This is a genomic window from Streptomyces jeddahensis, assembly GCF_001642995.1.
In the GTDB taxonomy this organism is placed as follows: Bacteria; Actinomycetota; Actinomycetes; order Streptomycetales; family Streptomycetaceae; genus Streptomyces; species Streptomyces jeddahensis.
On record NZ_LOHS01000049.1, the window covers coordinates 1 to 51,448 of the forward strand.

General features: G+C 71.1%; 39 protein-coding genes. 25 read left to right on the plus strand and 14 right to left on the minus strand.

Annotated elements, in window-relative coordinates; genetic code table 11:
• Positions 1 to 78: 78 nt before the first annotated feature.
• Complete coding sequence (locus tag STSP_RS06610) at positions 79 to 564, minus strand: ribose-5-phosphate isomerase (protein WP_067273398.1); 486 nt, start codon at positions 562 to 564, stop codon at positions 79 to 81.
• 184 nt (positions 565 to 748) lie between these two features.
• Between STSP_RS06610 and STSP_RS06615 the strand changes: the two genes are divergently transcribed.
• A complete protein-coding gene (locus tag STSP_RS06615) occupies positions 749 to 2,188 on the plus strand; it encodes an amino acid permease (protein ID WP_067273400.1) in 1,440 nt (479 codons plus the stop codon).
• Positions 2,189 to 2,283: 95 nt separating this feature from the next.
• On the opposite strand, the gene STSP_RS06620 is transcribed toward STSP_RS06615, so the two are convergent.
• Positions 2,284 to 2,868, minus strand: coding sequence for a biotin transporter BioY (locus STSP_RS06620; protein WP_067273405.1), 585 nt, complete (start codon positions 2,866 to 2,868; stop codon positions 2,284 to 2,286).
• 333 nt (positions 2,869 to 3,201) lie between these two features.
• Here STSP_RS06620 and STSP_RS06625 point away from each other — a divergent pair, with 333 nt between their 5' ends.
• Positions 3,202 to 4,638, plus strand: coding sequence for an amino acid permease (locus STSP_RS06625; RefSeq protein ID WP_067273408.1), 1,437 nt, complete (start codon positions 3,202 to 3,204; stop codon positions 4,636 to 4,638).
• 197 nt (positions 4,639 to 4,835) lie between these two features.
• Complete coding sequence (locus STSP_RS06630) at positions 4,836 to 6,260, plus strand: amino acid permease (protein ID WP_067273409.1); 1,425 nt, start codon at positions 4,836 to 4,838, stop codon at positions 6,258 to 6,260.
• Between the two features lie 116 nt (positions 6,261 to 6,376).
• On the opposite strand, the gene STSP_RS06635 is transcribed toward STSP_RS06630, so the two are convergent.
• On the minus strand, positions 6,377 to 7,015 hold the full coding sequence (locus STSP_RS06635; protein WP_067273414.1) for a mycothiol-dependent nitroreductase Rv2466c family protein: 639 nt from the start codon (positions 7,013 to 7,015) through the stop codon (positions 6,377 to 6,379).
• A gap of 148 nt (positions 7,016 to 7,163) precedes the next feature.
• On the opposite strand from STSP_RS06635, the gene pepN (STSP_RS06640) reads away from it, so the two are divergent.
• Both pepN (STSP_RS06640) and STSP_RS06645 read left to right on the plus strand, forming a co-directional pair.
• Positions 7,164 to 9,749, plus strand: a complete 2,586-nt coding sequence (pepN, locus tag STSP_RS06640) for an aminopeptidase N (protein WP_067273417.1) — start codon at positions 7,164 to 7,166, stop codon at positions 9,747 to 9,749.
• A gap of 303 nt (positions 9,750 to 10,052) precedes the next feature.
• Positions 10,053 to 11,135, plus strand: a complete 1,083-nt coding sequence (locus STSP_RS06645) for a hypothetical protein (RefSeq protein WP_067273481.1) — start codon at positions 10,053 to 10,055, stop codon at positions 11,133 to 11,135.
• Between the two features lie 76 nt (positions 11,136 to 11,211).
• On the opposite strand, the gene STSP_RS06650 is transcribed toward STSP_RS06645, so the two are convergent.
• Both STSP_RS06650 and STSP_RS06655 read right to left on the minus strand, forming a co-directional pair.
• The gene (locus tag STSP_RS06650; RefSeq protein ID WP_067273418.1) at positions 11,212 to 12,966 is read right to left on the minus strand and encodes a TIGR03767 family metallophosphoesterase; all 1,755 of its coding nucleotides are present in this window, start codon (positions 12,964 to 12,966) and stop codon (positions 11,212 to 11,214) included.
• A 252-nt stretch (positions 12,967 to 13,218) separates the two neighbouring features.
• Positions 13,219 to 13,680, minus strand: coding sequence for an NUDIX hydrolase (locus STSP_RS06655; protein ID WP_067273421.1), 462 nt, complete (start codon positions 13,678 to 13,680; stop codon positions 13,219 to 13,221).
• A gap of 300 nt (positions 13,681 to 13,980) precedes the next feature.
• Here STSP_RS06655 and STSP_RS06660 point away from each other — a divergent pair, with 300 nt between their 5' ends.
• On the plus strand, positions 13,981 to 17,301 hold the full coding sequence (locus tag STSP_RS06660) for a S8 family serine peptidase (protein ID WP_067273430.1): 3,321 nt from the start codon (positions 13,981 to 13,983) through the stop codon (positions 17,299 to 17,301).
• A 114-nt stretch (positions 17,302 to 17,415) separates the two neighbouring features.
• Here the strand turns inward: STSP_RS06660 and STSP_RS06665 are convergent, their stop codons facing one another.
• Both STSP_RS06665 and STSP_RS06670 read right to left on the minus strand, forming a co-directional pair.
• Positions 17,416 to 18,225 carry a hypothetical protein gene (locus STSP_RS06665; protein WP_067273431.1) on the minus strand — a complete coding sequence of 270 codons (810 nt, stop codon included), beginning with the start codon at positions 18,223 to 18,225 and terminating at the stop codon, positions 17,416 to 17,418.
• Positions 18,222 to 18,737, minus strand: a complete 516-nt coding sequence (locus STSP_RS06670; protein WP_078066938.1) for a sigma-70 family RNA polymerase sigma factor — start codon at positions 18,735 to 18,737, stop codon at positions 18,222 to 18,224. The genes STSP_RS06665 and STSP_RS06670 overlap by 4 nt, the downstream gene beginning before the upstream one ends.
• Positions 18,738 to 18,918: 181 nt before the next feature.
• Between STSP_RS06670 and STSP_RS06675 the strand changes: the two genes are divergently transcribed.
• Positions 18,919 to 19,947 (plus strand): aspartate-semialdehyde dehydrogenase, encoded by a 1,029-nt coding sequence (locus tag STSP_RS06675; protein ID WP_067273435.1) that lies wholly within the window; start codon positions 18,919 to 18,921, stop codon positions 19,945 to 19,947.
• A gap of 254 nt (positions 19,948 to 20,201) precedes the next feature.
• Here STSP_RS06675 and STSP_RS06680 read toward each other — a convergent pair whose 3' ends face one another.
• Positions 20,202 to 20,792 (minus strand): Uma2 family endonuclease, encoded by a 591-nt coding sequence (locus tag STSP_RS06680; protein ID WP_067273437.1) that lies wholly within the window; start codon positions 20,790 to 20,792, stop codon positions 20,202 to 20,204.
• Between the two features lie 158 nt (positions 20,793 to 20,950).
• Here STSP_RS06680 and pepN (STSP_RS06685) point away from each other — a divergent pair, with 158 nt between their 5' ends.
• Positions 20,951 to 23,515: an aminopeptidase N gene (gene pepN, locus STSP_RS06685; RefSeq protein ID WP_067273438.1), complete on the plus strand. Its 2,565-nt coding sequence runs from the start codon at positions 20,951 to 20,953 to the stop codon at positions 23,513 to 23,515.
• Positions 23,516 to 23,555: 40 nt separating this feature from the next.
• Here pepN (STSP_RS06685) and STSP_RS06690 read toward each other — a convergent pair whose 3' ends face one another.
• The gene (locus STSP_RS06690; protein WP_078066935.1) at positions 23,556 to 24,503 is read right to left on the minus strand and encodes an EamA family transporter; all 948 of its coding nucleotides are present in this window, start codon (positions 24,501 to 24,503) and stop codon (positions 23,556 to 23,558) included.
• A gap of 138 nt (positions 24,504 to 24,641) precedes the next feature.
• Between STSP_RS06690 and STSP_RS06695 the strand changes: the two genes are divergently transcribed.
• The gene (locus STSP_RS06695) at positions 24,642 to 25,151 is read left to right on the plus strand and encodes a MarR family winged helix-turn-helix transcriptional regulator (protein WP_067273440.1); all 510 of its coding nucleotides are present in this window, start codon (positions 24,642 to 24,644) and stop codon (positions 25,149 to 25,151) included.
• Positions 25,152 to 25,162: 11 nt separating this feature from the next.
• On the opposite strand, the gene STSP_RS06700 is transcribed toward STSP_RS06695, so the two are convergent.
• On the minus strand, positions 25,163 to 26,704 hold the full coding sequence (locus STSP_RS06700) for an FAD-dependent monooxygenase (protein ID WP_078066936.1): 1,542 nt from the start codon (positions 26,702 to 26,704) through the stop codon (positions 25,163 to 25,165).
• Between the two features lie 101 nt (positions 26,705 to 26,805).
• Between STSP_RS06700 and STSP_RS06705 the strand changes: the two genes are divergently transcribed.
• Positions 26,806 to 27,411 (plus strand): TetR/AcrR family transcriptional regulator, encoded by a 606-nt coding sequence (locus STSP_RS06705; protein WP_067273442.1) that lies wholly within the window; start codon positions 26,806 to 26,808, stop codon positions 27,409 to 27,411.
• Positions 27,412 to 27,557: 146 nt separating this feature from the next.
• On the opposite strand, the gene STSP_RS06710 is transcribed toward STSP_RS06705, so the two are convergent.
• The 3 genes from STSP_RS06710 to STSP_RS06720 are packed head-to-tail and all read right to left on the minus strand — an operon-like array spanning position 27,558 to position 30,226.
• Positions 27,558 to 27,800 (minus strand): hypothetical protein, encoded by a 243-nt coding sequence (locus STSP_RS06710; RefSeq protein ID WP_067273483.1) that lies wholly within the window; start codon positions 27,798 to 27,800, stop codon positions 27,558 to 27,560.
• Between the two features lie 59 nt (positions 27,801 to 27,859).
• On the minus strand, positions 27,860 to 29,914 hold the full coding sequence (malQ, locus tag STSP_RS06715; protein ID WP_067273445.1) for a 4-alpha-glucanotransferase: 2,055 nt from the start codon (positions 29,912 to 29,914) through the stop codon (positions 27,860 to 27,862).
• Positions 29,915 to 30,226 (minus strand): hypothetical protein, encoded by a 312-nt coding sequence (locus STSP_RS06720; RefSeq protein WP_067273447.1) that lies wholly within the window; start codon positions 30,224 to 30,226, stop codon positions 29,915 to 29,917.
• A gap of 335 nt (positions 30,227 to 30,561) precedes the next feature.
• On the opposite strand from STSP_RS06720, the gene STSP_RS06725 reads away from it, so the two are divergent.
• The 4 genes from STSP_RS06725 (at position 30,562) to STSP_RS06740 (ending at position 36,522) form a co-directional block, all read left to right on the plus strand.
• The gene (locus STSP_RS06725; protein WP_078066937.1) at positions 30,562 to 33,831 is read left to right on the plus strand and encodes a beta-N-acetylglucosaminidase domain-containing protein; all 3,270 of its coding nucleotides are present in this window, start codon (positions 30,562 to 30,564) and stop codon (positions 33,829 to 33,831) included.
• 80 nt (positions 33,832 to 33,911) lie between these two features.
• Positions 33,912 to 34,445: a PadR family transcriptional regulator gene (locus tag STSP_RS06730; protein WP_067273450.1), complete on the plus strand. Its 534-nt coding sequence runs from the start codon at positions 33,912 to 33,914 to the stop codon at positions 34,443 to 34,445.
• The gene (locus STSP_RS06735; RefSeq protein ID WP_067273451.1) at positions 34,442 to 35,149 is read left to right on the plus strand and encodes an ABC transporter ATP-binding protein; all 708 of its coding nucleotides are present in this window, start codon (positions 34,442 to 34,444) and stop codon (positions 35,147 to 35,149) included. Before STSP_RS06730 ends, STSP_RS06735 begins: the two co-directional genes overlap by 4 nt.
• Positions 35,146 to 36,522, plus strand: a complete 1,377-nt coding sequence (locus tag STSP_RS06740) for an FtsX-like permease family protein (RefSeq protein ID WP_067273454.1) — start codon at positions 35,146 to 35,148, stop codon at positions 36,520 to 36,522. The genes STSP_RS06735 and STSP_RS06740 overlap by 4 nt, the downstream gene beginning before the upstream one ends.
• Positions 36,523 to 36,651: 129 nt before the next feature.
• On the opposite strand, the gene STSP_RS06745 is transcribed toward STSP_RS06740, so the two are convergent.
• A complete protein-coding gene (locus STSP_RS06745; RefSeq protein ID WP_067273458.1) occupies positions 36,652 to 37,188 on the minus strand; it encodes an HNH endonuclease in 537 nt (178 codons plus the stop codon).
• Between the two features lie 458 nt (positions 37,189 to 37,646).
• Between STSP_RS06745 and STSP_RS06750 the strand changes: the two genes are divergently transcribed.
• The 11 genes from STSP_RS06750 to STSP_RS06800 all read left to right on the plus strand — a co-directional run.
• Complete coding sequence (locus STSP_RS06750) at positions 37,647 to 38,723, plus strand: mechanosensitive ion channel family protein (protein ID WP_408646235.1); 1,077 nt, start codon at positions 37,647 to 37,649, stop codon at positions 38,721 to 38,723.
• A gap of 329 nt (positions 38,724 to 39,052) precedes the next feature.
• Positions 39,053 to 40,279 carry an ROK family transcriptional regulator gene (locus STSP_RS06755; RefSeq protein WP_067273462.1) on the plus strand — a complete coding sequence of 409 codons (1,227 nt, stop codon included), beginning with the start codon at positions 39,053 to 39,055 and terminating at the stop codon, positions 40,277 to 40,279.
• A gap of 164 nt (positions 40,280 to 40,443) precedes the next feature.
• Positions 40,444 to 41,775: an ABC transporter substrate-binding protein gene (locus tag STSP_RS06760; RefSeq protein WP_067273463.1), complete on the plus strand. Its 1,332-nt coding sequence runs from the start codon at positions 40,444 to 40,446 to the stop codon at positions 41,773 to 41,775.
• 7 nt (positions 41,776 to 41,782) lie between these two features.
• The gene (locus tag STSP_RS06765) at positions 41,783 to 42,748 is read left to right on the plus strand and encodes a carbohydrate ABC transporter permease (protein WP_067273465.1); all 966 of its coding nucleotides are present in this window, start codon (positions 41,783 to 41,785) and stop codon (positions 42,746 to 42,748) included.
• 14 nt (positions 42,749 to 42,762) lie between these two features.
• Complete coding sequence (locus STSP_RS06770) at positions 42,763 to 43,656, plus strand: carbohydrate ABC transporter permease (RefSeq protein WP_067273485.1); 894 nt, start codon at positions 42,763 to 42,765, stop codon at positions 43,654 to 43,656.
• 7 nt (positions 43,657 to 43,663) lie between these two features.
• Positions 43,664 to 44,929, plus strand: a complete 1,266-nt coding sequence (locus STSP_RS06775) for a 6-phospho-beta-glucosidase (protein ID WP_067273467.1) — start codon at positions 43,664 to 43,666, stop codon at positions 44,927 to 44,929.
• Positions 44,926 to 45,924, plus strand: coding sequence for an N-acetylglucosamine kinase (locus STSP_RS06780; RefSeq protein ID WP_067273487.1), 999 nt, complete (start codon positions 44,926 to 44,928; stop codon positions 45,922 to 45,924). The genes STSP_RS06775 and STSP_RS06780 overlap by 4 nt, the downstream gene beginning before the upstream one ends.
• A 343-nt stretch (positions 45,925 to 46,267) precedes the next feature.
• Complete coding sequence (locus STSP_RS06785; protein WP_232789541.1) at positions 46,268 to 47,680, plus strand: hypothetical protein; 1,413 nt, start codon at positions 46,268 to 46,270, stop codon at positions 47,678 to 47,680.
• A gap of 20 nt (positions 47,681 to 47,700) precedes the next feature.
• Positions 47,701 to 48,684, plus strand: a complete 984-nt coding sequence (locus STSP_RS06790; protein ID WP_067273471.1) for a glutamate ABC transporter substrate-binding protein — start codon at positions 47,701 to 47,703, stop codon at positions 48,682 to 48,684.
• A 100-nt stretch (positions 48,685 to 48,784) separates the two neighbouring features.
• Positions 48,785 to 50,137, plus strand: coding sequence for a coiled-coil domain-containing protein (locus tag STSP_RS06795; protein WP_067273479.1), 1,353 nt, complete (start codon positions 48,785 to 48,787; stop codon positions 50,135 to 50,137).
• A 50-nt stretch (positions 50,138 to 50,187) separates the two neighbouring features.
• The coding region (locus tag STSP_RS06800; protein WP_408646236.1) for a serine/threonine protein kinase at positions 50,188 to 51,448 on the plus strand (1,261 nt) is incomplete at its 3' end.

Sequence of the window (51,448 nt, forward strand, 5' to 3'; positions counted from 1 at the left end):
GCCGGGGGGCGCGGGGCGGGGGCGGCGGGGTGCTGCGCCGCTCCGCGGCGAGCGGCGTTCCGGGGCCCGACCCCCTGGCTACTGCTGCGGGTGGTGCGCCGGGATCGGCGGCAGGTCGCCCTTCGTCTCGTACGCCGACAGCATGTCGATGCGGCGGACGTGACGTTCGTCACCGGAGAACGGCGTGTTGAGGAAGGTCTCGACGAACTGCACGGCCTCGTCGGTGGAGTGCATGCGGGCGCCGATGGCGACGACGTTGGCGTTGTTGTGCTCGCGGCCCAGCGCGGCGGTCTGCTCGCTCCAGGCGAGTGCGGCGCGGACGCCCTTGACCTTGTTCGCGGCGATCTGCTCGCCGTTGCCGGAGCCGCCGATCACGATGCCGAGGGACTCGGGGTCCGCGGCCGTCTTCTCGGCCGCACGCAGGCAGAACGGCGGGTAGTCGTCCTGGGCGTCGAAGATGTGGGGCCCGCAGTCGACGGGCTCGTGGCCGTGGGCCTTGAGCCACTCGACGAGGTGGTTCTTGAGTTCGTAGCCGGCATGATCCGAGCCGAGGTACACGCGCATGGGTCTGAGTGTGGCATGCCCTGGTGCCGGTGGCCGCGCGCGGGTCGGCGACACCGCCACAGACCGTCACCATCCGAAACTTGTCGCGCTATGCGATACACAACATTCCGGAATAGCGACTTCCGTCCGTAACACCCCTGGGTTTGAATGCGAGGGCTCGTCCCCGAAAATTAAGGATTCGTCTATGACCTCGCAGCCCCACCTTGCGAAGGCAGACACCGAGACGCCCTCCTCCGGGCAATCGCAGCCCGGAAACGGTGACGGACTGAAGGCGGGCCTCAAGAACCGCCATCTCTCGATGATCGCCATCGGCGGTGTCATCGGCGCCGGACTCTTCGTCGGCTCCAGCTCCGGCATCGCCACGGCCGGCCCCGGCATTCTCCTGTCGTACGCGCTGGTCGGCGCCATGGTCGTCCTCGTGATGCGCATGCTCGGCGAGATGTCCGCCGCCAACCCCACCTCCGGCTCCTTCTCCTCCCACGCGGACCGCGCACTGGGCCGCTGGGCCGGGTTCTCGATCGGCTGGCTGTACTGGTTCTTCTGGGTCGTCGTGCTCGCGGTCGAGGCCACCGCGGGTGCGGTGATCCTGGAGAGCTGGATACCGGCCGTACCCCAGTGGGCCTGGGCGCTCATCGTGATGGTCGTCCTCACCGCGACCAACCTGGGCTCCGTTGCCTCCTACGGCGAGTTCGAGTTCTGGTTCGCGGGCATCAAGGTCGTGGCGATCTCCGCGTTCATCGTCATCGGCGGCCTGGCCGTCTTCGGCGTCCTTCCGGGCGTGGACAGCGACAGCGCCGGCCTCGGCAACCTGACCGGGCACGGCGGTTTCCTGCCGAACGGGCCGGGCGCGATCCTCACCGGCATGCTGCTGGTCGTCTTCTCCTTCATGGGAAGCGAGATCGCCACCCTGGCGGCCGCCGAGTCCGCGGACCCGCAGCGCGCGGTCACCAAGGCGGTCAACAGCGTCATCTGGCGTATCGCGGTCTTCTACCTCGGCTCGATCTTCGTCGTCGTGTCTCTGCTGCCGTGGAACGACCCGAGCATCACCAAGGACGGCTCCTACGTCGCCGCGCTCGACTCCCTGGCCATTCCGAACGCCGGCCAGATCATGAACTTCATCGTGCTGACGTCCGTGCTGTCCTGCCTGAACTCCGGCCTGTACACCGCCTCTCGCATGGCGTTCTCGCTCGGCGAGCGCGGTGACGCACCCAAGGCCTTCGCCCGGACCACCTCACGCGGCGTGCCGAGGGCGGCCATCCTCGCCTCCGTGGTCTTCGGGTTCGTCGCAGTGTTCTTCAACTACGCCTTCCCAGACACCGTCTTCCTCTTCCTCGTCAACTCCTCGGGCGCCGTCGCCCTGTTCGTCTGGCTCGTAATCTGCTTCTCGCAGCTGCGCATGCGAAAGATCATCCAGCGGGAGTCGCCCGAGAAGCTGGTCGTCCGCATGTGGCTGTACCCCTACCTCACCTGGGCGACGATCGCTCTCATCGTGTTCGTACTCGGCTACATGCTCACCGACACCGCGCACAACGGACGCGAGACCGTGCTGCTGTCGCTGCTGGTCGCGGCCATCGTCCTGGCCATCGCGGTGGTGCGGCAGAAGGTCCAGCGCGCCAAGGTCTGAGGCCGCCAAGGCCTGAGGCCCGCCGAGTCCTGCTGCAACGTATGAAGCCCCCGCGGTTCTCACCGCGGGGGCTTCGTCGTCGTCGGCTGCGGGTGTCAGCCGCGGCGCCCGGCCAGCTTCCAGGCGGTGGGCAGCGCGCCCATCGCGAGGACCGCCTTCAGGGCGTCGCCGATGAGGAACGGGGTGAGCCCGGCGGCGATGGCCTGGGTCAGGGTCATTCCGGTGGCGAGGGCCAGGTACGGGACGCCGACGGCGTAGATGACGGCCTCGCCGAGCAGCATGGTCCCGGCGGTGCGGAGCACGGAGCGGTCGCCGCCGCGGCGGGCCAGAGCACCGACCAGGGTGGCGGCCAGGAGCAGGCCGATGATGTAGCCGAAGGAGGGGGCGGCCGCGCCGGAGGTGCCCTCGGCGAACCACGGGACGCCGGCCATGCCGGCGAGGGCGTACACGGCGAGCGACAGGAAGCCGCGGCGGGCGCCCAGGGCCGTGCCGACGAGCAGCGCGGCGAAGGTCTGGCCGGTCACCGGCACGGGCGAGCCCGGCACGGGCACCGCGATCTGGGCTGCGATCCCGGTGAGCGCGGCACCGCCGAGCACGAGCGCGACGTCCCGGACACGGGAGGCGGGGAGCAGGTCGGCGAGGACCTCGCCGGGACGGGTGGAGACGGCAGCAGTGCTCATCGGGACTCCGCTGGGTGACGGCAGTGGGACAGGGTGACGCTATCCCAGCGGTCCGGCGCTGATCACCGTCAGCGGCTGACAAAGGCGGGATCGAGCAGTTCGTGGGCTCTGCACAAAAGGCGTCGGGTATGCGTCTGAGGGCGTGATGCTTGTCACTGGTGGCCATCCGCGTATGGCCCGTTTTGCGTCGGCGGGTGGCGCGCGGAGAGACTGTAGGGTCTCGCCAATCGGCCGGGACATCGCCACGGAGGCGGGAACTCCGGGACGGCGCAGCCCTGCTGGGCCTCCATGGACCTCCTGGACCTCCCAGAGCCGCGAGGGCACGAGCCGCACATGCACAACGAACCGCCCGATCAGGCAGCCGGGACCGCGGTCGCGGGGCCGCACTCCGCCACCGCCGCGCCCCTGGGCCAGGAGCCGGAGCCCCTTGCGGGCGGGCTGAAGCAGCGGCATCTGACGATGCTCGGTCTCGGCGGTGTGATCGGTGCGGGGCTGTTCGTCGGCTCCGGGGCGGGGATCGCCGTGGCCGGTCCGGGGATCGTCGTGTCGTATCTGCTGGCGGGTGCGCTGGCGATGTGCGTGATGCGGATGCTCGGCGAGATGTCGGCGGCGATGCCGGCGTCGGGGGCGTTCTCGGTGCATGCGGAGCGGGCGCTCGGCCGGTGGGCCGGGTTCACGGTCGGCTGGCTGTACTGGTTCCTGCTCGTCGTCGTGCTCGCCGTGGAGGCGACGGGCGCCGCGACGATCGCGCACGGCTGGGTGCCGTCGGTGCCGCAGTGGACGTGGGTGCTGATCTTCATGGTGGTCTTCACGGGGGTCAATCTCGCCGCCGTGCGGAACTTCGGCGAGTTCGAGTTCTGGTTCGCCGCGCTGAAGGTCGCCGCGATCGTGCTCTTCCTGGTGCTGGGCCTGCTCGCGATCTTCGGGATGCTGCCGGACACCGATCCCGTGGGGCTGACGAACCTGACGGGCCACGGCGGGTTCCTGCCGCACGGCTGGGAGGGGGTCGTCTCGGGTGTGCTCGCGGTCGTCTTCGCCTTCGGCGGCCTGGAGGTGGTGACGATCGCCGCGGCCGAGTCGGACGACCCGGCCCGCTCGGTCGCGCGGGCGGTGCGCAGCGCGGTGTACCGGATCCTCTTCTTCTACGTCGGGTCGATGCTGGTGATCGTGACGGTGCTGCCGTGGACGGCGCAGCGGGCGGGGCTCAGTCCGTATGTGAAGGTGCTGGACTCGGTCGGGGTACCGTCGGCGGGCACGATCATGAACATCGTGGTGTTCGTCGCGCTGCTGTCGGCGCTGAACGCCAATCTGTACGGCTCGTCCCGCATGGTCTTCTCGCTGGCCGAGCGCGGTGAGGCACCCAAGGCGCTGCTGAAGGTTGACCGCGGCGGGGTTCCGCGGCGCGCGGTGCTCGCGTCCGTGGCCTTCGGTTTCGTCTCGGTGCTGCTCAATCTGGAGTGGCCCGACACGGTGTTCCTCTACATGCTGAACGCGGTCGGCGCCGTGCTGCTGTTCGTCTGGGCGCTGATCGCGGTGTCCCAGCTGCGGCTGCGGCGGCGCATCGAACGGGAGGCGCCCGAGCGGCTGGTGCTGAAGATGTGGGCGTTCCCGTGGCTGACGTGGGCGGCGCTGGCCGGGATGGCGGCCGTGCTCGGGCTGATGCTGACGGACGACGGGGCACGGCCGCAGGTGCTGTGGTCGGCGGGGGCGGCGGCGTTCGTGCTGGTGTGTGCGGGTGTTCGGGAGCTGGTGGAGCGTCGGGCCGGCTGACCACCATCGGCTCTGTGCGATCGCCTGGACGCGTTCAGGTGATCGCCCAGAGCCGCCCAGGTGATCGCACACAGCGCGCCCCCGATTACGCTCCGCACAGCCACTGTCCGCATATCGGTCATGATCTTCATCTGAGCGGGTGCGGTGCCCACACTGTGCCGTTGGAAATGCCGTCTCACGTTACGGACAACCCGCGCATGTCTCGGACCACGCCGTCCGTCGAGCCCTCACCGGCCGACACCTCGACCCGCCCCGAGAGCGCCGCCCCTGCCGGCGACTCGCTCTCGCACGGCCTCAAGCAGCGGCACCTGTCGATGATCGCCCTCGGCGGCGTGATCGGCGCCGGGCTCTTCGTCGGATCGGGAGCGGGCATCGCGGCCGCGGGTCCTTCCATCGTCATCGCCTACGCGGTGTCGGGCCTCCTTGTCATGCTCGTGATGCGGATGCTCGGCGAGATGTCCGCCGCGTATCCGTCGTCGGGCTCCTTCTCCGCGCATGCGGAGCGGGCGATCGGGCCGTGGGCGGGATTCACCGCGGGCTGGTCGTTCTGGGTGCTGCTCTGCACGGCCGTGGGCCTGGAGGGCATCGGCGCGGCGAAGATCGTCAGCGGCTGGCTGCCGGGTACGCCCGAGTGGGTGTGGGTGGCCCTGTTCATGGTCGTCTTCTGCGGGGCGAACCTGGCTGCCGTCCGCAACTTCGGCGAGTTCGAGTTCTGGTTCGCCGCGCTGAAGGTCGGCGCGATCACGCTCTTCCTGGTGCTCGGCGTCCTGGCGATCCTGGGCGTGCTGCCCGGCACCGACGCGCCCGGTACGAGCAACCTCACCGGCGACGGCGGTTTCCTGCCGAACGGCGGCGAGGGGCTGGTCATCGGCCTGCTGGCCTCCGTCTTCGCGTACGGCGGCATTGAGACGGTCACCATCGCTGCGGCCGAGTCCGAGAAGCCCGTCGAAGGCGTCTCGAAGGCCGTGCGCACCGCGATGTGGCGCATCGCGCTCTTCTACATCGGCTCGATGGCGGTCATCGTCACGCTGGTGCCGTGGGACGACAAGGCGGTCGTCGAGAAGGGCCCGTACGTGGCGACGCTCGACCACCTCGGGATCCCGGGCGCCGGACAGCTGATGAACGTGATCGTGCTGGTCGCGCTGCTCTCCGCGATGAACGCCAACATCTACGGCTCGTCCCGCATCGCGTACTCGCTGGTCGCGCGCGGCCAGGGCCCGAAGGCACTGGGCCGGGTCTCGAGCGGTGTGCCGCGCGTGGCCGTACTGGCGTCCTGCGTCTTCGGCTTCGTCTGCGTGGTGCTCAGCTACTGGCGGCCGGACGACGTGTTCCCCTGGCTGCTCAACATGATCGGCGCGGTCATCCTGGTGGTCTGGTTCTTCATCGCCGTCTCCCAGTTGCGGATGCGCCGGGCGCTCGAGCGCGAGGCGCCCGAGAAGCTGGTCGTGCGGATGTGGGCGTTCCCGGTGCTGACGTGGGTCGCGCTGGCCGGGATGGCCGCGATCTTCGTCCTGATGGCGCGCGAGCCTGGCACCCGTGTGCAGTTGTACTCGACGGGCGGGATGACGTTGTTCCTGGCGGTTGTCGGGTACGCGTGGCAGAGGGCACGGGCCAAGGGCTGACCCGCGCACCGCGCATCGCCAGCACAGCACAGCACACCGGCAGCACAGCACACCGGTAGCACAAGGCCCTCGCACGGAGTTCGGTCCCTGCGAGGGCCTTGTGCTGCTGCCGGGTCCTACAGGTTGCTGAAGTCCGGCCCCTTGGTGCGCGTGCGCTTGATCTCGTAGAACCCCGGGACCGAGGCGACGAGGAGGGTGCCGTCCCACAGCTTGGCCGCCTCCTCGCCCTTCGGGGTCGGGGTGACGACCGGGCCGAAGAACGCGATCTGCTCGCCGTCCTCGCCGGGTACGGCGATGACCGGGGTGCCGACGTCCTGGCCGACCTTGTCGATGCCCTCCTTGTGCGAGGCGCGCAGCTCGGCCTCGTACGGGGTGGAGTCCCAGTGGTCCATGAGGGAGGCGGGCAGGCCGACGTCCTTCAGCGCGGCGGCGATGACCTCCTTCTCCATGCCCTCGCCCTGGTTGTGGACCCGCGTGCCGATCGCGGTGTAGAGGTCGCCGAGCACCTCGGGCCCGTGCTCCTGCTGAGCGGCGATGACCACCCGGACAGGCCCCCAGGCCTTCGTCTCGAGCAGTTCGCGGTATTCCTCGGGCAGTTCGTCGATTTTCGGCTCGTTGAGGACGGCCAGGCTCATCACGTGCCAGCGGACCTCGATGTCGCGGACCTTCTCCACTTCCAGGACCCACCTGGAGGTCATCCAGGCCCAGGGGCACAGCGGGTCGAACCAGAAGTCGACGGGCGTCTTCTCGGGCATGGCTCTCCTCATGAGGACAGGAATGGCACGTGGGGACTGAAACACCGTCGGCCCTCCGCCCATTCCCGGATGAGAGGATCGATCAGGGGCTGTCCGACGCTGGTCAGCCGGACAGGCCCTGGTTCCGACGACCTTCGAAGGAGTGCCCGTGCCCGGTGAGAATCTGTCCCGCGACGAGGCCCGCGAGCGGGCCGCACTGCTGTCCGTCGACGGGTACGAGGTCGAGCTCGACCTGCGCTCCGCGGTCGGCGGGAGCGAGCGGGAGCCGCGCACGTTCCGCTCCGTGACCACGATCCGGTTTCGCTGCGCCGAGCCGGGCGCGACGACGTTCGCCGATCTGATCGCGCCGAGCGTCACGGCCGTGTCCCTCAACGGCAGGGATCTCGACCCCGGGGAGGTGTTCGACGGCGCCCGGATCACGCTGGAGGATCTCGCCGCCGAGAACGAGCTGGTCGTGGACGCGCAGTGCGCCTACTCCCGCACCGGCGAGGGCATGCACCGCTTCGTCGACCCGGAGGACGGCGAGGTCTACCTCTACACGCAGTACGAGCCCGCCGACTCGCGCCGCGTCTTCGCGAACTTCGAGCAGCCGGACCTCAAGGCGCCCTTCCGTTTCGAGGTGCGGGCCCCGGCCGGATGGACGGTGTGGTCCAACGGCGTGGGAGAGCACAAGGACGGCATCTGGCACTTCGCCGAGACCAAGCCGATCTCGACCTACATCACGGCGATCGTGGCCGGGCCCTACCACTATCTGACGGACACCTACACGCGCACGTTCGAGGACGGTACGACGCTGGAGATCCCCCTCGGCGCCCTGTGCCGCAAGGGCCTGGCGAGGTACTTCGACGCGGACGACGTCTTCCTGGTCACCAAGCAGGGCCTGGACTTCTTCCACGACCACTTCGACTACCCGTACCCCTTCGGGAAGTACGACCAGGCGTTCGTGCCCGAGTACAACCTCGGCGCGATGGAGAACCCGGGCTGTGTGACCTTCCGCGAGGAGTTCATCTTCCGCGGCAAGGTGACACAGGCGGCGTACGAGGGCCGGGCCAACGTCATCCTGCACGAGATGGCGCACATGTGGTTCGGCGACCTCGTCACCATGCAGTGGTGGGACGACCTGTGGCTGAAGGAGTCCTTCGCCGACTTCATGGGCGCGTTCTCGCTGGTCGGCGCGACCCGCTTCAAGGACGGCTGGATCACCTTCGCCAACCGCCGCAAGGCGTGGGCGTACCGGGCCGACCAGCTGCCCTCCACGCACCCGATCACGGCCGACATCCGCGATCTGCAGGACGCCAAGCTGAACTTCGACGGCATCACGTACGCCAAGGGCGCGTCCGTCCTGAAGCAGCTGGTGGCCTACGCCGGGCAGGACGCCTTCCTGGAGGGCTCGCGGCGCTACTTCAAGCGGCACGCGTACGGGAACACGCAGCTCGGCGATCTGCTGTCGGTCCTGGAGGAGACCTCCGGGCGGGACATGGCGGCCTGGTCGCGGGCGTGGCTGCAGACCGCCGGGGTCAACTCCCTGACTCCGCAGGTGCTGCTGGGCGCCGACGGCCGCGTCAGCGAGCTGGCCGTGGTCCAGGAGGCGCCCGAGTCGCACCCTGACCTGCGGCCGCACCGCGTGGCGGTGGGCCTCTACCGGCGGACCGGTGACGGCGCTCTGGAGCGGTACGCGCGCGTGGAGACCGATGTCGAGGGGGCGCGGACGGTCGTCGGCGAGCTCGGGGGTACTGACGCCCCGGACCTCGTGCTGGTCAACGACGACGACCTCACGTACTGCAAGATCCGCTTCGACGAGAACTCCCTGGCCACCCTGCGGGAGCACCTCGGCGACATCACCGACCCGCTGGCGCGGGCGCTGTGCTGGTCCGCCCTGTGGAACCTCACGCGCGACGCGCTCATGCCCGCGCGTGAGTTCATCGCACTCGTGCTGCGGTTCGGGGGCCGTGAGTCCGACATCGGCGTCCTGCAGATGCTGCACGCCTGGGCGAAGTCGGCGCATGAGCACTACGCGGCGTCCGCGTGGCGCGCGGAGGGCGGACAGCTGCTGGCCGACGGAGCGCTGCGGGAGCTGCGGCTCGCCGATCCGGGCAGCCAGCACCAGCTGGCCTGGGCACGGTTCTTCGCCTCCGTCGCGTCGAGCGAGCCCGATCTGCAGTTCCTCCGGGATCTGCTGGAGGGAACCGAGAAGCTGGAAGGGCTCGAGGTCGACCAGGAGCTGCGCTGGTCGTTCCTCGAGCCGCTCGCCGCGTACGGGGTGGCCGACGAGGCCGTGCTGGCGGCGGAGCTCGCCCGCGACGACACGGCGTCGGGCAAGCGGCACCAGGTCCGGTGCCTGGCCGCGCGGCCTTCGGCGGCGGTCAAGGCGCAGGCCTGGGCGGCCGTCGTCGAGTCCGACACGCTGTCGAACGCGCTCGTCGAGGCGACGATCGCGGGGTTCACGCAGCCGTCGCAGCGGGGGCTTCTCGCGCCGTATGCCGCGAAGTACTTCGATGCGATCGAGCGGGTGTGGAGCGAGCGGTCCATTCAGATCGGGATGGATGTGGTACGGGGGTTGTTCCCGTCCTTGCAGGACTCGGCGGAGACGCTGACGGCGGCGGATGCGTGGTTGGAGGGCCGCCGTTCCGCGCCTCCGGCGCTGCGGCGGCTTGTCATCGAGGCGCGCGATGATCTTGCGCGGGCGCTGCGGGGGCAGGCGTGCGACGCCGGGGCCGCCGGGGGGACGCTGTAGTTCTTTGCTTGGGTACGACCCCTGGGCGCCGTTGCTCGGGGGTTGTGCCCACCCTCCCCCAGCTACCGCTGGGAGGTGCCCCCAGCCCTGCGGAACGCCTGCCCACAACGGTGATGGGCGCGCCCCCTCTCCCTCCGTTTGCCACCACGGTTACCGAACGCGGGCAGCGCGGGCCGTAACCCCGAATGGACCAGCGGGTTTCGGGTGTCGAACGTTCGTACTTTAGGGCGAGGTTGTCCGGGTTTTTCGACGGCTGCGTAACAGCGGTTCACGGGCCGGGAGGCGATGGGAAAGTCCGGGGGCATGAACCACAACGCCCCGCTCTCCCCCCGACCCCTGCTCCGCCCCGCGCTCTCCGACGTCCGGCTGCGCGTGATGAGCACCGCGCAGCTCCGGGCGCACGGTGTGTCCGGCGCGGAGACGAACGCGCGCTGCCGGCCCGGCGGGCCCTGGCAGCAGCTCCTGCCCGGCGTCCATCTCCTCCATTCCGGGCCTCCCACCAGCGAGGAACGGCTGCACGCCGTGCTGCTGTACGCGGGGAATCCCTCGCCCCGCCGCGCGGCGCACACCGTCCCCGCGCAGCCCGAGCCGGGCGAGCCGCACGGCCCGGGACAGCAGCGGATCGTCTACGGCGACGCAATGATCACGGGCCTGGCGGCGCTCACGCTGCACCGTCTCCCGTCTGCTCCTCCGCTGCTCGCGCTCAACCGCATCGACGTCCTCGTGCCGCGCACCCGCCGGCTGCGCTCGACCGGCTTCGCGCGTCTGGTCCGCGCGCCCGAGCTGCCCGTCCCCGAGCAGGTCACCGGCCTGCCGGTGGCGCCCGTCCCGCGGGCCCTCGCCGACGCGGTCGCACAGCTGTCGGACACCGAGGCGGTACGCCGCCTGCTCACCGAGGCCGTACGCGGCGGCCACTGCGACCCGGCGGCCGTCGTACGCGAGTTGGCCGAGGCACAGCTGCTGAACCGCCCGCACGTGATCGACGCCGTCGAATCGCTGCTCGCCGAGGGCCGGGCCGTCGCCGAGGACGGGCTGTACCGGATGGTGCGCGAGCACCGGCTGCCCGACCCGCTGTGGAACGTGGACCTTCGTCTGCCGGGCGGCCCGCACCTCGGCGGCGTGGACGCGTACTGGCCCGACCAGGCCGTCGCGGTCGAGCTGGACACCCGGGCACCGGGACAAGACCTGCCGCACGGCGACGACGCCGTCTGGTCCGAGTACGCCCGCAAGCGCGAGTACTTGGAGCGGCTCGGCATCACCGTCGTCCACATCACGCCGAAGAAACTGCGTGACTCGCTCGAACAGCAGGCGACAGTCGTACGGACGGCGCTCATGGCCTCCGTCGACCGCGAGCCCGCGGCGTACGTGGTGGTGCTGCCCCGCTGATGTCAGCGGAGGCCCCGAAGGGCATTGGGTGAAGGGGCGGAGCCCGCGGGACGGGCCCGCCCCTTCACCTTGCGCGTCACGCCTTCTTGAGGACCAGCTCCGTGTTGCGGTCCCCCGGTGTGCCCGACAGCGTCGACCGGGCGCCCGGTGCGTTGAAGGACAGCTCCCGGTAGAGGGCGGCGAGGCCCGTCTGGGAGAGGTCCGCGAAGTCGGTGGCGTGCGGGGCCGCGGACTCGATCAGTGTGGTGAACAGCGAGATCGTGCCGTCGTGGTTGTCCACCAGCTCGATCACGCGGGCCAGCTGCGGGAAGTCGATGTGGGAGGCCGTGGAGATCTCCCAGAAGGTGCCGTGCGGGGTGATCTTGTTCTTGTGGCTGTGGCCGTTGACCCAGGCGAGGACGTTTCGGTGGCGGCCCAGGAGCGTGAGGACCTCGTCGCCGCCGTGCCGGGCCTCGCCCGCGCGCCCCGGGTCGGGGTTGAGGTTGCGCATCGTCTTGCTGGTGTGGTGGCTGAAGACGATGACGTACTCGTCCTTGTGCGCCTTCAGGGTGCGCTCCAGCCACTTCAGCTGGGCCGTGCCGAGCGAACCCTCGTAGTGGCCGCCCGGGTCGGTGGTGTCGAGGCTGATGCCGAGCACGTCGTCGGCGATGCGGAAGGAGTAGTACTGGGTGCCGGCGGCGAGGTTGGCGGCGGTGTAGCCGTGGCCGAACGGGCCGGGGCCGGTGTGCGCGGGGTCCAGGTGCGCCTTGAGGTACTCGGCCGGGGTGAAGGGAGCGCGGGACTCGTCCGGGGTGACCGAACGCATGCGCCGTGCCTCGCTCTTCAGTACCTCCTTGAAGACCTGGCCCTTGGGGTCGCCGCCCTTCTTGACGTTCTTCCACAGCGCCGCGCCCTGCGCCTCGGGCAGCGACATCAGCTTGCGCCCGCCGACGGCGAAGTCGGCGAAGAAGGAGTCGCCGGGTGCGTAGCAGCCGCCGGGCAGCGCGTCGTGGTTACCGACCGTCGAGTACCAGGGGAGGTTGAGGCCCGGGCTGCGCACCTCGCGGATCGCCGCCTCCAGGAAGCCGTCGATGTGCGGGAACCCGAGCTGCTTGTCGGCGTCGCGCAGGGCATCGTCGGGCTGCCAGTACAGCTTCAGGCCCGAGTTCTGCACGCCCTCGTAGCGGCGGGGGGCGCCGGTGTTGGGCGTGATGCGGCCGCCGCTCATCGCCTTCAGGAACCACTCGAGCTCGGAGCGCGCGTTGTTGTCGGTGTTGTCGCCGGTCGTCATGACGAAGTGCAGCGGCGCACCGGTGGCGGGGGCGCCGCGCAGCGCGTTGACGCGCTCCACGAGGGAGATCGCACCGGCCACGGAGAGCGCCTCCTGCGGTCGCCAGGCGCTGGCGGTCTGGGAGCGCAGGTACTCGTAGCGCAGCGGGTGCTGGACGTCGACGATGTGCAGGTCGGTGAACTGCACGAAGGCGGCGAGCGCCGTGCGCCGTTCGGTGCGGCCGGACCTGGGGGCCGCCAGATCGGACCGTACGAGGCGCTTCCAGGCCGGGCCGTCGCCGAGACGCCGGTAGCCGGGCGCTCCGGAGCGGGGCGCGGACACCGTGCTCAGGGTGGTGCCCCTCTCGTACGGGGCGAGCGGCGCGGGGGGCGCTTGCCGGGAGGACGCAGAGACCGCCGTCGGGACGTCTGTGGGGGCCGCCGCGGCTTGCGCGCTGCCGGGGCGGAGCGCGTATCCGATGCCCGCGGACAGGGACACCGCTCCGGTGGCGGCTAGCAGCGTACGGCGGTTGACGGTGGTGGCGGCAGCAGCGGCGGTGGCCACAGAGCGTAGGCGCGACATGGCGCGGTCTCCCCGAGTGCGAAACGCGTCGGCAGTGGGCACGGGGAGTCCGGTGTGTGAACTCCCCGCCTTCCCTTGGATCGTTGGCAGACGGGATGACCTGCGCGTTAACTCGGCGGCAACGGGCAGCGCCGATCGCCGAACGTGGATCTTGGACTACCCGGCGTGACACGGACCCCTCTCCGGTCGGAGGGGAAGCGGTCACTCCCCGTTCACTTTCCGGGGTACTGGAGCGATTCCAGACTGTTGGGGCTAGTTACGGCGCTCGGGGACCGTATGGCCGTCGGCCGGCCTCTCCCGCCACATCTGCAGGCCGATGTCGACGAGCTCGACGCGCTGCAGCCGCGGCACGTCCTCCAGCGCCTGCCAGGCGGCCATGTCCGTGGAGCCGTTCTCCTCGTACCGCAGGGCGCCGCCGGTGATCTGCGCCTCGTAGACGATGCGCAGCCCGTGGAAGTCGGCGACCGTGCCGAGCCTGCGCGGATAGCGGCGCAGCACGGAGTGGACGCCGAGCAGCGCCGCCGGCTGAACCGTGTAGCCGGTCTCCTCGCCGACCTCGCGGATCACGGTGTCGTAAGGGTCCTCGCCGTGGTCCATGCCCCCGCCCGGCAGCGTCCAGTGCTTGGTGCCGTCGCCCGCAACCCAGCGGGCCAGCAGCATCTGACCATCCCTCACGCACACGGCGTAGGCCGCCACCCTCAGTTCCTTCTGCATGGACAGACGTTAGGCCCCAACGGGGCCTCTTCTCGCACGCCCTTTGGGCGTACGGCCGTCGAGCTCACCTACGCGCGTCACACGGTCCAAATCCCTCTATCTCCTGCCATCGCCCCCATGGCGTATGGCGGAAGTACGCCACGAACCCAACCCGCCACAGGCAAAAACTCCACAAACAGTGGTCTCATACGTAAAGCTGAGCGGCCATCAGGCACCGAATTCCGGACTCCCGTGCGAGAGCTCTCCTGTGCGAGAGCCGTCCCGTGCGAGAGACCCGGACCTTCACCCACAAGGATGCTGATGACCTCCGACTCCCAGCGCGCACCCGCGTCCGGTGCGAGACGCGTGGCCCGCGTCGTCGTGGCCGCCGGCCTGGTGGCCGCGCTCTCCGCGGCCGGGCCGCTACCCATGGCCTTCTCCGCGGACGCGGACCCGACGCCGGCTCCGGCCGACGCGACCGTCAAGTCGGCCGACGACAAGCTCGGTTCGGCCGACGCCGAACTCCTCGCCGAGGCCAAGGCCGAGGGCGACAAGAACGTCACCTTCATGGTGGCGACGACGCCCGGCAAGACCGAGCAGGTCGCCGAGCAGCTCGACGCCGTCGACGGCGGCCTGGTCGGCAAGACGATCGACAAGCTCGGCTACGTCCGCGCCACGGTGCCCACCGCCAAGGCGGACAAGGCCATCGCGGCCGCGCAGAAACTTTCCTCCGTCCAGGCGATCGACCTCAAGCAGGAGATCCCGCTGGACGACCCGACCCCGTCCGCGGACAGGGCCAAGGGCGCCGGCACCGCCGCGGAGGGCGCGTATGCGGCCCCCGGCAAGAAGACCCCGGCCAAGAACCCGTACAACCCTTCCTTCGAGACGGGCTCGGTCGACTTCGTCCAGGACCACCCGTCGTACGACGGCCGCGGCATCACCATCGGCATCCTCGACTCCGGTGTCGACCTGGGCCACCCGGCGCTGCAGAAGACCACCACCGGCGAGCGCAAGATCGTCGACTGGGTGACGGCCACCGACCCGGTCTCGGACGGCGACGGCACCTGGCGGCGCATGACCACCTCGGTCGCCGGCCCGAGCTTCACGATCACCACCTCGAGCCAGGGCACCGAGAAGTTCGCCGCCCCCGCGGGCTCCTACAAGTTCAACTACTTCGCCGAGGCCGCCACCACCGGCGGCGACATGGCCGGCGACCTGAACCGCGACGGCGACACCACCGACGTCTGGGGCGTGCTCTACGACCCGGCCGCGGGCACCATGACCGTCGACCTCGACGACGACCTGGACTTCACCGACGAGACGCCGATGAAGCCGTACAAGGACGGCTTCCAGATCGGCTACTTCGGGACGGACAACCCGTCCACCGAGGTCGTCGAGCGCATCCCGTTCGTCGCCGAGATCCGCAAGGACGTCGTCTACAACGCGGCGGGCGACAAGGCCGACTACGTCAGCATCGGCGTCATCGAGGGCTCCCACGGCACGCACGTGGCCGGCATCACCGCCGCCAACGGTCTGTTCGGCGGCAAGATGAGCGGCCAGGCGCCCGGCGCGAAGCTGGTCTCGTCCCGTGCCTGCACCTGGTCCGGCGGCTGCACCAACATCGCGCTGACCGAGGGCATGGCCGATCTGGTCATCAACCGCGGCGTGGACATCGTCAACATGTCCATCGGCGGCCTGCCGGCGCTCAACGACGGCAACAACGCGCGCGCCCGGCTCTACACGCGCCTCATCGACGACTACGGCGTGCAGCTGGTGATCTCCGCGGGCAACTCAGGACCGGGCGCGAACACCATCGGCGACCCGTCGCTCGCCGACAAGGTGATCTCCGTCGGCGCCACCGTCTCCAAGGAGACCTGGGCCGCCAACTACGGCTCGGTCGTGGAGAAGAAGTACGCCATGTTCCCCTTCTCCTCGCGCGGTCCGCGTGAGGACGGCGGCTTCACCCCGACCATCTCGGCGCCGGGTGCCGCGATCAACACGATCCAGACCTGGGTGGCCGGCCAGCCGGTGGCCGAGGCGGGCTACAGCCTCCCGGCCGGCTACGGCATGCTGCAGGGCACCTCGATGGCGTCCCCGCAGGCCGCCGGTGCCTCCGCGCTGCTGCTGTCCGCCGCCAAGGCGAAGGGCATCGACCTCACCCCGGCGAAGCTGCGCACCGCGCTGACCAGCACCGCCCGCCACATCACCGCGGTGCAGGCGTACGAGGAGGGCGCGGGCCTGGTCAACGTGCCCGACGCGTGGGAGGCGATCAAGGACGGCGCGACCGCCCACGAGTACACGGTCAAGGCACCGGTCGACACGAGCATCGACCAGTTCCTCGCGGAGCCCGGCGTCGGCACCGGCATCTACGACCGCGAGGGCGGTCTGCAGAAGGGCCAGAAGAAGGTCTACGAGGTCACGGTCACCCGTACCTCGGGTCCCGACCGGGCGGTCCGCCACGAGCTGGACCTGGCCAACAACTCGGGTGACACCTTCTCGATCGCCGGCCCGGACGAGATCAGCCTCGGCCTGAACAAGCCGGTCACCGTCAAGATCGCCGCGAAGCCCCGCTACACGGGCGTCCGCAGCGCGATCCTCGAGGTGGACGACCCGAGCACCGAGGGCGTCGACAAGCAGATCCTCAACACGGTCGTCGTGGCGGGCGACCTGACGAGCGGCTCGTACACCTTCGCCGCGTCCGGCTCGGTGCAGCGCAACAGCACCAAGTCGTACTTCGTGACGGTGCCCGAGGGCGCCACGTCCCTGGAGGTCGCGATCGGCGGGCTCCTTGGCAAGAGCCAGACCCGGTTCATCGCGATCCACCCGTACGGCGTTCCGGTCGACGTGACCTCCACGCCGAACTGCTACAGCAACTACCTCGACGGCAACGGCTGCCGCCCCGACCTGCGCTCCTACGCGAACCCGCAGCCGGGCGTCTGGGAGATCGAGGTCGAGTCGCGCCGTACGTCGCCGCTGCTCGACAACCCCTACAAGCTCGACGTCACCGTGCTGGGCGCGGCCTTCGACCCGGCCGTGCAGACGGTCCCGGAGGCCAAGGCCGGCACCCCGGCCGCCGTCTCCTGGAAGGTGACGAACGGCTTCGCGGCGATCGACGGCACCGTGCAGGGCGGCCCGCTCGGCTCCTCGAAGACCGCACGGCCGACCATCGCCGAGCGTGAGACGCAGACCACCACGGTCGTCGTGCCCGAGGGCGCGGAGCGGCTCGACGTCGCCATCGGCAACGTGTCCGACGCGGCGGCCGACCTCGACCTGGTCGTCTACGACGAGTCCGGCGAGGAGGTCGGTTCGTCCGCAGACGGGGACTCGGAGGAGTCCGTGAGCCTCTCGAAGCCCGCCGCGGGCACGTACACCATCGAGGTCTACGGCTACGGCATCCCGTCCGGCTCGACGGCGTACGACTACCTCGACGTCTTCTTCTCCTCCTCGCTCGGTGAGGTGAAGGTCGACGAGTCGAAGGCGGTGGAGCTCGGCCACGGCGCGTCGACGGAGATCACGGCCGAGGTCGTCGCCAACGCGGCGGCTCCCGAGGGACGCGAGTTCTTCGGCGAGGTGCAGCTGGTGAACGCGCGCGGCACGGTCGCGGGCGTCGGCAGCGTGAAGATCGAGAAGGTCACGCCGTAACGGGGTGACCCTCGCAGGGAGGGGCGGGCGCTCTTACGGGCGCCCGCCCCTTCCGCTTCCCCTCCCCCCCGTGGGTTCCCCCGATGGGTTTCTCCCTTTCCGACCCCCGTCGGCTCAGCTGTCGGCCGGGGCGTCGTCGCCGCCCGTCCGGTCGCCCCCCGCGGGGCACTCCATCCCCTTGGCGCCGGGCAGCGCCCTCTCGATGTCCTTGCGTGCGTCGCCGACCCCCCAGCCAACTTCCCAGTCCTGCCGGTCGTCGGCCAGAAGCGGAACTCGTACCAGCGTGTACACGCCCGGCTTCAGGTCCTCGCGCGCGGTCCCAAGGAGCGTCACGGTGATCGTGGGGTGCTCCTTCACCGAGCGCTCGGGCCGGTAGTAGCGCTTGACCTTCAGTACGACGTCCACGTCGCCGTCGGCACGCGGGGTGATGCTGACGACCGTGCCCTCGACGAGGACGCGGGAGCAGGCGATGCGCGCTTCCGGTGAGTACAGCGACGCACCGCCCTCCGCACTGTCCGCTGCCTCCTTGGCGGACGACGCCGCGTCGCCCGTGCCCCTGCTCAGCCCGGACCACAGCACACCGCCGAACACAGCGGCGACGCAGGTGGCCGCGAGCGCGCCGAGCGCGATGGCGAACCGGTGCCTGGTCCGGCCCGGCACGGGCACCGAGGCCGCCCGAGTGGTGCTCTTCGGAGTGGTGCGGTTCTGGCCCGTGGTGTGGCGCGCGGGCGCTGCCAGCGCGTCCCCCAGTCCGCGCAGCTGAGCCTGCAGCGCCGTGAGATCCGCCACAGCCTTCTCGTACTCGGCCATGAAGGCGGCGTCCGCGCGGGCGTCCCCGGACAAGGGCTCGTCCATGATCGCAGCCAGCAGAGCGTCGCCCCCGCTGCCGTACTCGGCTCCGTCGTCGTGTCCGGCCACCGTCACACCACCTCCTCCTCGTGCAGCCGCGCCCGCAGCGCCCGTACGGCCGTGTGCAGCCTGCTCTTGACCGTCCCCTCAGGGATGCCCAGCTGCTGCGCGATCCCCCGCACCGGCAGGTCCGCATAGAAGCGCAGCACCACGACCTGACGCTGGTCGTCCGGCAGCGTGTCCAGGCCCTTGGCCACGGCGAGCGAGAGCACCCGGGTCTCCTCGACCACCGGGTGTTCCTGCCGCAGCGAGGCGAGCCGCTCGCCGAGCCGCTCCTGGCGGCGGCGTGCACGGTGCCAGTCCATGGCCAGATTGGAGGCGACGACCGCGGCCCACGCCGACACGTCGCGCGGCGCGTCATGCCCCTTCGCGGCCCGTTCCAGCAGCCTGAGCCTGACCTGCTGCACCCCGTCCGGCAGATCCGCGTAGGGCACGCCCCCCAGTGCCAGCACGGCCCGCACCCGGTCCTCCTGGGCCTCGTCCAGCGGATCCGCGTCACGGACTCTTCCGGCTTTTCGCCGCAGCAATGCCACCCTCCCCTCCCTGCATTTCCCCTACGACGCCGGAGCACCCGGAAACGTTCGCGCGACTCTCCCCGTCCGCGAACCGTCCCGCCCCTCGGACAATGGATTGGAAAAGCGGCCGGGGGCATACGCATCATGGAGCCGCACCCGCAGCTCAGCCACACCCATGCAAGAAGGAGTCCTCGTGAGGGTCGGAATCGTCGGAGCCACCGGTCAGGTCGGCACAGTCATGCGCAGGATCCTCGACGAGCGGGACTTCCCGGTGGACGAGCTGCGCCTGTTCGCCTCGGCCCGGTCGGCCGGTTCGACGATCGACTGGAAGGGCACCCCGGTCACCGTGGAGGACGCCTCCACCGCCGACTACACGGGCCTGGACATCGTTCTGTTCTCGGCGGGCGGCGCGACCTCGAAGGCGCTGGCCGAGAAGGTCGCATCCCAGGGCGCGGTCGTGATCGACAACTCCTCGGCCTGGCGCAAGGACCCCGAGGTCCCGCTGGTCGTCTCCGAGGTCAACCCGCACGCGATCGCGAACCGCCCCAAGGGCATCATCGCCAACCCGAACTGCACGACGATGGCCGCGATGCCGGTGCTGCGTCCGCTGCACGAGGAGGCGGGCCTCGAGGCCCTGGTCGTCACCACCTACCAGGCCGTCTCCGGCTCGGGCCTCGCGGGCGTCGCCGAGCTGCACGGCCAGGCGCAGAAGGTGATCGCCGACGCGGACAAGCTCACGCACGACGGCGAGGCCGTGGACTTCCCGGAGCCGGGCGTCTACAAGCGCCCCATCGCCTTCAACGTCCTCCCCCTCGCGGGCTCGATCGTCGACGACGGCCTGAACGAGACCGACGAGGAGCAGAAGCTCCGCAACGAGTCCCGCAAGATCCTGGAGATCCCGGAGCTCAAGGTCTCCGGCACCTGCGTGCGCGTGCCGGTCTTCTCGGGCCACTCCCTGCAGGTCAACGCCCGTTTCGCCCGCCCGATCAGCGTGGAGCGCGCCACGGAGCTGCTGTCCGACGCCCCCGGCGTCGAGCTCTCGGAGATCCCGACCCCGCTCCAGGCGGCCGGCAAGGACCCGTCGTACGTGGGCCGCATCCGCGTCGACGAGACCGTCGAGAACGGCCTCGCGCTGTTCGTCTCCAACGACAACCTCCGCAAGGGCGCCGCGCTGAACGCGGTGCAGATCGCGGAGCTGGTGGCGGCGGAGCTGGGCCGCTAGCCGTACGCGGTGAAGGGGGCGGCCACCGACCGGTGGCCGCCCCCTTCACTCATCGTCCCCACAGCTCCGGGCGGTGTTCTCGGCATGCGTCCGCGCCCGCGCCTGCTCGGCCTCGGGCGAGTTCAGCCACGGCCAGCGCTCCATGGCCTCTGCACGCACCTCGCGCCATGTACGGCCCGTCCCTCGTCGTCCAGCCACCCGTGCGCCACGGTCATCATTTCGCGCGTGCCGACTCTCGGCCTTGTCTTCGCCCATCACGGGAACTTCGGCGGGTAGAGCTTGAACTGCGAGGTGTCGACCGCGAACGAGAACGGTTCCGGCAGCTCGACGGCCTCGCCGAACTGGTACGGGTCGACCCTCCGGTAACTCATCCTCTCCGGCTGCCGGTGCAGCTCGATGAGGCCGTCGTTGGGGTCGATGAGCAGATAGAGCGGGATCCCGCTCATCGCGTACCACATGCGCTTCTTGATGTAGTCGCTGTCCTTATCCGAGGACACGACCTCGATGACCAGCTCGACCCGGTGAGCGGGGAACGGGTTGAGGTTGTCCTGGATCGCCTCGGAGGTCGTGACGGTGAGATCCGCCTTCGGCTCGAAGCTGGAGATCTCGGAGATCAGGGCCTGCTCGGGCAGGGCCTCCCAGCCCGCCGCGTCGAACTGTGTGGCCAGCTTGGTCACGATGCGGTTGTGGAACGGTGCCGCCGATGCCTGCATCACGATCTTTCCGTCGATGAGCTCGATCTTGAGCTGGTCGAGCTCGGGGAGCGTCTCCAGAAAGCGCAGCAGTTCGTGCCCGTCCTTGCTCCGCATGACGTCCTCGACAGTTTCGTGGTGCATCAGGGTCATCGCGGCGCCTCCTTCCACGCTCAGCGTAGGAACGGCGGCGGCCGACGAATCCAAGGTAGCCGTCTTTCGCCACGATCGGGTGAACCTCGCCCGGCGTGGAAGGATGGACGGAAAACGGTGGTTGCGAAGACGCACCGAGGAACCGAGGAGATGACCGCGTGCCTGGCACGAATCTGACCCGTGAAGAGGCGCAGCAGCGGGCGAAGCTGCTCACCGTGGACTCGTACGAGATCGATCTCGACCTCTCCGGCGCGCAGGAGGGCGGCACCTACCGGTCCGTGACCACGGTGCGGTTCGACGCGGCCGAGGGCGGGGCCGAGACCTTCATCGACCTGGTGGCGCCGACGGTCCACGAGGTCGTGCTCAACGGTGACGCGCTGGACCCGGCGGAGGTCTTCGCCGACTCGCGCATCACGCTTCCGGGCCTGCTGCAGGGCCCGAACGAGCTGCGGGTCGTCGCGGACTGCGCGTACACGAACACCGGCGAGGGCCTGCACCGCTTCGTCGACCCGGTCGACAACCAGGCGTATCTCTACACGCAGTTCGAGGTCCCGGATGCCCGCCGCGTCTTCGCGAGCTTCGAGCAGCCGGACCTGAAGGCCACCTTCCAGTTCACCGTGAAGGCGCCGAGCGGCTGGACGGTGATCTCCAACTCGCCGACGCCGGAGCCGAAGGACGACGTCTGGGTCTTCGAGCCGACGCCGCGCATCTCGACGTACATCACGGCGCTGATCGTCGGCCCGTACCACTCGGTCCACAGCGTGTACGAGAAGGACGGGCAGTCCGTGCCGCTCGGCATCTACTGCCGTCCCTCGCTCGCCGAGTACCTCGACTCGGACGCGATCTTCGAGGTCACGCGGCAGGGCTTCGAGTGGTTCCAGGAGAAGTTCGACTACGCGTACCCGTTCAAGAAGTACGACCAGCTCTTCGTGCCGGAGTTCAACGCGGGCGCGATGGAGAACGCGGGTGCGGTGACGATCCGCGACCAGTACGTGTTCCGCTCGAAGGTGACGGACGCGGCGTACGAGCGGCGCGCCGAGACCATCCTGCACGAGCTGGCCCACATGTGGTTCGGCGACCTCGTGACCATGGAGTGGTGGAACGACCTGTGGCTGAACGAGTCGTTCGCCACCTACACCTCGGTCGCCTGCCAGGCCCACGCGCCCGGATCCCGCTGGCCGCATTCCTGGACGACCTTCGCCAACGCGGAGAAGACCTGGGCGTACCGCCAGGACCAGCTGCCGTCCACGCACCCGATCATGGCGGAGATCCGCGATCTCGACGACGTCATGGTCAACTTCGACGGCATCACGTACGCGAAGGGCGCCTCCGTCCTGAAGCAGCTCGTGGCGTACGTCGGCATGGACGAGTTCTTCAGCGGCGTGCAGGCGTACTTCAAGCAGCACGCGTACGGGAACACGCGGCTGAGCGATCTGCTGGGCGCGCTGGAGAAGACCTCCGGGCGCGACCTGAAGACGTGGTCGAAGAAGTGGCTGGAGACGGCCGGCATCAACGTCCTGCGCCCGGAGATCGAGACCGACGCGGACGGTGTGATCACGTCGTTCGCGATCCGCCAGGAGGCCCCGGCGCTTCCGGCGGGAGCCAAGGGCGAGGCGATCCTGCGTCCGCACCGCATCGCGATCGGCCTGTACGACCACCAGGACGGCAGCCTCGTGCGGACGGACCGTATCGAGCTGGACGTCGACGGTGAGCTGACGCCCGTGCCGCAGCTCGTCGGCACGGCGCGCCCGGCGATCGTGCTGCTCAACGACGACGACCTGTCGTACGCGAAGGTCCGCCTCGACGAGGAGTCGCTGAAGGCGGTCACCGAGCACCTCGGCGACTTCGAGGCCTCGCTGCCGCGCGCCCTGAGCTGGGCCTCGGCCTGGGACATGACGCGCGACGCCGAGCTGCCGACCCGCGACTACCTGTCGCTGGTCCTGTCCGGCGTCGGCAAGGAGTCGGACATCGGCGTGGTCCAGTCGCTGCACCGCCAGGTGAAGCTGGCGATCGACCTGTACGCGGACCCGGCGTGGCGCGAGACGGGCCTGGCGCAGTGGACCGAGGCGGCGCTGGAGCACCTGCGGGCGGCCGCGCCGGGCAGCGACCACCAGCTGGCGTGGGCGCGCGCCTTCGCCGCGACCGCGCGCACGGACGCGCAGCTCGACCTGCTGGCCGCCCTGCTCGACGGCACGGAGACGATCGAGGGCCTGGTCGTCGACACCGAGCTGCGCTGGGCGTTCGTGGAGCGGCTCGCCGCCACGGGCCGGTTCGGCGAGGCGGAGATCGCGGCCGAGTACGAGCGCGACAAGACCGCGGCGGGCGAGCGCCACGCGGCGACCGCACGGGCCGCCCGCCCGACCCCCGAGGCCAAGGCGGAGGCGTGGGCGTCGGTCGTCGAGTCCGACAAGCTGCCGAACGCCGTGCAGGAGGCGGTCATCGCGGGCTTCGTGCAGACCGACCAGCGCGAACTCCTCGCCCCCTACACGGAGAAGTACTTCTCCGCGGTCAAGGACGTGTGGGAGTCCCGCTCGCACGAGATGGCCCAGCAGATCGTGATCGGCCTGTACCCGGCGCTCCAGGTGGACCAGGCCACCCTGGACGCGACGGACGCCTGGCTTGCCTCCGCCGAGCCGAACGCGGCCCTGCGGCGTCTGGTCTCGGAGTCCCGGGCGGGCATCGAGCGGGCCCTGAAGGCGCAGGCTGCGGACGCGGCGGCGTAGTTCTTCGTACGTCCGTGGGCGTATGCGTGTGGGGTGTCCCTCAGGCCGAGGGCCACCCCACACGTCGTCGGGAGCGAATCCGCTGGATTCCCCGCTCCACGGAAGAGATCCGGGGGACACCTGGCGCCGCGGCCGAGGTCCGCGGCCGCACCTGTCCCGCGAGCGTCGCGCCAAAGGCGATCGCCATGCCCACGAGCTGCACGGGCGTGAGCGCCTGACCCAGCGCCGCCCACCCGATGACGGCGGCGGTGAGCGGGGAGAGCGGGCCGAGGAAGGTGACCTGCGTGGCGGTGAGGCGGCCGATGCCGCGGAACCAGAGCCAGTACGCGACCGCCGTGTTGGCGAGCGCCATATAGACGTAGCCCGCGATGTTGCGGCCGTCGAGCGCGGGTGGTGCGCCTTCGACGAGCAACGCCACCGGCGCGATGAGCAGCCCGCCCGCGGTGAGCTGCCACCCGGTCAGCGCGAGCGGGCCGACGCCCTCGGGGCGCCCCCAGCGCTTGGTCATCACGGTTCCGGTCGCCATCGACGCGGTCGAGGCCAGGGCCGCGAGTACGCCGACGAGGTCCAGCGCCGAAGCGGCCCTGAGGACGACGAGGCTGACCCCGAAGGCCGCCGCGATGCCGGTCAGCAGGGTGCGCGGGGTCGGCCGCTCGCCCAGCAGCAGTGCGGCCAGACCGGCGACGAAGAGCGGGCCGACGGAACCGACGACCGCCGCCATACCGCCGGGCAGCCGGTACGCGGAGAGGAAGAGCAGCGGGAAGAAGGCGCCGATGTTGAGCGCGCCGAGCGTCGCCGCCTTCCACCACCAGGCACCACGCGGCAGCACGCGGGTGAGCGCGAGCAGGGCGACTCCGGCGGGCAGGGCGCGCATCAGTCCCGTGAACAGCGGACGGTCGGCGGGCATGAACTCCGTCGTGACGGCGTAGGTCGACCCCCAGGAGACGGGGGCGAGGGCGGTGAACAGGACGGTGCTGGCGCGCTTCATCGACGGTCCCCTCCGGCGCGTGGCTCACCTGGACCAAAATAGCTTAGCTCTAAGCTACTTTTTAGCAAGTGGATGACTAGAGAGATACTTGGCCTGGAGTTACTTGCCGTCGATCGATCTTTCCTCGATACTTTTTCCATGAACGCGACCCCGCAGGAGAAGGACCCCGTCGACGCGATCATCGAGCAGTGGGCTGCCGTCCGGCCCGAGCTCGACACGACCGCGATGGAGATCTTCGGCCGCGTCTACCGCCTGGCGCGCACGATGGGGGACCGCGTCGAGAAGGTGTACGCCCGCTTCGGCCTCTCGCGCGGCGAGTTCGACGTGCTGGCGACGCTGCGCCGCGCCGACAAGCCGTACACGCTCTCTCCGCGCCAGCTCTCGGCGACGCTGATGATGACCACCGGCGGTATGACGGGCCGCCTCGACAAGCTGGAGCGGGCCGGGTTGCTGCGTCGCTCGCCCGATCCGCACGATCGGCGTGCACTGCAGGTGACGCTGACGGAGAAGGGGCTTGCGGTGGTCGAGGAGGCGCTCGTCGCGGGGCTTGAGGTGCAGACGGAGGCGCTGGGTGCGCTGGACGCGGAGCAGGCCGGCCAATTGGCCGGCCTGCTGAGGCTGTTGCTTGGGGGCGCCAGCGGTAGCTGACCGTACGTCGTTCAGTTGCCGCCGTCGTGGGCTGTGCCCACCCGTTCCGCCCCTGCGGAACGCCTGCCCACAGCACTCGCAGGCCCGGTAGCGGTGGTCAGCGCGTCCTCGATCGTTGCCTCGTCCGGCGCATCCGAAGCCCACGCCGCGTATCCGTCCGGCCTCACCAGCAGTGCCGTGCGGCGGTCTGTCGTCCAGTGGGCCGTCGTGAGGCGGTCCTTGCGGTCGCCCGGCTCGATCTCGGTGTCGGCCGCGGTGATCAGGACGAACTTGCCGCCGCGCAGCGCCTCGTAGAGGCGGCGGCCGTCGTGCAGTGCCACATCCGGGACGCGCTTGCCGGTGAGCGGGTGGGCGCCGCGTGGCGCCGGGTACGCGTATCCGATGCCGGTGACCTGGCCGACCACCTTCGCACGGACCGGGCACGCGACGCCCAGCAACGCGGTGAGCGCGGCCCGGGCCGCCAGCGTCCACGGGCGCTTCGCCATCGCGAGGCGCACGATCCCGCCGCTGGAGCGCAGCACGGCCTTGCCGACGGGGTGCCGCTCCGTCTGGTACGTGTTCAGCAGGCCTTCCGGCGCGTGACCGTCGAGTACCGCGGCGAGCTTCCAGCTGAGGCTCGCGGCGTCCTGCAGCCCGGTGTTCATGCCCTGGCCGCCGGCCGGTGTGTGCACGTGCGCGGCGTCCCCGGCGAGGAAGACGCGTCCCACCCGGTACTGGGGCGCCTGGCGTTCGTCGCTGTGGAACCGGGACATCCAACGGGCGTCGTGCATCCCGAAGTCGCGGCCCAGGGCCAGGCGGGTGATCTCCTTGATCTCTTCGAGGTCGACGGGCTCGCTGTCGGGGACGTCGCGGCCGCGGTGCCAGCCGATGACGCGGTAGTACCCGTCGCCGAAGGGGGCGATGAAGGCGAAGGCGTCCCCCACGGCGTTGACGGTCAGCAGCGTCTCCGGCTGCTCGGCGAGCAGCACGTCCGCCAGGACGACCGAGCGGATGACCGACCTGCCCGGGAACGGCTGGCCGATCGCCTCGCGGACGGCGCTGCGCAGGCCGTCGGTGCCGACCACGTACGCGGCCCGCCGCGTGGCCGCCGAGCCGTCCGGGCCCCGCACCTCGACGGTCACCTCCTCGCCGTCCTGCGTCAGGCCCGTCACCTCCGTCTCGTAGGCGAAATGCACGCCCGCCTCGACCGCGCGGCGCTCCAGCGCCGTCTCGATCTCGTACTGCGGCAGCACGAGGAGGTGCTTGAAGCGGGACGGGAGGGTGCTCAGGTCGAGCGCGAGGCGGTCGAACAGGCGGAGCCGGTCCAGGCGCTGCCCCTTGGCCTCCAGTTCGTCCGCCAGGCCGCGCGCGTCGAGCTGTTCGAGGGTGCGGGCGTGCACGACGAAGGCGCGGGAGAGGTTGCTGATGCCGTGCCGCCGCTTCTCCAGCAGCGTGACGGGGATGCCCGCCTCGGCGAGGTCGCCTGCCAGCAGCAGACCCGTGGGGCCGGCGCCGACGACGATGACGCCGCGGTCGTGGTCGTTGCGCTGAGTCGATCCGGTCGTGCCGTTCATGGCGGCCTCCTGATGCCAACAACTGTTGGTCAACGCTTGTTGGCACCAACGTACGACGCCGCCTGTGGACTGTCAACGGCTGTTGGCCTACGGTTGTTGGCATGTCCGAAAGCGCATCCGCGACCAGCCTCTCCGACCCGGGCGCCGCGAGCCGCCCGCGCCGCTCCGACGCCACCCGCACGGCCATCCTGACGGCGGCCCGCGAGCGCTTCGCCGCGGACGGATACGAACGCGCCACCATCCGCGCCATCGCCGGGGACGCCCGGATCGACCCGTCGATGGTGATGCGCTACTACGGCAGCAAGGAGGGCTTGTTCGCGGCCGCCTGCGCCTTTGACCTGCGCCTTCCGGACTTGGGTTCGACTCCCCCGGAGGCCGTCGGCCGGACGCTGGTGAGCCACTTCCTCGACGTGTGGGAGGAGAACGAGGTGCTCACCGCGCTGCTGCGGGTGGGCGTCACCAACGCGGCGGGCGCCGAGCGCATGCAGGGCATCGTCAAGGAGCAGCTGCTGCCCGTCGTACGGCAGGCCTGCCCGGATCAGAGGGAGGCTCCGGCCCGCGCCGCACTCGTCGCGTCACAGATCCTGGGCATGGCCCTGACCCGCTACGTGCTGCGCTTTCCGTACGCCGCCGCGCTGAGCCGCGAGGCGATCGTGGACTGGCTTGCACCGACGGTGCAGCGCTATCTCACGGCGGACAAGCCGTAAGCGGCGGGGCGGCAGCGGAAGGATGAAGCGGAGGGATGAAGCACAGGGCGTGCGAACACGTCGAGGGCGCCCCTCGCGCGGTGTACGCGAATGGGGCGCCCTCGGCGGAAGCTGTCGGGCGGGCCTGAGGCCCTGCCCGGATCAGATCAGCCCTGCTGCTTCTGCTGCTTGCGGGACTTGTCGCCCAGCATCACCAGGCCGGCGATCGCCAGGAAGATGGCGATCGGCAGCACGACGAAGAGGCCCAGCGTCTCGATCACGCTCAGGCCGGTTCCCGGGTCGTCGCCGTCGTCGCGGATCAGCGCGGAGGCGGGGGACGACATCAGCAGCATCATGAGCGTCGTACCGGCTGCCAGGGCGCCGGCGCGCAGGGCGTTCTTCTTGTCCACGGTGCCAACGTAGCGAACGGCCGAACGGGCCGCGCGCCCGGGGTGCCGCATTAGCCCTCTCAGGGCGCTTTCGGCGCGCCCTCGGGCCTGAGCACATCGATCAGCGCATGCAGCCGCGGCGACGCCGCGAGCTGCTCGAGGGTGATAGGGCGGCCCTCGGCGTCCGCGATCGGCAGCCGCCAGTTCGGGTACTGGTCCCAGGTGCCCGGCAGGTTCTGCGGGCGCCGGTCGCCGACCGTGTCCGGCAGCCACAGGCCGATCATGCGGGCCGGGGTGCGCAGCAGGAAGCGGTGGACGGCACGGATCTCCTCCTCCTCGTCGCCGGGGCCGCCGGGCAGCAGCCCGAGCCGCTCCAGCAGTGCGCGCCACTCGCCGACGTCGGCGGCGGCCTCGGCGCGCTCCTCGTCGACCGGGCGGGTCAGCAGGCCCAGCTCGGCGCGGAGTTCGACGTGGTCGCCGGTGAACCGGGACGCGGTCGACGGCAGGTCGTGCGTGGTGGCGGTGGCCAGGCAGTCGGCGCGCCACTCCTCGGGCGGCAGCGGCAGTCCCGAGCCGTCCCAGTCCCGCTCGAACCAGAGCACGGAGGTGCCGAGCATGCCGCGCTCGTGCAGCGTCTCGCGCACGCCGGGCTCGACGGTTCCGAGGTCCTCGCCGATGACGAGGGCGCCTGCGCGCTCCGCTTCCAGCGCCAGCACGGCGAGCATCGCCTCGGCGTCGTAGCGGACGTACGTCCCCTCCGTGGGCGGCCTCCCCTGCGGGATCCACCAGAGGCGGAACAGGCCCATGACGTGGTCGATGCGCAGGGCGCCCGCGTGCCGGAAGAGGGCGTGCAGCAGGTCGCGGTACGGGGCATAGCCGGAGGCGGCCAGGCGGTCCGGGCGCCAGGGGGGCAGGCCCCAGTCCTGGCCGCGGGCGTTGAACGCGTCCGGCGGTGCGCCCACCGTCATGCCCGCCGCGAGGTGGTCCTGCAGCGCCCAGGCGTCGGCGCCGCCGGGGTGCACGCCCACGGCGAGGTCGTGGACGAGGCCGATCGGCATGCCCGCGTCCTGCGCGGTGCGCTGGGCGGTGGCGAGCTGGGCGTCGGTGAGCCAGGCCAGGAGGCTGTGGAAGCCGACGCGGTCCCGCAGCGCCTCGCGGGCGCGCGCGGTCTCCGCCGAGCGCGGGTCCTTCAGGCCGTCCGGCCAGGTGTGCCAGTCGGAGCCGTGCACCTCGGCCAGCGCGCACCAGGTCGCATGGTCCTGGAGCGCCTGCCCTTCGGCGGCGAGGAAGTCGCGGTAGGCGGCGCGCCGGCCGGGGCCGAGGGGGACGTCGCGCACCAGCTCCAGCGCCTCGCGCTTGAGCGCCCACACCGCGTCGCGGTCGATCAGGGCGCCCTTGTCCAGGACCGATGCGCGCAGGGCGGCGGCCCGCTCGAGTAGGCCGTGCGCCTTCTCACGGTCGGGGGCCGGGAGGTACGGGTACTCGGGGATGTCCTCGATGCGCAGATGGACCGGGTCCGGGAAGCGGCGGGACGAGGGCCGGTACGGCGAGGGGTCGGTCGGGGGGCCGGGCACGGCGGCGTGCAGCGGGTTGACCTGGATGAACCCCGCCCCGAGCGAGCGGCCCGCCCAGGCGGCGAGCTCGGTGAGGTCGCCGAGGTCGCCCATGCCCCACGAACGCTCCGAGAGCAGGGAGTACAGCTGGACGAGGATGCCGTACGTCCGGCCCGCCGGGCCCGGCACCCGGTCGGGAGCGACGATCAGGTGGGCGCGGGCGGTGCGGCCGTCGGGAGCTGTGGCGTGCACCGTGTGGAAGCCGGGTGGCAGCCCTGTGGCGGATGACCGGTTCTCGCCCTGCTCGGTCTCGATCCGCAGGCGGGTGCCGGGCGGCAGGTCCGCCAGGGCGGCGGGCTCAGGTCCCTGCCGGCCCACGACCGTGGGCGGGAGCAGCCGCTCCCGCAGCTCGGCCTCGCGGGCCTCGAGCGCGTGCCGGACCGCCTCGGGCGTGCTCGCGTCGACGCCCAGCGCCGCCAGCGCCGCGACGACCGCCGAGTCCGGCGCCTGGACCGTACGGCCGGGCGACGGGGAGTACGAGGTGGCGACGCCGTGCAGCGCGGCGAGCCGGGCAAGGGGCATCTACGCTCCCATGGGGTCCGGGGCCGCGGCCGCGCCGATGGGGGTGGGCTCGCTGGTCAGCGGGGCGGCATCGGCGAGCGGGGGCTCGCTGGTCAGCGGGGCGGCGTCCGCGAGGGGCGGTTCGCTGGTGAGGGGCGCCTCGGAGCAGGCGCCTTCCGCGGTGAAGATGGTGCAGTCGTCGAGTGCGTGGGCGGGGGCGGGGACGGCCCCCGACAGGTCCGTGCGTCCGAGGTCCGTGGGTTCCAGGTCCATGGGTTCGAGGTCCGTGGGTTTGGAGAGGGCCGAGAGCAGAAGGTTCGCCGATGCGGCCACAAGGGCCTCCTTGTCGTGGGCCGGTCACCGTCCGGCAGCGCCGGGACGGTGCATGGTCAGGCAGCCCATACCCCGTGGGCGCGGCCGCAGACGTAATCGATCGATCAACGTGTTCCTGGTCACATTCTGTTCCGCGGGCCCGAGTTGATCCAGTGGGCGCGGCGCCATGACCGCAACTCCTCAGGGCACACGTGCCACAACGGCCACGCTCGTTGACACTCTCCGTGCATCAATGGTGGGCTCTGTGTCACCGCTCCTGCCCTGTTGAGAGGCCCGATGAGCGGCCAGTGGAACGTAGTTGACCAACTCGCAGTCGACCGACGAGGAGAGAGTCCGTGCAGCTCCGCCGCAGGGGGCGCAGCAGGAGAGCGGCCGCCATCGCGTGCGCCGTCGTCGCGGGTGCACTGGGCGCCGGTACGCCGGGGGCCACTGCGGTTCCGCCGCCGCGGAGCGCTGCGGCGGTTCCTCCACCGCGTGGGGCGGCGGCCGTTCCTCCGGCTCCGGACGCTTCGACGGTTCCCTCACCCCGGGAAGCGCCGCAGCCTGCGAAGACGCGGCAGCATACGGAGACGCAGCAGCTCACGGAGACGCTGCCGCCTGCGGAAACGCCGTCCGCCGTCCCGCCCGGCGACCGCCCGGCGGAGTCGTCCCTCCCAGATGTCCGGCCCCGGCCCCAGTCGATGCAGCTCCGCGGCACGATGGTCACGATCACCGACGACGTCGTCCTCGCCGCACCCCGCGGCACGGACCCATACGCGATGCGGGCTCTGCGCGCCCTGCTGCACAAGGCTGGCGTCCGGCGCATCACGGAGGTACGGGACGGCGCGGCGCTGCCTGCCGGGCGGGGGCTGGTGATCCGCGTGGGCGAGGAGGTGGCCCGTACCAGCGCCGGGCACCGGCGTGGCGGTTCCGCGGATGTCGAGAAGGCCCTCCGAGCGCTCGGGGCGCCGGCCGAGGGTGCCCGGCTGCCGGCCGGCGGGTACCGGCTGGCCGTGGGGCGTGTCGGCGGTCGTGACACCGTGGCGGTCTCCGGGTTCGGCGATGACGGGCTGTTCCACGGCGTGCAGACGCTGCGTCAGCTGGTGCCCGTGTCCAAGCACGGCCGAGAGCCTGGGGCAGGGCGGCGGATCGCCGGTGTGGTCGTACGCGACTGGCCCGGCACCGCCGTGCGCGGCATGACCGAGGGCTTCTACGGCACGCCCTGGACCACGCGGCAGCGGCTCGCCCAGCTGGACTTCATGGGCCGGACGAAGCAGAACCGGTACCTGTACGCCCCGGGCGACGATCCGTACCGCCAGACACGCTGGCGCGAGGCGTACCCGCCAGCGCAGCGCACCGGCTTCCGTGCGCTCGCCGAGCGGGCCCGCCGCAACCATGTGACGCTCGCCTGGGCGGTGGCGCCGGGCCAGGCGATGTGCCTGTCGTCGGACCGCGACCTGAAGGCCCTGATCCGCAAGCTGGACGCCATGTGGGCGCTGGGGATGCGCGCGTTTCAGCTCCAGTTCCAGGACGTCAGCTACAGCGAGTGGCACTGCGAACAGGACGCCGCCGTCTTCGGCTCAGGGCCCGGTGCGGCCGCGAAGGCGCACGCGCGCGTGGCGAACGCCGTGGCCCGGCACCTCGCGAAGCGCCACCCGAGCTCCGCCCCGCTGTCGCTGATGCCGACCGAGTACTACCAGGACGGGCCGACCGCCTACCGCACGGCGTTGTCGGGCGCCCTCGACGAAGGCGTCGAGGTGGCGTGGACGGGCGTCGGCGTCGTCCCCAGGACCATCACGGGACACGAACTAGCCTCCGCCCGGATGGCGTTCGGCTCCCGGCATCCGCTCGTCACGATGGACAACTACCCGGTCAACGACTACGCGCAGGACCGCATCTTCCTCGGCCCCTACACCGGCCGCGAACCCGCCGTGGCCGCCGGCTCCGCCGCACTGCTCGCCAACGCGATGGCACAGCCCGCGGCCTCCCGCCTGCCGCTGTTCACGGTCGCGGACTACGCCTGGAACCCTCGCGGCTACCGGCCGCACGAGTCCTGGCTCGCCGCGGTCGACGACCTCGCCGGCGGCGACCCGAGGACCCGCGCGGCGGTACGCGCGCTGGCCGGGAACAACGCGTCCTCCGTGCTGGACGCCGACGAGTCCGCGTATCTGCGGCCGCTCATCGAGGAGTTCTGGCAGGCCCGTACGGTGAAGGACGCAGCGCGGAACGAGGCGGCGGCGCGGCGGCTGCGCGCGGCGTTCACGGTGATGCGCCAGGCCCCAGGGCGCCTGTCCGGCACCGCGCTGGGCGGCGAAGTGCGGCTCTGGATCGCGCAGTTGGGGCGCTACGGAGCGGCCGGCGAGACCGCCGTCGACATGCTGCTCGCGCAGTCGCGCGGCGACGGCGGTGCGGCCTGGCGGGGGGCGCGGGTACTCGCCCGGCTCGCCGGCGCGCGGGAGGCCGGCCTGCTGGGCGGCGGGGCGGCCGCGGACCGGGTGAGGGTCGGCAGCGGCGTACTCGGCCCGTTCCTGAGGCGCGCCGAGCAGGCGTACGCCAGGTGGTCCGGGCTCGCGCAGGAGCCGGCCGGGACGGAGGACTCCGCCGCCGCGACGGAGCACTCCGCGCAGGAGGACGCCGTGCGCGGCCGCACGATCCGTTTCTCGCGCGTGCGCCCGCTGGCCGCGGTGACCGCGATGACCGCCCCCGGCACCCCCGGCACGGTGGAGGCGCACATCCCGGGCCAGGGCTGGCGCCGTCTCGGCGAGCTGGCGGCCGGCGGCTGGACGGAGCTCTCGCCGAGGGGGCTGCGCGCCGACGCGGTGCGGGTCACCGGCCCCGCGGAACGGAGCGCCACGTCCCTCAGGCGACGGGTCGGCGTCGAGCCACGGGTCAGCGTCGAGCATCTCGTCCCCTGGTTCGCCGACTCCCCCGCCGCCGAGGCGAAGCTCACCCGCGAGACCGACGCGGTGGTCGGCGGCGGCACCCAGCGGCTGACCCTGCGGCTGACGCCGCGGCGCCCCGCAGACGTCCGGGGCAGGGTCACCGTACGGGCGCCGCGCGGCGTCGTCGTGCGGGTTCCGCGGGAGACGACGCTGCCGCGCGGCACAGCGGTGACCGTGCCGCTGCACGTCACCGTTCCGGAGGGGACACCGGCCGGGACGTACCCGATTCGCGTCGCGTTCGGGGATGCGACGCGCACTGTCGTCGTGCGTGCGTGCCCGCCCACCGGAGGCCCGGACCTCGCGCGGGGCGCCGCAGCCCGCTCGTCCGGCGACGAGACCGCGGACTTCCCGGCGTCGGCGGCGGTCGACGGCGACCCGGAAACCCGCTGGTCGTCGCCCGCCGACGACGGCGCGTGGTGGCAGCTGGAGCTGCGCAGGCCGGCCCGCATCGGCGCGTTGGTCCTCCACTGGCAGGACGCCTACGCAGCGGCGTACCGCATCCAGGTCTCGTCGGACGGCAGGACGTGGCGGACCGCGGCGGCTGTGCGGGACGGCCACGGGGGCCGCGAGACGGTCCGCATGGACGCACCGGGCACCCGCTTCGTCCGCGTACAGGGAGACGAGCGGGCCACACCCTTCGGTTACTCCCTGTGGTCGGTGGAGGCGTACGCGGTCGTGGAGTGATCGGCCGGTTCCGGCCCGGTCCGCGCTTCTTCACCGAAGACTATTCACTCAGTACATATTGTGAGTGCATACTGTCCCCCATGAGCACCCGCCACATCTTGCTGGGGCTGCTCGCCGGGGGTCCCAGCCATGGCTACGACCTCAAGCGGCGGCACGACGAACGCTTCCCCCAGGCCCGTCCGCTGGCCTACGGGCAGGTGTACACGACGCTGCAACGCCTGGTCCGCGACGGCCTCGCGGAGGTCGAGGGCACCGGCTCCGAGGGGGGACCGGAGCGCACGCTCTACCGGTCCACCGAGGCCGGGGGGCGTGAACTGACCCGATGGACGGGCGAGATCACACCGCCCGCGCCGTTCGTCACGAACGAGATCTTCGCCAAGGTCGTCGTCACGATCCTGGCCGCCGGCGACCCGGCCGGACACCTCCAGCTCCAGCGCGCCGCCCACATGGCGCGGATGCGCGAACTCACGGCGGTCAAGACCGCCCCGGGCGCCGATCTCACGACCGTGCTCTCGGCCGACTACGCCCTCACCCATCTCGACGCCGACCTGCGCTGGATGACGACCACCGCGGCACGGCTCACGACTCTGACCGCGGAGGTCACCGCAGCATGAGCACCGACGACAACGGAACACCGCTCCTCGCCGCCCGGGGGCTGGTCAAGGCCCACGGGAAGACGCAGGCGCTGCGCGGCGCTGCGTTGGAGCTCCGCGCCGGCGAGATCCTCGCCGTCACCGGCGCCAGCGGCAGCGGGAAGTCCACGTTGCTGCACTGCCTCGCGGGCATCGTCCGCCCGGACCAGGGCTCGGTTGTCTACGGGCAGGAGCGGCTCGACCAGTTGCCGGAGCGGCGGCTCAGCGAGCTGCGGCGCACGGAGTTCGGCGTGGTTTTCCAGTTCGGGCAGCTCATCCCGGAGCTGACGGCGCTCGACAACGTGGCGCTGCCGTTGATGCTGTCCGGAGCGGGGCGGAGGGAAGCACAGGGCAAGGCCGGCGAGTGGCTGGAGCGGTTCGGGGTGCGCGGGCAGAAAGACCTCCGGCCCGGCGAGATGAGCGGCGGTCAGGCCCAACGGGTGTCGCTGGCACGGGCGTTGGTGACGGGACCGAAGGTCGTCTTCGCCGACGAACCCACCGGCGCCCTGGACTCGCTCGCCGGCGAACAGGTGATGACGGCCCTCGTGCACACCGCCCGCGAGGCCGGCACGGCTGTTTTGCTGATCACGCACGACGCTCAGGTCGCCGCGTATGCGGACCGCGAGGTGTGGCTGCGTGACGGGGCGGTCGTGTCCGAGCACGCGCAGCAGGAGATGGCCCGATGAGGAACGACCTGCGGCTCGCGGTGCTGCTGACCCGGGGTTCCGACCGGCGGGAGTGGTGGCGGGTGACGCTCACGGCGCTGGGGGCGCTGCTCGCGACGGGCTTCGCACTGGCTGCCGTCACGATCGCCTCGCTCCAGGGGCAGTACTCCATCTCCTTCGGCGACGGTCTGCTGAACCATCCCGGAGTCCGTTCCGGGGTGATCCTCACCCTGCTGATGCTGCTGATCCCCGTACTGGGGTTCCTGGGCCAGTGCGCGCGCATCGGCGCAGTCCACCGCGACCGGCGGCTTGCGGGCCTGCGGCTGGCGGGGGCCACGCCGAGGCAGGTGCGACGGATCGCCGCGCTGGAGACGGGGCTCGCCTGCCTGGCCGGCTCCTCGGTGGCCACGGTGTTCTCCGCCCTGCTCATGCTCCGCCTGTGGAACCACCCCACCCCCCTGGCGTGGGCCGGAATCGCGTTGGTCGCGCTGGGAGTGCCGCTGGCGGGCGCGGTGGTGAGCGCTCTGGCGCTGCGCCGTGTGGTGGCCTCGCCGCTCGGCTGGGTGCGCAGGGTGCGGCCGCGTACGGGCCGGGGTCCTGGTGTCGCGTTCCTGGTGGCGGTGCTGGTCGTCGTGGTCGCGGGGCTCGGCGCATACGCGAGCACGTTCGTGGGGGTGCCCGGGGGGTTCGGCCAGGTCGTCGGTTTCTTCACCGGCCCGCTGACGGTCTTCGGCCTGGTGATTCCCACCGGCCTGGGCGCGGTGTGGCTGGCCGGCGCCACGGCCGGGCTCACGGGCCGGCTGCTCGCGGCCCGGGCCGAGAGCCCTGCCGTGCTGATCGCGGCGGAACGGCTACGCGACGACCCGTGGGCCACCGCCCGCACCCACGCGGCCGTGCTCATGGTCACCGTCGTGGGGACCGGTTTCATGGGCATCCGGCAGGTGCTGCTCGACGTCCTGAACAACAGCAGGCCCGGGATGACGGCCGAAGACATGTCCTTCTACACCACCGGCATCGATCTGACCGGCGCCGCCATCCTGGTCGCCCTGGCAATCACGCTCTCCGGCCTCGCCGTCGGCGCCGCCGAGTCGCTGGCCACCCGTCGCCGGGGTCTGGCCGCGCAGGCAGCAGCCGGGGTGCCGCACGACGTGCTCGGCCGGGCACTGCTGCTGGAGACCGCCCTGCCGCTGGCCTCCGCGGTCGCGCTCGCGGGCGCCGCCGGCATGGCGATCGGTGCCTGGTACGCCGGGTTCGCGGACGGGGGCGGCCGACCGGTGCCGTACGTGGCGCTCCTGGTCCCGCTGGGGGTGTACGCGTCATGCCTCCTGGCCGCGGCCACCTCCCTCCCGCTCCTCCGGCGCTCCGTACACCCCGCCGAGCTCCGCTTCACGTGACGCGAGCCCTGCGGGGAGGGGGAAACGGGGGCCCGCCCCGGGAAATGGGGGGCCCGCCCGGGGAACGGGGGCCCGGGGGCCCAGGAGTGGGCCCCCGGGTGAGCCGGGGAACGCGAAGGCCCGGATCCGTCAGGCAGAGATGCCGTCGATCCGGGCCATCGCGTCCTCCGCGCCGTACGGCTGCAAGTACGGCAGCCAGCGCGGGTCCCTATGGCCGGTGCCGATGATGCGCCAGGCCAGGCCGGTGGGCGGGGCGGGCTGGTGCCGCAGCCGCCAGCCGAGCTCCCGCAGGTGCCGGTCGGCCTTGACGTGGTTGCAGCGACGGCACGACGCCACCACGTTGTCCCAGACGTGCTTGCCTCCACGGCTGCGCGGGATGACGTGGTCGACGCTGGTTGCGACGCCACCGCAGTACATGCACCGGCCGCCGTCGCGGGCGAACAGCGCCCGCCGGGTCAGAGGAACGGGCCCCCGGTAGGGGACCCGGACGAACCGCTTGAGCCGGACCACGCTGGGTGCGGGGACAGTGACGGTCGCGCTGTGCATGAAGGCGCCGGACTCCTCGAGGCAGATGGCCTTGTTCTCGAGGACGAGGACGAGCGCGCGGCGGAGCGGTACGACGCCGAGTGGCTCGTACGACGCGTTGAGGACCAGGACGTGTGGCACGGATGCCTCCTTGTACGCCGGCGGCGCGTGGCTCGCGCCGGGACGATCTGTTGTTCAGTCTGACCTCATGCCTGGTCGTAGCGCCACCATGTCCGGGTAACGGGATGAGGGAGTTTTCCCCGCACCCCTGCTCCAGGTGCCGCTCGAACCCGTCGGCCTGTGGTGCGGCCAGGGATTCCGGGGACGCTCCCCCGGAGTGTGCGGTCGGCCACATTCCTCCCGGGCGTGCGGTCGTGTGCAGTCGGCCACACCGCCCGGGGATGTGCGGTCGCCACACCTCCTTCATCCCCTGGTGAGCACAGTCTCTCCCTCGAACATCACAACGATCCACACACGATGCCCCGTTAGTGTGGTGTGTCTGCCCGAGCGGTGCGCACCGTGCGACCGTCGTCTTCCGACGACCTGGACCGCCGTCCCCGGACGGCCCGGGCAGGCCGCTACGCCTGGAGGTACCTGCCGTGCTCTTGTCCGTCCTGTCGGCCGCCGGAGCTGCCGTCTCCACGAAGTCGGATCCGGAGAAGGTCGTCTCACTCGAGGACGCTCAGGAAAAGGCCACGAACGCCGCGAGCTGGGTCGAGCAGAACTGGTCGACCTGGCTCGGCATCGGCCTGCGCATCCTGCTGATCGTCGTGATCGCGGCGGTGCTGAGAGTGGCGATCCGGCGTGCGATCACCAAGCTGATCGAGCGCATGAACCGCACCGTCCAGGCCGTGGACGGCACCGCGCTGGGCGGGCTGCTGGTCAATGTGGAACGGCGCCGCCAGCGCTCGCAGGCCATCGCGTCGGTGCTCCGCTCGGTCGCGTCCTTCCTGATCCTGGGCACAGCCGGGCTGATGATCCTCAGCACCTTCCAGATCAATCTGGCGCCGCTGCTGGCCTCCGCCGGTGTGGCGGGCGTCGCGATCGGTTTCGGCGCCCGCAACCTCGTCACGGACTTCCTCTCCGGCGTCTTCATGATCCTCGAGGACCAGTACGGCGTCGGGGACTCCATCGACGCGGGCGTGGCATCCGGCGAGGTCATCGAGGTGGGACTGCGCGTGACGAAGCTGCGCGGCGAGAACGGCGAGATCTGGTACGTCCGCAACGGCGAGATCAAGCGCATCGGCAACCTCTCCCAGGGCTGGGCGACGGCGGGCCTCGACGTCACGGTCCACCCGACCGAGGACCTGGACCGGGTCAAGGCGATCCTCGCCGAGGCCGGCGAGAGCATGGCCAAGGAGGAGCCCTGGAACGAACGGCTCTGGGGCCCCGTCGAGGTGCTCGGCCTCGACAGCGTCCTGCTGGACTCGATGGTCGTCCGGGTCTCCGCGAAGACCATGCCGGGCAAGGCCCTGGGCGTCGAGCGCGAGCTGCGCTGGCGGATCAAGCGGGCGTTCGACGAGGCGGGCATCCGCATCGTCGGCGGCCTCCCGGCCCAGCCGGAGGGCGAGGACACGGCGGCCGACCCGACGGCGGCCATGGCGGCCCCGTCGGCGTACGCGTCGACGACGTCGCCGCAGTCGCAGGCGGCCTCGCCGATCTCGCCGACGAAGTAGCGAACGCGGCGCCCAGACTCTGTACGCGGAGGGGCACCGGGACCTCCCCGGTGCCCCTCCGCGTATCCCGGGTGCAGCCCTCCAAGGCGCCCCACACCGTCCTTGCACAGCCCTTGCACCGCCCCCACAGGTAACGACTCCGTTTCCTGCGGGGGCGGTTTCGGTTGACGCCTTGACGCCCGATCCGTCCCGGGCCTACCTTCGTCGCCAACAACCGATAGGAAACTTTCCTAACAATGCTCGCAAGGGCTCGGGCCCGAAGATCCATGGATGGACTTCCGGCCACGACCACTGCGAAGCTGGGCGCCGAAAGGCAGGTGGCGACACGCATGGCAGGAACCGGATCCGGATCCACCGGTACGCCGGGCACCCCCCGCGTCCTGCGCGCCATGAACGACCGGGCCGCGCTCGACCTCCTGCTGGAGCACGGGCCGCTGTCCCGGACGAGGATCGGCAAGCTCACCGGGCTGTCGAAGCCGACGGCCTCCCAGCTGCTGGCCCGTCTCGAGGCCGCCGGGCTCGTCCTGGCGACCGGTACCAGTGAGGGACGGCCAGGACCCAACGCCCAGCTGTACGCGGTCAACCCCGCCGCCGCGTACGCCGCCGGGCTCGATGTGACCCCGCAGCACATCCACGCCGCCGTCGCCGACATCACCGGCCAGACGATCGGCGAGCACGTCCTGCCCACCCCCGGCCGGCGCACCGCGGAGCGCGTGGTGAGCGATGTCTCGGACGCCCTCGACGGCGCGCTGAAGGCCGCCCGGCTCATCCGGGACGACGTCCACCGCCTCGTCATCGGCACCCCCGGCGCGTTCGACCCGAACACGGGCCGGCTGCGCTACGCCTCCCACCTCCCCGGCTGGCACTCCCCCGCACTGCTCGACAGGCTGGCGGCCACCCTGCCCATGCCCGTCGAGTACGAGAACGACGTCAATCTCGCCGCGATCGCCGAACAGCGCCTCGGCGCGGCCCGCGGCCACGAGAGCTTCGTGGTCCTGTGGAACGAGACAGGTCTCGGCGCGGCCCTGGTCATCGGTGGCAGGGTGCACCGGGGCTTCACCGGCGGCGCGGGCGAGGTCGGCTTCCTGCCGGTGCCCGGCACACCCCTCGTACGCCAGGTCACCAAGGCCAACAGCGGCGGCTTCCAGGAGCTCGCGGGTGCCCAGTCCGTGCCCCGGCTGGCCCGGGAGCTCGGCATCGACACCCCCGAGCAGCCGTACGTCGATGTCGCCGCCGACCTGCTCGCGCGGGCCGCCGCCGGGCACGAGGACGACGAACGGCTGGCCGAGCTGCTGCACCAGCACGCGCTGCGCCTGGCCACCGGGCTCGCATCGGTCATCGCCGTACTCGACCCCGAACTCGTCGTCCTGACCGGAAGGATCAACCGCGCGGGCGGCGAACCGCTGCGCGCCGCGGTCCAGAGCGAGCTGGCCGACCTGGCCGCCTCGCAGCCCCGGCTGGTCCTGGGCGAGATCCCCGAGCACCCCGTGCTGCGCGGAGCGCTGGAGAGCGCCCTCGCCGCCACCCGCGACGAGGTCTTCAACACCTCTCTCTGACCGGCCCTGGACGGCGGCTTCACCGCCGTGCCGCCGCCCTGCCTCGCCGTGCCCGGCCCCGCCGTACCCCCGTCTCCCCGCACGCCGTATCCAGCACCGCCTCACTTCCGTACGCCGTCCGCCATACCCCTCCCTCGTATTCCTTGCGTCCAGGAGAGTTCGTCATGCCCAGAAACCGCCGTATCACCGCGGCCGTCGCCGTCGCCTCGATATCCCTCCTCGCCTCCGCCTGTACCGGCCAGTCCGGCACCGCTGCCACGGACGACCCCGACGCCGAGACGACCATCAGCTTCTGGCACGGCTGGAGCGGGCCCGCCGAGGTCAAGGCGCTCCAGAAGGTCGTCGACGGCTTCGAGAAGGCGCACCCCAACATCCATGTGAAGCTGGTCGGCAACATCAACGACGACAAGCTCAACCAGGCGCTGCGGGCAGGCGGTTCCAACGGGCCCGACGTGGTGTCGTCGTTCACCACGGCCAACATCGGCAAGTTCTGTTCGTCCGGCGCCTTCGCCGATCTCAAGCCGTTCATCGAGAAGTCGAAGCTGGACCTGGACGAGATCATCCCGAAGCCGATGCTGGACTACACCCAGTTCGAGGGCACCCGCTGCGCCCTGCCCCTGCTGGGTGACGCGTACGGCCTCTACTACAACAAGGACGCCTTCGAGAAGGCGGGCATCAAGTCCCCGCCGAAGACCTGGTCGGAGTTCGCCGAGGTCGCCAAGAAGCTGACCAAGACCAAGGGCGACAGCTACGAGCAGCTCGGCTTCATGCCGAACTACCACGGCTACGAGACCGTCGTCGACCACTACATGTCGCAGTGGGACCACGCGTACTTCGACAAGGACGGCAAGTCGAACATCGCCAAGGACCCGGCGTTCGCCGAGATGTTCACGTATCAGAAAAAGCTCGTCGACGACCTCGGCGGGTTCGAGAAGCTCGAGAAGTACCGCAACACCTTCGGTGACGAGTGGGGCGCCAAGCACCCGTTCCAGACCGGCCAGGTGGCCATGCAGCTGGACGGCGAGTGGCGTCTCGGCATGGCGCAGGACGCCGGTGTGAAGTTCGAGATCGGCACGGCGCCGCTGCCGGTCGCCGACGACGAGGTCGAGGACTACGGCAAGGGCTTCCTGTCCGGCACGATCATCGGCATCGCTCCGCAGAGCAAGAAGCAGAACGCCGCCTGGGAGCTGGTGAAGTACCTGACGACCGACACAAAGGCGGTTGTCTCCTTCGCCAACGCCATCCACAACGTCCCCTCCACCTTCGCGGCCCTGAAGTCGCCCGACCTGAAGGTCGACCCGGGCTTCGAGACCTTCCTGGAGATCGCGCAGAACCCGAAGTCCAACACCCCTCCGGCCGCCGTCAACGGCTCGGCGTACCAGGTGACGCTGCAGGACTTCGGCTACCAGTACGAGTCCGGCAAGGTGAAGGACCTCAAGGCCGGTCTGGAGAAGACCGCCGCGCAGATCGACCGTGACATCGAGCAGGCGAAGTAGGGCCTGGATGTCCACCGCCACGAACGCGCCGGCGCTTGCGCACGCCCTGCGTGCCAAGCGCCGGCGGTCCGCCCTGCGGACGGCCGCCTTCATGTCGCCGTGGCTGATCGGCTTCGGCTTCTTCTTCGCGTACCCGCTGGTCTCGACCGTGTACTTCTCCTTCATGAAGTACGACGGCTTCGGGGTCCCCTCCTTCAGAGGGCTCGGGAACTGGAGCTACGTCTTCAGCGACTATCCGATGTTCTGGCCCGCGATGCGCAACACGCTGTGGCTGGTCGTCGTCATGGTCACCTGCCGTGTCGTCTTCGGACTCGGCGTCGGCGTGCTCATCACCAAGATCAAGACGGGTACGGGCCTCTTCCGGACGCTCTTCTACCTGCCGTACCTGGCCCCTCCCGTCGCCGCGACACTGGCCTTCGTCTTCCTGCTCAACCCGGGCACGGGACCCGTCAACTCGGTCCTCGGCGGCCTGGGTCTGCCGACGCCCGGCTGGTTCACCGACCCGACCTGGTCGAAACCGGCGCTCACCATGCTCGCCGTGTGGGGCGTCGGCGACCTGATGGTCATCTTCATGGCCGCACTGCTCGACGTGCCGAAGGAGCAGTACGAGGCCGCGGAGCTGGACGGCACGTCCGCCTGGCAGCGGTTCCGGTACGTCACGCTGCCGAACATCTCGCCGATCGTGATGTTCGCCGTGGTCACGGGCGTGATCCAGACCATGCAGTACTACACGCAGCCCCTGGTCGCCGGAAAGGTCGCGTCGGGCATCATCGGCGGCTCCGGCCAGCAGTTCGAGCCCGGCTACCCCGACAAGTCGACGCTCACGCTGCCCCAGCTCGTCTACAACCTCGGCTTCCAGCGCTTCGACTACGGCTCCGCCTGTGTGGTCGCGCTGGTGCTGTTCGCGCTGTCCATGGCGTTCACCGCGCTGTTGATGCGGCGCCGGGGCGGTCTCATCCAGGCAGGTGACTGATCATGACGACCCACATGACCCAGGTGGCCGGCTCGCGCGTGGAGTCGGCGGCCGCCGCCACTCCGGCCGAGCGCACCGCCCGCCGCAAGGCCGTACTCGAGTGGATCGGCGTCCACGCACTCGGCGTCGCGGCCGCGCTGTTCTTCGTACTGCCCTTCGTCTTCGTCGTGTTCACCTCGCTGATGAGCGACCAGCAGGCGCTCACCCGCGACCTCGTGCCCGACACCTGGCAGTGGGACAACTACCGCAGGGTCTTCGACACCCCGGGATTTCTGACCTGGTGGCGGAACACCCTGCTGTACGCGGGTGCGGGCACCGTCCTGACGGTGGTGTCCTCGGTTCCCGTGGCGTACGCGCTGGCCAAGTTCCGCTTCCGCGGCCGGAACCTGTCGCTGATGCTCGTCATCTCGATGATGATGCTGCCGCCGCAGGTGGTCATCATCCCGATGTACCTGTTCTGGGCGAAGCAGATGGACCTGTCCGGCTCGCTGTGGCCGCTGATCATCCCGATGGCGTTCGGTGACGCGTTCTCCATCTTCCTGTTGCGGCAGTTCCTGATGACAATCCCCAACGAGTACCTGGACTCGGCACGGGTCGACGGCTGCGGCGAGTTCCGGGCACTGATCCGGGTGGTGCTGCCGATGGCCAAGCCGGGCATCGCCGCAGTGGCGCTGTTCCAGTTCTTCAACGCCTGGAACGACTACTTCGGGCCGCAGATCTACGCGTCCGAGAACCCGGGGGCATGGACGCTGAGTTACGGCCTGGAGTCGTTCAAGGGCGCACACCACACCGACTGGAATCTGACCATGGCCGCGACCGTGCTGGTCATGGCCCCCGTGATCCTCGTGTTCTTCTTCGCGCAGAAGGCGTTCGTCGAGGGTGTCACGCTCACCGGAGTGAAGGGCTGAGGAATCCGTGAAGCTCACCGTGGTCGGCGGAGGGTCGACCTACACACCCGAACTCATCGACGGGTTCGCCCGGTTGCGGGACACCCTGCCCATCGAGGAGCTCGTGCTCGTCGACCCGGCGGCCGGCCGCCTGGAGCTGGTCGGCGGGCTGGCGAGGCGGATCTTCGCCCGGCAGGGGCACCCGGGCACGATCACGACCACCCAGGACCTGGACGCGGGGGTCGACGGCGCCGACGCGGTGCTGCTCCAGCTGCGCGTCGGCGGGCAGGCCGCCCGTGAGCAGGACGAGACGTGGCCGCTGGAGTGCGACTGCGTCGGGCAGGAGACGACGGGTGCGGGCGGCCTCGCCAAGGCGCTGCGCACGGTCCCCGTGGTCCTGGACATCGCCGAGCGGGTGCGCCGCACCAACCCGGGCGCCTGGATCATCGACTTCACCAACCCGGTGGGGATCGTCACGCGGGCACTGCTCCAAGCCGGTCACAAGGCGGTAGGCCTGTGCAACGTGGCGATCGGTTTCCAGCGGAAGTTCGCCAGGATGCTGAACGTCGCGCCCGGCGATGTGCATCTGGACCATGTGGGCCTCAACCACCTCACCTGGGAGACCGGTGTCCGGCTCGGCGGCCCCGAGGGTGAGAACGTGCTGCCGCGGCTGCTCTCCGAACACGGCGACGCCATCGCGGCGGACCTCCACCTGCCGCGGCAGATCATCGACCGCCTCGGCGCCGTCCCCTCGTACTACCTGCGCTACTTCTACGCGCACGACGAGGTCGTACGCGAGCTCCGCACGAAGCCGTCGCGGGCCGCCGAAGTGGCCGCCATGGAGAAGCAGCTGCTGGAGATGTACGGCGACCCGGCCCTCGACGAGAAGCCGGAGCTGCTGGCCAGGCGCGGGGGCGCCTTCTACTCGGAGGCGGCCGTCGACCTCGCCGCGTCGCTGCTCGGCGGGGGAGGCAGCCCGTACCAGGTGGTGAACACGTACAACGACGGGACGCTGCCGTTCCTCCCCGACGACGCGGTGATCGAGGTGCAGGCGGCCGTGGGCCCCGAGGGCGCCACGCCGCTGCCGGTGCCCCGGCTCGACCCGCTGTACGCCGGTCTGGTCGCGCACGTGACGGCGTACGAGGACCTGGCGCTGGATGCGGCGCTGCGCGGCGGACGCGACCGCGTCTTCAAGGCCCTCCTCGCGCACCCCCTGGTCGGCCAGTACGAGTACGCCGAGGGCCTCACGGACCGGCTGATCGCGCACAACCGGGAGCACCTCGCGTGGGCATGACCGCACCGGAGTCCGGCGCCGGGGCCGCCGGGTCCGTCCTCGCCATCGACGCGGGGAACAGCAAGACCGACGTCGTGGTGGTCACGGCCGGCGGGCAGGTGGCCGGCGCGGCCCGCGGCGGCGGTTTCCAGCCGCCGAAGGTCGGGGTCGAGCGGGCCGTGGACGTACTCGCCGATGCCGTGGGCCGGGCTCTCGCACAGGCCGGGGCCGACCGGGTCGGGCATGTCTCGGCGTGCCTGGCCAACGCGGATCTGCCCGTGGAGGAGGAGCGGCTGGCCGAGGCCCTTGACCGGCGCGGCTGGGGGGCGAGCGTCGAAGTACGCAACGACACCTTCGCGATCCTGCGGGCTGGCGTCGCCGAGCCGCGCGGGGTCGCGGTCGTCTGCGGTGCGGGCATCAACTGCGTGGGCATGCGGCCCGACGGGCGCGTCGCGCGCTTCCCCGCGATCGGCCGCATCTCCGGGGACTGGGGCGGGGGCTGGGGACTGGCCGAGGAGGCGCTGTGGCATGCGGCCCGGGCCGAGGACGGACGGGGCGGCCCGACCGCACTGGCCCGCACCCTGCCCGGCCACTTCGGGCTCGACTCGATGTACGCGCTGATCGAGGCGCTGCACCTGCAGCACATCGCCGTGCCGCGCACGCACGAGCTCACCCCCGTGCTGTTCGCCACCGCGGCGGACGGCGACCCGGTGGCGCGCTCCATCGTCGACCGGCTCGCGGACGAGGTCGTGGCCATGTCCGCGGTCGCGCTCAAGCGGCTCGGCCTGCTGGTCGAGAGGACACCGGTGCTGCTGGGCGGCAGCGTCCTGGCGGCCCGGCATCCCCAACTGGACGGCCGCATCCGCGAACTGCTGGCCGAACGTGCACCGAAAGCGGTGCCTCAGGTCGTCACCGCACGGCCGGTGCTCGGCGCGGCGCTGCTGGGCCTCGACCATGTGGGCGCACCGGAGGACGTGCACGCCCGCGTGCGGGCGCATTTCCAGGATGGGGGCTGAGCGGCCGCCGGCACGCGCGGGTGATACACGCGCACGCGTGACCAGTCATCATTTCGTGGTCCCGGCCTTGCCGGGCGGGCCAGGGCGGAACCGACGAGGTCTCGCTCACGTGTTTCAGGGGAGAGGGGGCGATGCGGGGAGGCTCCGCTGCTCTGCAATACGAACAAGATCCAGTCAATGCCTGTGCGGATGTCAGTCCCGGCGGCAATACTTGCCGCCGTGCACTTCTTCCCGCGTGCCTCCGCGCACCGGGCGGCAGTGACCGACGAATGACCATGGGGGAGGTCACGTGACATACCCGCCGAACGGAGGCGCGGCGCCGCCGGGCCCTGCCCTGCCCACCATGCCGGCCATTCCGCCGCAGCCGGGTGCTTCACCGGCGCCGGCCGGCCCGTCCGGGTCACCCCCCGCCGTGCCCGCCCGGCGCACCGCGTGGGCGGAGGGCGTCGACCGGCTGCGCACGGCGGCGACGACCGAGCCCGGCCGGCTGCGGATCATCGGTGCCGTACTGGCCCTGCTGGTCGTGGCGTTCGGCGCGGTCACCACATGGGAGATGTCGGAGCGCTCGGCCGCGGCCGACGACGTACTGCACCGCAGCCAACCCCTGAGCAGGGACGCGGCCGACATCTACCGCTCACTCGCAGACGCCAACACCGCGGCGTCCAGCGGCTTCCTGGCGGGGGGCCAGGAGCCGGCCGGCGTCGTCGAGCGGTATGAGAGGGACATCAGGACCGCCTCCGAGAAGCTGGCCACGGCCGCCACGAACTCCGGGTCCGACCCGGCGTCGGCGGCCGCCGTCGCCAAACTGAACAAGCTCCTCCCGGAGTACACGGGCCTCATCGAGCGGGCGCGCGCCAACAACCGCCAGGGCCTGCCGCTGGGCGGCGCCTATCTGCGGTACGCCAACGACAAGATGCAGACGATGCTGGACGCCGCCGAGCAGCTCTACAAAGAGGAGAACGAGCGACTCCGCGCGGACTACGACGACGCGACTCCCTACCCATGGGCGGCGATAGGCATCGGCGTCCTCGCGCTCGCCGCGCTCGTCTGGGCGCAGCGGCGCAACTACCACCGTACGAACCGGGTGTTCAACCACGGCCTGGTCGCCGCGACGGCCGCCTCCGCCGTGGTCCTGCTCTGGCTCCTCGTGGGCCACACCATGGCAAGGGCAGGACTCGACGATTCGTACGACCACGGCGTCCGCTCCCTGAACGTGCTGAACGACGCCCGCATCGCCTCCCTCAAGGCGCGGGGCAACGAGAATCTGACGCTGGTCAGCAGGGGCGCGGAGACCCGCGAGGTGGGCGGCGTGCCCAAGGACAAGTTCGACGTCGAGTACCAGAGCCAGATGGAGCAACTCGGCGGCGCCGAGGGCGGCACGGGTCTGCTGGGTACGGCGGCCTCGCTCGCCGACGACGCGGCGGGCAGGCAGCCCGTGGCCGAGGCGATCAAGAACGTGAAGGACTGGAAGAACCGGCACCAGGCGGCACGCGCCGCGGACGACTCCGGCGACTACGAGACCGCGCTGGAGAAGGTCATCGGGACCAAGGACCAGGAGCCGACGGACGAGTCCTTCGACCAGGTCGACGACGCGCTGAAGACGGCTCTCGATCACGAGCAGACCGAGTTCGAGGCGGCGGCCGAGCACGGGCGGAATGCCATGACCGGGCTTCCCGTGGGCGCCGCCGTGCTCGCCGTCCTGGGCGCGGCGGCGGCCGTGCTCGGCATCGGACGCAGGCTTTCGGAGTACCGGTGAAAGGGAAAGGGGGCGCCAGGATGCTGGCACGACGTCTGCGGAGCAGCCTGCGGGGCTGGGGCGGCGTGGCCGCGATGGCGGTGGCCTGCGCCCTGACGGCCGTCATCGCGCTGCTGCTGCCGCTGGGCCAGGCGGGTGTGGACGTCAGCACCGCCCTGGGCGGCCAGGGCGTGGCCGAGGGCGCCCAGGCGAAGGCCGGCACCTGCAAGAACCCCGAGGCGAGCCTGCGGCCGTCCACCGAGGACGGCCCCACCGTCGAGGAGATCAAGAAGCGCGGCCGGCTGATCGTCGGCGTCGACCAGAACAGCTACCGCTGGGGCTACCGCGACCCGAACAAGGCGGGCAGCGACCTGGAAGGCTTCGACATCGACCTGGTGCACGCGATCGCCGAAGAGATCCTCGGCCCCGACGCCAAGGTGCAGTTCCTCGCCATCCCCACCAACCAGCGCATCCCGGCGATCAAGAACGACAAGGTCGACATGGTGGTACGCACCATGACGATCACCTGCACCCGCCTGGAGGAAGTGGCCTTCTCGACGGCCTATTTCAAGACGGGCCAGCAGGTGCTCGCCCCTCAGGACTCCGATATCACCGGCTACAACAACACGCTCAAGGGCAAGAAGGTCTGTTCTGCAGCGAGCTCCACCGCAGAGGAGGAGCTTGAGAAGAACTCCTTCGGTGCCGATATCTCGACCAGGGTGCCGAACCAACTCGACTGCCTGGTAAGGCTCCAGCTCGGTGAGGTCGACGCGGTGGTGACGGATAGCGCCCTGGCCGCAAGCCAGGCCGCGCAGGATCCGACGGTCGAGCTCAAGGGCGGCACGTTCACGGAGGAGTACTACGGCGTGGCGATGAAGAAGGACGCGGAGGACCTGGTCCGGCGCGTCAACCAGGTACTGGTGGACTACCGCAAGAGCGGCTGGCAGACCTCGTACGAGAAGTGGCTGGCCCCGACGGGCCTTGACGACAAGGCGCAGCCTCCCACACCGGAGTACAGCGACTGAGGCATCGTGGACAACCGGCAACAACCGGCCTGGTACCACTGAAGAGTTGACCGCACTCGGACGCGAGGGCGGGCGACGACGGAGAGCAGAGAGGTGATCGATGGGCGTCGCGGGGCCTCCCGGGCCGGTGATGGACCGGGACGAGGTCGACCGTGCGCTGGCGCGGCTCGGCGCGGAGCACGAGGCCATCGAGAGCTCGCTCCTCGCCCTGCAGGACCACGCGGGCCGCAGGCTCCTCGAGGGCGCCCGGCTGACCGGCGTCACCCAGTCCCGCTGGACGGACACCGAGCGGGCGATCACCGTCCTGTGGTCGTACTTCGACGCCTACACCGCGGCCCTGCGCACCGCCCGTGAGCTGCGGGCGCGCCGGCGCTGGCTCAGCCGCGAGGACCTGGTCGAGCTGACCGAGCTGCTGCGCGGCGAGAGCGTCACCGTGTCCGGCGGCGCCGCGGCCGGGGGCGGCCCCGCACCGTCGATCACGGGCCCGGCCAGGCTCAGCGAGCGGTACACGCTCCAGGAGCTCGTGGCGCGGATGAACGAGCTGTATGCGCAGTCGCTCGACATGGTCGTCGCGGCGGACGCCGTGTGGTCCGCGCTGCCCGCCCGTATCGACCTGCTCTCGGCCGAGCTGCAGCGCACGCGGCAGCTCGCGCACTCCGTCGGCGTACGGCCGGGGGAGCATCCGGCGGGCGACGACCTGGAGCGGATCACAAGTGCGTTGCTCCGATTGCGCGAACAGGTCGTGTCCGACCCGCTGGCGTTCTGGCAGCCGGCTCCCGGCGGCAGTTCGGCGCCCGGCGGCGGCCGGCCCGACACCGACCGGTACGACCGTGAGGCGCGGGCCCTTGAGGACGTGCGCCGCGAGATCGACGCGGTGCTCACCGTCCGCCAGGACGCGGAGGCCCGGCTGGTGAAGCTCCGCGACGTGCTCTCGCGCGCCGACCGCACGCTCGCCGAGGCGCGTGCCGCACGCGGGGAGGTCCTCGCCAAGATCGCCGCGTCCGAGGTGCCCGCCGTGTCCGGGCCGCCGACCGTGCTGCAGGAACAGCTGGCGAGGGCCGCCGAGTACCGCAGGCTGGGCCAGTGGAACCGGCTGTCGCCGCTCCTCGAGTCGCTGGAGCAGAAGGCCGAGGACGAACTGCTGCGGGCCCGCGAGTCCTTGACGGCGGTCACGGCACCGCTTGCGGTCCGCGCGGAGCTGCGCGGCCGCCTCGACGCGTACAAGGCGAAGGTCGCCCGGCTCGGCATGGCGGAGGACCCGCTGCTGGTCGAGCGGTACGACGCGGCGCGCCGGATGCTGTGGAGCGCGCCCTGCGATCTGCGTGCGGCGGAAGCGGCGGTGCTGCGCTATCAGCAGGCGGCCGCCGAGGCATTGGCTCCGCGGGTGCCCGGCCAGGGCGGGCCCGTGGACCGGAGGGGGCCCTCGGGGAGCGACAGGGGTGATGCGGTGTGAGTGAGCAGCAGCAGTGCCAGCGGCCCGGCTGCCCGGGCTCGTACGAGGACATGGGCGGCGGCGAGCTGTACTGCGACACGTGCGGTCTCGCGCCGGTCGTCTCGCCGACCGGCATGGTGGGCTCACAGCCGACCGGCATCACGGGCGGCGGCAGGGGATCGCGGGGTTCACGCGGCTCCCGGGGTTCGCAGGGCTCCGGCAGCGGCAGTCTGCGCCCCGGTTCGGGCAGTGCCCGCGCGTCGTCCCGCTCGTCGTCGTCGCGCAGGTCCGTGTCCGGCCGGCTGTCGCGGTCCCTGTCGGGCCGCTCGGCGTCGCGCTCCGTGTCGGTGCGCAGTTCGGGTTCCGCGGCGGGATCATCGGGGCGGGGCCGCCTCGGCGCGGGCCTGGTCCAGGTGCCGGACGTGCCGCGCCCGGACCCGCGCGCGATGGTGCTCGACAACCCCGAGGTGCCGGAGCGCAAGCGGTTCTGCTCCCGCTCGGACTGCGGTGCCCCGGTGGGGCGGGCGCGCGGGGGCAGGCCCGGCCGCACGGAGGGCTTCTGCACCAAGTGCGGCCACCCGTACTCGTTCGTGCCGAAGCTGCGCGCGGGCGACATCGTGCACGGCCAGTACGAGGTCGTGGGCTGCCTCGCGCACGGCGGCCTCGGCTGGATCTATCTCGCCGTCGACCGCGCGGTGTCCGACCGCTGGGTGGTCCTCAAGGGCCTCCTCGACACCGGCGACCAGGACGCCATGGCCGCCGCGATCTCCGAGCGCCGCTTCCTCGCCGAGATCGAGCACGCCAACATCGTCCGCATCTACAACTTCGTCGAGCACCTCGACCAGCGCACCGGCTCCATGGACGGCTACATCGTCATGGAGTACGTCGGCGGAAAGTCCCTCAAGGAGATCGCCAACGGCCGCCGGACGCCGGACGGACGCCGCGATCCGCTGCCCGTCGAACAGGCCTGCGCGTACGGCATCGAGGCGCTGGAGGCGCTCGGCCACCTGCACAGCCGTAACCTGCTGTACTGCGACTTCAAGGTCGACAACGCCATCCAGACCGAGGACCAGCTCAAGCTCATCGACATGGGCGCGGTCCGCAGGATGGACGACGACGAGTCGGCGATCTACGGCACCGTGGGGTACCAGGCACCGGAGGTGGCCGAGGTCGGCCCGTCCGTCGCGTCCGACCTGTACACCGTGGCGCGGACCCTCGCGGTCCTGACCTTCGACTTCCAGGGCTACACGAACGTCTTCGTGGACTCGCTGCCTGACCCCGGCAACATCGAGGTCTTCCGCACGTACGAGTCCTTCTACCGGCTCCTCGTAC

Coding starts and splice junctions, on each gene's coding strand:
- STSP_RS06610 (WP_067273398.1), bottom strand. CDS start 564: ATGCGCGTGTACCTCGGCTCGGATCATGCCGGCTACGAACTCAAGAAC.
- STSP_RS06615 (WP_067273400.1), top strand. CDS start 749: ATGACCTCGCAGCCCCACCTTGCGAAGGCAGACACCGAGACGCCCTCC.
- STSP_RS06620 (WP_067273405.1), bottom strand. CDS start 2,868: ATGAGCACTGCTGCCGTCTCCACCCGTCCCGGCGAGGTCCTCGCCGAC.
- STSP_RS06625 (WP_067273408.1), top strand. CDS start 3,202: ATGCACAACGAACCGCCCGATCAGGCAGCCGGGACCGCGGTCGCGGGG.
- STSP_RS06630 (WP_067273409.1), top strand. CDS start 4,836: ATGTCTCGGACCACGCCGTCCGTCGAGCCCTCACCGGCCGACACCTCG.
- STSP_RS06635 (WP_067273414.1), bottom strand. CDS start 7,015: ATGCCCGAGAAGACGCCCGTCGACTTCTGGTTCGACCCGCTGTGCCCC.
- STSP_RS06645 (WP_067273481.1), top strand. CDS start 10,053: ATGAACCACAACGCCCCGCTCTCCCCCCGACCCCTGCTCCGCCCCGCG.
- STSP_RS06650 (WP_067273418.1), bottom strand. CDS start 12,966: ATGTCGCGCCTACGCTCTGTGGCCACCGCCGCTGCTGCCGCCACCACC.
- STSP_RS06655 (WP_067273421.1), bottom strand. CDS start 13,680: ATGCAGAAGGAACTGAGGGTGGCGGCCTACGCCGTGTGCGTGAGGGAT.
- STSP_RS06660 (WP_067273430.1), top strand. CDS start 13,981: ATGACCTCCGACTCCCAGCGCGCACCCGCGTCCGGTGCGAGACGCGTG.
- STSP_RS06680 (WP_067273437.1), bottom strand. CDS start 20,792: ATGACCCTGATGCACCACGAAACTGTCGAGGACGTCATGCGGAGCAAG.
- STSP_RS06690 (WP_078066935.1), bottom strand. CDS start 24,503: ATGAAGCGCGCCAGCACCGTCCTGTTCACCGCCCTCGCCCCCGTCTCC.
- STSP_RS06695 (WP_067273440.1), top strand. CDS start 24,642: ATGAACGCGACCCCGCAGGAGAAGGACCCCGTCGACGCGATCATCGAG.
- STSP_RS06700 (WP_078066936.1), bottom strand. CDS start 26,704: ATGAACGGCACGACCGGATCGACTCAGCGCAACGACCACGACCGCGGC.
- STSP_RS06705 (WP_067273442.1), top strand. CDS start 26,806: ATGTCCGAAAGCGCATCCGCGACCAGCCTCTCCGACCCGGGCGCCGCG.
- malQ (WP_067273445.1), bottom strand. CDS start 29,914: ATGCCCCTTGCCCGGCTCGCCGCGCTGCACGGCGTCGCCACCTCGTAC.
- STSP_RS06730 (WP_067273450.1), top strand. CDS start 33,912: ATGAGCACCCGCCACATCTTGCTGGGGCTGCTCGCCGGGGGTCCCAGC.
- STSP_RS06735 (WP_067273451.1), top strand. CDS start 34,442: ATGAGCACCGACGACAACGGAACACCGCTCCTCGCCGCCCGGGGGCTG.
- STSP_RS06740 (WP_067273454.1), top strand. CDS start 35,146: ATGAGGAACGACCTGCGGCTCGCGGTGCTGCTGACCCGGGGTTCCGAC.
- STSP_RS06755 (WP_067273462.1), top strand. CDS start 39,053: ATGGCAGGAACCGGATCCGGATCCACCGGTACGCCGGGCACCCCCCGC.
- STSP_RS06760 (WP_067273463.1), top strand. CDS start 40,444: ATGCCCAGAAACCGCCGTATCACCGCGGCCGTCGCCGTCGCCTCGATA.
- STSP_RS06765 (WP_067273465.1), top strand. CDS start 41,783: ATGTCCACCGCCACGAACGCGCCGGCGCTTGCGCACGCCCTGCGTGCC.
- STSP_RS06770 (WP_067273485.1), top strand. CDS start 42,763: ATGACCCAGGTGGCCGGCTCGCGCGTGGAGTCGGCGGCCGCCGCCACT.
- STSP_RS06780 (WP_067273487.1), top strand. CDS start 44,926: ATGACCGCACCGGAGTCCGGCGCCGGGGCCGCCGGGTCCGTCCTCGCC.
- STSP_RS06785 (WP_232789541.1), top strand. CDS start 46,268: ATGCCGGCCATTCCGCCGCAGCCGGGTGCTTCACCGGCGCCGGCCGGC.
- STSP_RS06790 (WP_067273471.1), top strand. CDS start 47,701: ATGCTGGCACGACGTCTGCGGAGCAGCCTGCGGGGCTGGGGCGGCGTG.
- STSP_RS06795 (WP_067273479.1), top strand. CDS start 48,785: ATGGGCGTCGCGGGGCCTCCCGGGCCGGTGATGGACCGGGACGAGGTC.